Genomic DNA, 57,247 nt, shown 5'->3' on the forward strand with positions numbered 1-57,247 from the left:
TGAACTGGCAACATGTCGACGTTCCTGAATATCTGATCAATCCTTTGACAACAGATTTCAGGAAAATATCAATCGGGGTGGTGAAAGGCAGCCAGATGGAGCCGGGGAAAAAAATGGTCAAGAACACGCTGGACACCCAGTGGCAGAATCTGATTAATAGCGCCGCCAAAGAAAAGTTGATTGCAGGAAAGTGGCACTTCCATGACCTGAAAGCAAAAGGAGTATCGGATCATGAAGGACTGGTATCCGGACACAAACCCTGGAAGCCAAGAAGGTTTACATCCGTAAAACACAGGAAGTCAAAGGAACGAGATGAAGAAAACGAAGGTACAAAAAAAGGCCATCTCAGGCCTTTTTTTTATGCGACTATTGTCAAACAATAGTCATGAACCAAAATACTATTAAGAGGCTATTTTTGGCCGCTTTTTTTTGGGAATTTTTTTGATAAACGACCATATTAGTCTATTCCTAAATCCCCGTAAACCCTTGATTCTATTGGTGCCGAAGACGAGACTCGAACTCGTACGCCCATACGGGCACTGCCCCCTCAAGACAGCGTGTCTACCAATTCCACCACTTCGGCCTTAACTGTCGCTCTCGGCGACAGCAAAATTATTTCTGAAAACTCTTTATAAATCAATAAGATTTTAAATCTTACTGAGGGTTTTCAGAGCTGCTGGAGCCGCTGCTCTCAACGGGCTGAGACTCTAACACAGGCGCATCGCTTTCGATAGTGTTTTCTAATGAATCAACCGAAAAAGGCGCATCATTGACCGGCACACTCTGTTCAATCTGAACAGATGGTAAACCAGCATCAGCAACACTATCAGCTTTCTGCCTGGCCATCATCGCCAGACCGATACTGGTGACGAAAAAGATCGTTGCCAGAATAGCGGTTGTACGGCTCAGAAAGTTCGCTGAGCCCTGGCTTCCAAACACCGTTTGTGAAGCCCCCGAGCCAAAACTGGCTCCTGTTTCTGCACCTTTGCCCTGCTGCAGCATGATCATAGCGATCACGCCAACAGCTACCAGCACGTGCACAAGAAGAATAATGGTTTCCATTACTATCCCGCAGCGTGACAAATCACCTTGAAATCAGCAGCTACCAGCGAAGCACCACCGATCAGACCACCATCAACATCAGGCTGGCTCATCAGTTCTGCCGCGTTGTCAGCCTTCATGCTTCCACCATACAGAACACGGGTTCTGTCCGCCATGGACGGATCGTTTTCTGCCAGCAGCGCACGAATTTCAGCATGAACTTCCTGCGCCTGTTCAGGGGTTGCAGTCAGACCGGTTCCAATAGCCCAAACTGGTTCATAGGCAATTACATAATTAGCCAGACGCTCCGGACCAGCAGCCCGAAGCACAGTATTGATCTGATGAGCCACTACTTTCATAGTGTCACCAGCTTCGCGCTCAGACAGAGTCTCACCAACACAAAGGACTGGTACCAGACCCTGATCAACCAGAGCACAGAATTTTGCAGCCACATCGGCATCGGTTTCGCCATAGAGGGAACGACGCTCAGAGTGACCAATAAGTACATATTCACAGCCAAGGTCTTTGGCCATCAGAGGAGAGATTTCACCCGTGTAGGCTCCTGACAGGTTATCAGAGGCATTTTGCACACCAAATTTAACCGCAGAACCCTTCAGCAAGTCGCGTACCTGCTGAACGTATACGCTAGGTGGAAAAACGAGCACCTCAGCCTTGGTTTCAAGTCCCGAAAGGATTCCATCAACAAGCTCACGGATACTGTCAGAAGAACCATTCATCTTCCAGTTTCCGGCTACCAGTGGCTGACGCATACCGCTTACCTCTTTGATCGCGAGGCCGGAATACTAACCCGAAAGACACCAACATACAATAAGTCAAGCCCTGCGAAGCTATTGAAATCAAGGCAACACAGCTCCGGTGCAAGCCGATACCTGCACCGGGTGACATTCAGCACATTTCCTGTTCAACCACTTTTGCCAGCTTTTCCGCCTGAGCCTTTACCTGAACGCCGTCTTCACCTTCTACCATCACCCGAATGACTGGCTCAGTTCCTGAAGCTCTCAGAAGAACGCGACCTTTTCCAGCCATCTCTTCTTCTGCTTTTTTTACCGCCTCAACAATACCCGCAATGGTGTCGGTGTCCCGCTTATTCTGCACCCGGACATTGATCATAACTTGTGGATAAAGAGTGATCGCAGCCACCATTTCAGACAGTGACTTACCTGCTGCCTGCATGGCTTTTAACACTTTCAAGGCCGAGACAATGCCATCACCCGTGGTCGATGCATCACGACAGATAATATGGCCTGAAGACTCACCGCCGAGCTGCCAGTCATTGGCTATCAGCAGTTCATTGACATAACGGTCACCGACATTGGCCCTGGCAAAGGGAATGCCGGCAGCTTCCAATGCTTTCTCCATTCCCAGGTTGGTCATCAACGTGCCCACGACACCACCCTTCAAGATCCCCCTGGAATGGCGATCCATGGCAATAATAAACAGCAGCTGGTCGCCATCGACGACCTCACCCTGATCATCCACCATAATGACCCGGTCACCATCACCGTCCAAGGCAATTCCCAGATCCGCACCGATTTCCCTGACTCTGGCAGCCATGCCTTCCGGGCTGGTAGCGCCTGCGTTCTCGTTAATGTTGACACCATCCGGATGGATGCACATCGGTATCACTTCCGCACCCAGCTCTCGAAAGACCGCAGGACCAACCTGATAGGTTGCACCGTGGCCGGCATCAATCACAATTTTCATGCCACGCAGATCCAGCTGCTGGGAAGTGCTGCCCTTGCAGTACTCAATGTACCGGCCTGCAGCATCATTCATCCGAGTCACTTTACCCAGACTCTGGGAATCCACTACCTCAATCTCTGACTCAAGCAATGCTTCAATCTTCAGCTCAACCTCATCGGATAGCTTGGTGCCGTCGCCTGCAAAAAACTTTATACCATTGTCGTAAAACGGGTTATGGGAGGCGCTGATCACAATACCCGCCTGCCCATTAAAGGTTCGGGTCAGATAGGCAATGGCCGGGGTTGGCATTGGCCCGGTCAGGACAACATCGATACCGGCAGCAGACAGACCGGCCTCAAGCGCGGACTCAAACATATACCCGGAGATTCGGGTGTCCTTGCCAATAATGACTTTCCCTTCACCCTGTTCCGCCAGCACACGACCCGCTGCCCAGCCCAGCTTCAGGACAAAATCCGGAGTAATTGGAAAGTCACCCACCTTCCCTCGAATTCCGTCGGTACCAAAATATTTTCGAGCCATAGCCGTTTACCAAGAATTTCTGAAAGCAATATCTGGTAATCATCTCACTCATTCAAGTGAACCACCAGTACCATCAGGTTATCTTGAAACGAAGAGGGTTTAAGGAATAGGCGACATTGATGACTTAATGACAGTGAAGACTACCCACCACTGCGGAAGCTCGATCTCCAGACTGGCAGGCATCATTATTTTTTGAAATGAAAACGTTAAGCTTCGTCAACGGCCTGAAGCAAACGCAGGACGTCAACCGTTTCCCTGACATCATGCACACGGATGATATGAGCACCTGCCTGTGCCGCCAGCGCAGCTGCTGCCAAACTGCCCGGAAGCCGGTCTTCGGTATCCCGATCCAGGGTTGCCCCAATAAACGACTTTCTGGACATACCCGCCAATACCGGCAGACCCGCTTCATGGAAGCGGCGAAAACCCTTCAGCATTTCAAGATCGTACACTGGCGTTTTACCAAACATACCGCCCCCAAAGCCCGGGTCCAGTATCAAGCGCTCCCTGGCAATTCCGGCCTTCTCGCAGCGCTCCACACAAGCCATCAAATACTGGCTGACCTCTTTAACCACATCACCATAGACCGGTACAACCCCGGGCTCAGGTTGATCAACAAGAGAGTGCATCAGAATAATGGGAACTGTCGTTTCCGCTGCTGCTTCCAACGCCCCCTCACGGTGCAACGCCCGGACATCATTAATAATCCCCGCGCCCGCTTTTACCGCCTCTTTCATCACCAGAGGAGAGCTGGTATCAATGGAAATAATGACGTTGAAGCGCGACGCCAAACCTTCAATAACTGGCAGAACCCGCTCTAACTCCTGCTCCTGGGCTGGCGCACCGGAAGCACCGGGGCGTGTCGACTCGCCACCAATATCCAGAATATCCGCCCCGTCCTTGATCATCTGCTCGGCAACATTCAGCCAGTTATCAGCACAGCGGCTCCCTTGATAAAAAGAGTCCGGTGTAACGTTCAAAACCCCCATCACCCTGGGCCTGTTCAGATCCAGCATTTTCCCTGCACAGTTCAACTTGAATTCGTTGCTCATGAATACTCCTCAGATCCCGTTCAGTCATTTTTTCTGATGGCCACCCTGACCAATCACTCCCCCTGAGCGGGTATAAGTAGTTAACCAAATGAAATCATATATTTCTGACTAAGTTGTCAGTCACTCCCGGCAACTGCTCCTGCGTTGCTCTATCTCCTGCATCCATGCAGTCGTGCGGCGTTGCAACTCCGGTCACATAGCTACGGCTATGCTCCCTACGTTGCGCCTTGCATAGCAACTGCCCACTTAGCCAGAAATATACGATTCCATTTGGCCAACTACTTACCAACCGTGGCCAAAAAACCGATAACCATGATTCATCGACAAATTGGCAGATACAAAAAAGGGCAGGATAAACCTGCCCTTCATCATCATAGACCTGACTGACGATCAGTGCTCCCCAGCTGGGCCACCAATCGAACCACCTGAATCTTTTTTATCACCATCTTCCGCCTTTACTTCAGACTCATCAGCAGCAGTCTTTACACCGCTGTCATCGTTATCACCAGAATCCTTGGGAGGGCGAACTTCACGGCCAGCCATGATGTCATCAATCTGATCACTATCAATGGTTTCGTACTGAATCAGCGCCTCAGCCATTTGATCCAGCTTGTCGCGGTTATCGACGAGAATCTGGTTGGCGCGGGAGTAACATTCATCAACAACCCGACGAACTTCCTCATCAATGATCTTCGCCGTTTCACCGGAAACGTTCATCCTGGAACCACCGCTACCGTAGTTTTTACCCAGGAAAACCTCACCCTCATCCTCATCGTAGAGCAGTGGACCGAGCTTTTCAGAAAGGCCCCACTTGGTCACCATGCTTCTGGCAATCTGGGTAGCACGCTGGATATCATTGGAGGCACCGGTTGTAACCCCATCTTTGCCCAACGTCATTTCTTCGGCGATACGGCCACCAAACAGTGAGCATATCTGGCTCAGTAGTGCCTGGCGGCTCTGGCTGTAGCGGTCCTCTTCAGGCAGGAACATGGTCACCCCAAGCGCCCGACCTCGCGGAATAATACTCACTTTGTAGACTGGATCATGGTCCGGAACCAATCGACCAACGATGGCATGACCGGCTTCATGATAAGCCGTATTGCTCTTTTCCTTATCACTCATGACCATGGACTTGCGCTCAGCGCCCATCATGATTTTGTCTTTCGCCAGATCAAACTCTTTCTGACCCACCGTACGTTGGTTAGCCCGTGCTGCAAAGAGCGCCGCCTCATTAACCAGATTGGCCAGGTCGGCACCGGAGAATCCCGGAGTACCACGTGCAATAACCGAAGGCTGCACATTGTCAGAAACCGGAACCTTGCGCATATGCACTTTAAGGATCTGCTCACGACCACGGATATCCGGCAAGCCAACCACCACCTGACGGTCAAAACGACCAGGGCGCAATAACGCAGGGTCAAGGACATCAGGACGGTTGGTAGCAGCAATTACAATAATACCGTCGTTCGCTTCAAAACCGTCCATCTCAACCAGCAGCTGGTTAAGGGTCTGTTCACGTTCATCGTGACCACCGCCCATACCGGCACCACGGTGACGACCGACCGCATCAATCTCGTCAATAAAGATGATGCACGGTGCCTGCTTCTTGGCCTGCTCAAACATGTCACGGACACGGGAGGCACCAACACCTACAAACATCTCAACAAAGTCAGAACCGGAGATGGTAAAGAACGGAACCTTGGCCTCACCGGCAATCGCTTTGGCAATCAGGGTTTTACCGGTACCCGGAGGACCCACCATCAGAACGCCCCGGGGAATACGACCACCCAGACGCTGGAATTTACCGGGATCCTTCAGGAAGTCTACCAGCTCCTGAACATCTTCCTTGGCTTCTTCAACACCGGCTACATCGGCAAACGTAGTTTTGATCTGATCTTCAGACAGCAGGCGGGCCTTGCTTTTGCCAAAGCTCATCGGGCCACCCCGGCCTCCGCCGCCGCCCTGCATCTGACGCATGAAGAACATGAATACCGCAAGAATCACCAGAATCGGGAAGCTGGCCACCAATAGCTGTGTCCAGATACTCTGCTTTTCAATAGGCTTGGACTCAACCTGTACCTTGCCCAGCAGGAGTTCATCCATCAGTTTGTTGTCTGGCACCGTGGGCGGCAGATTGGTTTCAAAACGTTCACTGTTGTTTAACATGCCGGTGATGGTAAAACCATCAATGACAACCTTACTGACCTGGCGATTTTCTACCATGCTGATGAAGTCAGAATAGGCAACCTTCTGGGTAGACGACTGCATGCCATCAAAGTTTTTAAAGACGGTCAATAGCACCAAGGCGATTATGACCCAGAGAATCAAATTTTTTGCCATATCATTCAAGGGGCTAACCTCTCTTGAGCGTACTTAAGCCTCAGGTAATCGTTTATATTGAGCACGTTCCCCTGGCTCGCTGTGATTATGTATTAATGCTTATCTGCAACGATACACGATCAGCGGACGGTGTGACAGTGATTGTCTTCTATCATGCTGATTAATGCATCCTATTATTCAACGCCCGGTATTATCCCCTGAAGCCAGAGGCCAGCAGATATACTTCTCTTGAGCGCGCCCTGGAAGCCGTTGGCTTGCGGGTCTGCACTTTGTCAAAGCTGGTTTTCATATCTTTCAGATAGGCATCAAAGCCTTCACCCTGAAACACCTTAACCAGAAACACACCTCCTGTACGCAACACCTGCCTGGACAGATCCAGTGCCAGTTCCACAAGGTACATGGCATTGGGCTGATCAACAGAGAGTGCTCCACTCATATTGGGGGCCATATCGGAAATTACAAGGTCTACCCGGTCCGAACCGATGGTTTCCAGTATTTGTTCCAGCACCGTGTCTTCTGTGAAGTCACCCTGAACAAAGTCAACCCCGGCGATAGGATCCATTGGCAAAATATCAGAAGCAACCACCCGCCCCTGATCACCCACCAGCTCAACCGCTACCTGAGACCAGCCACCGGGTGCCGCACCCAGATCAACCACCCGGATACCCGGGCGAAAGAGTTTATCCTTCTCCTGAATTTCCAGAAGTTTATAACTGGCCCTGGATCGCCAGCCATCTTTTTGCGACTGCTTTACATAGTGGTCATCAAAGTGCTCTTTTAACCAGCGACCACTACTTTTGGATCTCGCCATAATCTTTTTGCAAACTGCCTGTAAATTAAGCTTGGGAGCCTGTCCAAGAATAGCGCCCGTCTAGGCGACCCCGTAGCGAGGATGGCAGAAAATTGAGGATAAAAATTCCGTTTTGTGAGGTGAATAGCGGGGCTATTTGCCGAACAAAACGGAATTTTTAGACCAATTTGCTGCCACCGCAGTAGGGCAGTCTATTCTCGGACAGGCTCCTAGACGTTGCCTGAAAAATATTTGAGCAACATCAAACCGAAAACTGAAAGGGGTAAAAGTTTACACCTGACAAAAGCTGAGATTTCCATCAGCCGGTAAGTAGTTGGCCAAATGGAATCGTATATTTCTGGCTAAGTGGGCAGTTACTATGCAAGGCACAACGTAGGGAGCATAGCCGTAGCTATGTGACCGTAGTTGTAACGCCGCACGACTGCATGGATGCAGGAGCTAGAGCAACGCAGGAGCAGTTGCCGGGAGTGACTGCCCACTTAGTCAGAAAATACGATTTCATTTGGTTAACTACTTAAAGTAAAAGTCATGGTGATAATATCTTATACAGCATGGCTGTGACAGCAGAAGACAATAAAAGATTAAGCGGATGATTAGGGGTTATTACGCACCACAAGCCAACACTTTCCACACACTTGTGCTGATCAAACGCTTTGGAATGTTTATTATTGTGGAGTCAGTAATCACTAACCGCTGTAACACCATCAGCATAATACGTATTGTTCAACCACTGCCGAAGAGACAGGTCACCACTTATACGGGCAGCCTCGAACAGCAGGCACACTTCCCTCAGCAGCCAGAAAGCGATAGCATGCGCCACCAGAAGCTTGCATATGCTGTCGAGTGACTTAAATGCTGCCAGCCTGAGACCCATTCCGCAGTCCACGGCGCTGGACATTAATTCGCTCTCTTCGACACCCAGTCAATGACCGTTAAGCGCTCCATGAACAGTACTTTTCTGTCCCCAACCTGCATTAACGAAAACTTCTCTGGAAAAATACGGTCATACCCATCATCAGATATCGTGTATGACGATTCGTTATTAAAGAAATTATCAGGAATAGCAAACATGAGCTTGAATGCAGCCAAAAAGAAGCATTTCCGTACCATCGGCCACAACCTGAACCCTGTCGTCATTGTGGCAGACAAGGGGCTGACAGATGGCGTGGTTGAAGAAACATTACGCGCACTGAATGACCATGAACTGATCAAGGTGAAATTCGCCATTGGCGACCGGGAAACCCGCCAGCAACTGGTCAGCGAACTGATCAGCGCCACAAACTCTGATCTCATTCAAACCATTGGCAAAATCGCACTGATTTTCAAAGCCGCCGACAAACCCAATCCGGCACTCTCAAACCTGCTGAGAGTCCAGGGCTAAACCGAACAGGCCACGATGGTGGCCTTTATCAACGACTGGCTGGCAAGCAATTACTGCCCTGCCACTTTTGCCGCCAGGAGTGCCTGAAGCTTATAAATATTGGTTTTGCTGTTAAATTCCATCTGCATTGACTCTGGCTGGCCGGAAATCCATAGTTTCAGTTCAGCATCCAGATCAAAATGACCTACAGACTCAACAGTAAACATAGTGATCGACTTATAAGGTATTGAGCGATATTCAACCTTGCGTCCGGTAAGCCCCTGCTTGTCGATCAAAATCAACCGGTGATTGGTCAAAACCACCATATCCCGCACCAGCTTATAGGCCAGCTCTATGGACTCCGACGGATTAAGAATGGTTGCCAGATCCTCCATTGCTTCCGTATTGCTCATCTCACCTGCATTGCCCAGTAAGGCATCAAACAGACCCATAGCATTTCTCCTTAATTTTTCACAGGTTATCAGCAAGCATCATTTTTCGGGGATACCGCAATTGAACTTGTTACCGATGTTCATGTTCAATGCGTCGAGTCTACCGGATCTGATACCAACTCCACCTTCTAAATATGAACTGCGCAGCCATTTTGAACCGCTGGATCTTCGTTGGAATTCCTCGCAATAGCCCTGCTATTACTCGTCATTCCGCCTTGCCCAGCGGTCCAAAATGACTTGCTCGTTATCATATTTAGAAGGTGGAATTGGTATTATTCAGGATTCATCATCGTCAGCAGCTCTTTGACAAAATCCTTCCTCTTGACCTGGTAATCATTGACGAGCTGAGCTGTCGCCAGCCAGCCGTTAACCCTGCGCTCAAAATCATCACGGCACACATGGCTGGCCAATTTTATTTGAAGATTCCCAGTCAGTACATGAAGGCGATGTTGTTCCTGTTGAAGCCGGTCAGTCCGGCAGTTTAATGTTTCGGGTTCTTCCTCACAGTGCAGGGCGATAAACTGCCGACCTTTATTCAGGGTAAGCAGTGAGCGTATCAGCAAGCCATAAATGCGCTCATGGGCATTTTGGGGCTTGTTAAAAAGAAGGGTTCGAGGTATGTCAAATACAACCCCTCTTTGCAATTTTCTTGTCAGCGGATCAAGGTTATCAACAAGGTATGCCAGCGCATCGTTCAATAATCGGGTTTCTTCAGTAAACGACAAACACCATACCGGCCTTTCAACACCAGGAACGTGAACGGCCAGTCGTGCTCCATTCGTATCAATGACTCTGGAGTCCACACTGACTTGCAGCCCCATCGTTTTGATACCCAAATCACCGTATCTAAGATCAATATTGCAGGCCTGTGGCAATTTAATCGCCTGACAGCCCGGGACCGGCCTGAAGGTAATGTTTTGTGTGATTTCTGAATCCTCATCGGTGTTCAGTGCCTGCAACTTCTCAAAGAGTATGGTGGCCGATTTTTCTGTCGTACAGATAATGTCAATATCATTAAATGCCGGGCAGAGGTTCTGCAAAAAACGGGCGTATGAACCGGTAATCAGAATGGGGGGATTGGCATAAGAGCGATTGATGTCCTGAATAATTTCCAGTGCTTTTAGTGTCAGCGCATCTAACCGCTGAGCTTGCTTGTCCGGGAAACCCGGTGCCCCTGTTTTTGGCCATTGCTTCCGGGTTTGAGCCACAAGGGTGGAAAATAATGCCTGAGCAACCGATGCATTATCTGGTGCATTCCTGAACTCCCTAACCTGAGGAGGGGAAAGGTCTTCCTGGCCGAGATTGCCATTGGATACCTCTAACGGTTTTGCTACCCGGCCAGAGTTGTCAATATCACTTACGGGGATAACCGGTTGAAACAGCCGCTGATCAAGTATCCTGGCTTTGGTGCTGTATTGTTCAAACCAGCAGCCCAACGCATGGCGCTGCTTACTTCCTTCAGGGAAACTATTAAGGCACTCCAGCACCTGATCCTTATGGATTTGTCGTCCATCAATAGGCAGTCTCTTACTGTAGCAATGAGCCAGGAAGAAGAAATGCAGGCGTAAATTCTGAAATGAGCGCCTCAGTGTATTGATGGATTGCAATACCTGTTGTGCTGATACGCTCTGATGATTCATTGGCAGCTCATGCTGCAAAGCCATGAATTTCAGGATACATTGCACTCGATGCTGCTCATCGTCATTGACCGATAAGTTGTTTAAGGTTTGACAGGCTTCTTGAAAAATAGCCTGAACCTCGCTGGCTTCATCATAGGGCTGAAATTGTTCCAGCCGTTGAATCAGAAACCTGGTTTGTCTTGAAGAATGATCCCCGGGCACTGTGTTAAACGCTGCCAATACTCTCTGGTTATCCAGATCGGAGCCATGCACTATTCTTGCATTCAATGCCAGCTGGGAATAAAAAATAGCTCTTTCCAGCAGCCAACCACCACGGACATAGTCTTTAGCCACCTCATCCGGGTTGACCTGCTGACCATTCAACAACAAGCCCCTGAAGCAGCATTCTGCTTTGAAACGCACAATCCCCAGTTTGCCTTCCGGACTGTCCGGAAACGCCTCAACCACCGTATCCGGTGTCACCGGCCGATCCTTTAACGGCAAGCCCCTCAGGCAACATTCCGCTTTGAAGCGCCCTAGCCCCAGTTTGCCTTCCGGACTCACCGGAAAATCCTTGATCACCTCAGCCGCTGTGACCTGCTGGCCATTGAGCAACATGCCCTTCAGGCAACATTCCGCTTTGAAACATGCCAGCGCCAGTTTTGCCCTGATTGCCTGAAAACCCTTAACCACCTCATGCGGTGTGACCTGCTGACCATTCAGTGAGATGCTCCTCAGGCAACACTGCGCTTTGAAGTGCGCTATCGCCAGTTTACTGTCCGAACACTTCGGTAAATCCTTAACCACCATATCCGGTTCGATCTGTCGGTCATTCAACGCCAGGCCCCGCAGGCAACACTCCATTTTGAATCGCGCTGCGCCCAGTTTGCCTTCCGGGCTTGCCGGAAAATCATTAACCACCGCAGCCGTTGTAACCTGTCTGCCATTCAGCAACATACCCCTCAGGCAACATTCCGCTTTGAAACGGGCAAGCCCCAGTGTTGCCCTGGCAGCCCGATACTCCTTAACCACCTCATCCGGTGTAACCTGCTGACCATTCAACAGCTTCCCTCTAAAGCAACATTGTTCCTTAAAGTGCGCCAGCTCAAGTGTCGCTTTAACGGCCCGATAATCCCTCGCCACCGCATCCGGTAGAACCCGTTGGCCATTCAACGGCAGCCCCCGCAGGCAACATTGTGCTTTGAAGCGTGCCAGCGGCAGTGTCGCGTTAATGGCCTGATAATCCTTAACCACCGCATCCGGCGTAACCCGCTGGCCATTCAACAGCAGCCCCCGCTGGCAACATTCTGCTTTGAAGCGTGCCAGCTCCAGCGGGGCTTCGGCGGCCTGATAATCCTTGACCACCGTTTCCGGTGTCACCTGCCGACCATGCAATAGCAAGCTCCTCAGACAACATTCCGCTTTGAAGCGTGCCAGCGACAGTGGTGCCCCGACCACCTGATATTCCTTAACCACCTCATCCGCTGTGACCTGCTGGCCGTGCAATGGCAGGCTGTTCAGGCAACATTCTGCTTTAAAGCGCACTATACCCAGTTTGCCTACCGGACTATCCGGGAAATACTTAACCACTTCATCCGGTGTCACCTGCTGACCATTCAGCAGCCAGCCCCTCAGACAACATTCTTCTATAAAGCGCGCTATACCCAGTCTGCCATCCGGACTATCCGGGTAATCCTTAACCACTTCCTCCGGTGAGATCAGCCGACCATTCAACGGCAGGCACTTCAGGCAACATTCCGTTTTAAAGCGGGCTATCCCCAGTTTGCCTCCCGGACTATCCGGGTAATCCCTAACCACCTCATCCGGTGTAACCTGTCGGCCATTCAACAGCAGATACCTAAGGCAACACTCCGACTTGAAGCGCGCCAGCTCCAGTGTTGCCCCGATGGCGTGATAAGCCATGACCACCGAATCCGGAGTGACCGGATGACCATTCAAGTTCAGGCCCATCAGGCAACATTCCGCCATGAAGCGTGCTATCGCTAATTTGAACTTATGATTTTGATCTGGCTGTCGGGAGAACTCTTCAATGACCTGAATCGGGGTAACGACTCTATTGCCATGCAAAATGTTCTGTAAGCACAGTTTTTGCAGGAAAAAGCCGCTTCTGATAGAGGATGTATCATTTCCATAGGCTGTAAGCACATCAGCCGAAGTGACTTGACGTCCTTGTAATGGTTTTTTTTCCCAAAAAGCATCCTCAACACACTTGCCGTTATACAGAGCGATGCCTGTGACTCTATGGGGACTAAGGTTTGAGACACTTTTACCGTAAAATGCACTTATGGAAGGGTAAGGAAGCCTGCTTGAACTGGCTTGTTGATCAACCCAGCGAGCAGACTTTGGGTGGGCGCTGGTTGATGCGGCAGCTTTCAGAATAATACCCTGCACTCATAAATAACGCCGTTTGACCTTAAAATTATTATTAGGTTCCATTCAGAATGTGCCAATCAGGGAGATAAACTCAACCCGAAAGGCTGGCGCACGTGGCAATAGCGCAGCCAGAGCCGGGTAACTGACACTATGAAACAGAAAAATTTGCCGCGAACTTTTTATGCAAATAATCCTTGTAGACTGCAATATTTTCCTCGGACTCCAAAAGTGCTGTCACTTTATACTTCAGATCATTTTGAAAACCTTGAAGTTCATGCTGGTATTGAACGGGAGAAAAGTTCACCAGGCGACTCTCCGCTAATTTTTTAACGACCTGCGAATCCAGCTTCTCCCCAATCAATGGATTTAAAACCTCTTCATAAGCAGATCGCAGCAAAGCAATATGCTTCATTTTGGTTGCCGATGGCGAATCAATATCCTGACGAATAAGTTTCTCTCCAACGACACTTTCACACACATATTCAGCAAACCAGGTGACAGTGTCCTGCGCCCCTCTGGTATATGCGTCCGGTCTGGTGAGAATAGACAAAAACTCATTCTCTAAAGCAGCAAAATTTGCCACAGGTTCTTTAGCTGCGAGCATAGCCAGCAAACTCCTTGCCGCTGTGACTTCATCCATTTTTTCCAAATCCGCCATATAAGCTGCCAGTTGTTTGCTTTTACCGGGGTCACCTTCCCTGCCATCTTGAAAATAATGACAGAGGTGAGATTTCTTAAACTTGGCCACATCTTCTGACGTAAATTGATATTTTGAAATTCCGGGAGTGGAGGCCAGCAGTGATTCAGCCCAGCCATTGTCTGCTGTTAAAGCATCTGTGACCTGAACACGTGTAACAAAACCTTTGCTTAAAAAATCGCACGCCTGCCGCTTACTTTCTTCATTACCTTTTAACATTTTTTCTGCCAGCGCTTTAGCCTGGGATGAAACTGCCTCCAAATGCATTCGTTGAGTCTTCGTGAAATCAGACTGCCGACGGGGATATAAGGAAAAAGGCCTTAAATTGGACTTATGGGTATAGGTGGCTCCAATATTGCAAAAAATAAATATTCCAATCTTTTCCAGTAATCTGATCTGCTCAGAATTGGATAGCTGGGTTTCTATAATACCAGGCAATATCGTACAAAAATCAGCTTTATCTATATCATCCCGGTTACTTGCTACCTTTTTCAACCTATCCAAAGGTGCCTTTAGATTTTTAGACAGCTTACTCGAAAGTTCCTTTACTTTCGTCTCTTCAGAAGCTTTCTCAGCCAGTAGTTTTTTCTCATTGACTTCAAATTCTTCCAATTTAGACGTTGCACGCTTTTGATCATTTTTCGCTATTGTCAGCTTTTGTTCATATTGAGAATTTCTATTTTGTGCCTCTGTGAGCGCCTGCTCAGCCTCTATACGCGCTGCCACCGCCTCGTTATGCGCTGTATCCGCCTCCCGATTCTGCTCCTCTGCCTTGGCAACCTTTTCTGTCAACCTCCTCAATTCTTTTTCTTGACTAAAAAGGGCTCCTTCCATCTCTTCTACTTCTGCTCTCTGCGCTGCCAGTATACGAGATGTCTGCTCGACATCACTTTGCGCACGTTCTGCCGCAGCTTTATAATAAGCAGTTTGTTTTTCCAGCGATTCGGTTTCTTGCTTCTGTTTTTCCAACTTCAGCTGTTGTACCTGCATTAACTTTTCCAATTTTTGCTTCTGCTCTTCTTCCATCTTTTCGATTGCAATCTGCTGCACTTGCAACTTCATATTCATTTTATATTCTTTTGCTGCTCCCTCTTCTTTTAGTTGTTTAAATTCCTCTTCTGTTATCCCACTTCTTTTAGCTAACCTTTGGCTTTGTTTTAACATCGTTAGTTCATATTTCAAATTTTCAACGCTACTTTTGGCTAACTTCAATTCACTAGCAGCTTCTTCAATGATTTTGTATCCACTGGAAAAAGCGGTCATTTTCCCCAGGCACTCGTCTAAGTCGGGACGAGAGGCGCTGCTTGTCGAAACCATCTGAGTTAAGAAACCTGACAGCTGCTGGACGAAATCATTACTGTCTATCCTGAGTTTTGGAAGAAATTCCGCCAGATTTAGTTTTAAGTCCTCGCGCTGAACAGTCCGAGACTCGGCAACTTTATATTTACCAGGTTCATCAGAAAATAGATTCAACAAAATAATTCCAAGGGAAAACACCATCGACTTGGCTGTAATTTCTGATTTCTGGTGTTGGTCAGGCTCAATAAACAACGGTGTCCCCACTAGATTCTGGGGCCTGGGCGCTGATGGATCTTCAAGATCAAATACATGGGCATTGTCAATAAAAAAGATCTCTTTATTAACCTTATCATACATCATGTTGGACGGTTTAAGGTCGGGATGAACTAACCCCCCAGCCACGAAAGTCTTAGCACAAATCAACATAGCCACAGCACAGTCAAACCTGTCTTTCAGTGGCCATTCTTGATCATCAAAATACTTCTGCAAACATTCTCCGGGAATGCGTAGTTGATCCAGATATTGGTAATCTTTAAATTTTCCAGCACCTAACGATCCGGGCTGAACCGAATGAAAGTCCATTTCACTCCTGGCAACTTCAGTGTTTTTCTGGATCTTCATAATTCTGTTATATTGCTGCCCTTGAGGAACTCCCCAACATTTCTCTGACTTTCGGACCAAAAGACTACTTTCATAGACTTCTCCAAAAGCACCTTTGCCTATATATGGATTGGTTATATCGTGAACCTGGATAATGAAAGGTTTCTCCCCAGCCCTTTTAAAGCCAACCAGTCGATCAAAATAACCGGACTTCACTAAACAATGACAGGAGCGATCTGAACTGCTGTGATGATGTGCTTTAAGCTGACCATATAATTCTTCAGCCATTCTGGCTTCCCGGGGGGACAATTGCCGAATGAACTTAATCTCAGGGGCATTGCGTTGTTTGCCACGGACTGAGTCCATCTGATGCAGTGGTGGCTTGGTTGCAATGGATGGAGGGTAATGCATAACTCATTCCTGCAATTAAAAATTTGATTATGAAGATTTGATCATTAAAAGTTTAATTAGTTCTTTATCGTTGTTAATTAACCTGACAGAAAGTCAAATCAAAGCTCCATAAAGAGATTCGAGATACTCCTTATTTTCCATTTGTTTTCATATAAATCACTAACCAGTTGGTTAGCGTTTATAACATCCCGACTCATCTTCTGAAGTAGAATGGCCAATGGATAGAAAATATTCGATGACAGTTGGTTAACTGATTATGAAGGGCAAGATGCTAAGGACACACAGAGAAACAGTAAAAGAACTTCATGGCAGGGTGAAAACAAAAAAGCCGGGATAACCCGGCTTTTTTCTGACTTATTCTTCGTCAGCGGACTCTACTGCTGCAACAGCAGGACGGTCCAGCAACTCGACATAAGCCATAGGCGCGTTGTCACCATGACGGAATCCGCACTTGATGATACGGATGTAACCGCCTGGACGCTCTTTGAAACGCGGACCCAGATCAGTGAACAGTTTGCCTACCGCAGCCTTGTTACGGAGACGATCGAACGCCAGCCGACGGTTAGCAACGCTGTCTTCCTTAGCCAGGGTGATCAGCGGTTCAGCAACACGGCGCAGCTCTTTCGCTTTTGGCAGTGTTGTCTTGATTACTTCGTGCTCAACCAGGGAAGCAGCCATATTCTTGAACATCGCTTTGCGATGAGAACTGTTCCGGTTAAGCTTGCGGCCACTCTTACGATGACGCATGGCACAAACTTCCTCTTCTTACCAGGAACCGCTTCTGTTTCTGCAACAGTGGCGGCTCCTGGCTGCAATTAAGCAGAAACCTTATCGTCGCTCTTCAAACTGGCAGGTGGCCAGTTATCAAGACGCATACCCAAGCTCAGACCACGGGAGGCCAGAACGTCCTTGATTTCAGTCAGGGACTTCTTACCCAGGTTCGGGGTCTTGAGCAACTCAACTTCAGTGCGCTGGATCAGGTCACCAATGTAGTAGATGTTCTCTGCCTTCAGGCAGTTAGCACTACGTACGGTCAGTTCGAGATCATCAACCGGACGAAGAAGAATCGGATCAACCTCGTCTTCTTCCTTCACAGGCTCTGGCTCGGACTCACCTTCCAGATCCACGAATACCGCCAGCTGCTGCTGCAGAATAGTAGCAGCACGACGGATGGCTTCATCAGGATCCAGAGTACCATTGGTTTCCAGATCGATAACCAGCTTGTCGAGGTCAGTACGCTGTTCTACACGAGCACTTTCTACGACATAGGAAACACGGTATACAGGGCTATAGGTGGCATCCAGCTGCAGACGGCCGATAGCGCGAGTTTCCTCTTCATCCTGACGACGGCTGTCGGCTGATTCATACCCACGACCACGAGCAACCTTCAGCTTCATGTTGAGATTGCCCTTGTTATTCATGTGGGCAATAACATGATCAGGATTCACGATTTCAACATCGTGGTCCAGCTGGATGTCAGCAGCAGTGACGACACCCTCGCCTTTTTTGCTCAGAGTCAGAGTAACGCTGTCACGGCCAGTCATGCGAATAGCCAGGCCTTTGAGGTTGAGCAGGATTTCAATAACGTCTTCCTGAACACCTTCAATAGCACTGTATTCATGCTGCACGCCATCAATCTCTACCTCAGTCACGGCACAACCGGGCATAGAGGAAAGAAGAATGCGACGCAGGGCATTGCCTAAGGTATGCCCAAAACCACGTTCCAGCGGCTCCAGGGTGACCTTTGCCTGTGTCAGACTGATTTCCTCGACATCAATGTGTCGAGGAGTTAGAAATTCAGTAACCGAATTCTGCATGGATGTTACACCCCACCTAACTGTCTATCCCTTACTTGGAGTACAGCTCGACGATCAAGCTCTCGTTGATGTCGGCCGCCAGATCACTCCGCTCGGGCAGCGTCTTGAAGACACCTTCTTTTTTGCTGGCGTCCACTTCTACCCAGATGGAGAAACCACGCTGGGCAGCAAGTTCAAGCGCTGCATTGATGCGCAGCTGGTTCTTTGCCTTTTCACGGATAGCAACAACGTCACCAGGCTTAACCTGATAAGACGGGATGTTTACAGTCTTGCCATTAACCATGACAGCTTTGTGGCTGACCAGCTGGCGTGCTTCTGCACGGGTAGAACCGAATCCCATGCGGTAAACCACATTATCAAGGCGAGACTCCAGAAGTTGCAACAGGTTTGAACCGGTTGCACCCTTCAGACGGTCAGCTTCCTTGTAGTAGTTACGGAACTGCTTTTCCAGTACACCGTAGATACGACGAACTTTCTGCTTCTCACGAAGCTGAACACCGTAGTCGGAAAGACGACCACGACGCTGGCCATGCTGGCCAGGAGCATTTTCTGCCTTGCACTTTGACTCGAGCGCACGAACACCACTCTTCAGGAAGAGATCAGTGCCTTCACGACGAGACAGTTTGCACTTAGGACCTATATATCTAGCCATTTACCGGTCTCCTGCTTATACACGACGCTTCTTGGGCGGACGACAACCATTGTGTGGGATCGGGGTAACATCAGTGATGTTATTGATCTTGAAACCACAAGCGTTGAGCGCGCGTACAGCGGATTCACGGCCTGGACCAGGCCCTTTAACATTCACGTCCAAATTCTTCAGACCGAACTCAGCGGCGGCACGTCCGGCACGCTCAGCTGCAACCTGTGCAGCAAATGGCGTGCTCTTACGGGAACCACGGAAGCCGGAGCCACCTGCAGTTGCCCAGGAGAGTGCATTACCCTGGCGGTCGGTAATTGTCACGATAGTGTTGTTAAAAGAGGCGTGAATATGGGCGATGCCATCCACAACCGACTTTTTAACTTTCTTACGTGTACGAGTACCTGGCTTTGCCATATCAGAACAAATCCTGTATTTAAAAGTTCGTTATTCCCTGTAAAGAAAAGCCTTTAAAAGAAAAGGTCTATGCAAAGCGTTTCTTCAGAGAAATGAAACGATCTTATTTACGAATCGGTTTGCGCGGACCCTTACGAGTACGGGCATTGGTCTTTGAGCGCTGACCACGAACCGGCAGACTGCGACGGTGGCGAAGGCCACGGTAGCAACCCAGGTCCATCAGGCGCTTGATGTTCATGCTGATTTCGCGACGCAGGTCACCTTCTACGTTGAGTTTTGCAACTTCAGTACGCAGGGATTCCAGCTGATCTTCGCTCAATTCAGATACTTTGGCAGACGGGTTAACACCAGTGGCAGCACACAGCTGCTGAGCTGAAGTCTTACCGATACCAAAAATGTAGGTCAACGAGATAACGGCATGTTTGTTATCTGGAATGTTGACGCCAGCAATACGGGCCATTCAATCGTCTCCGTTATTACATTTAACCGTGTAACAGCTATTCAGTTGATCATTCCTGATTGCTCAGCAAAACCAAATTAAACTGAAACACGTCACCATATTGAAACGCCGGAAAGAACCTTTGTTTCAGAAATGGCTGCTTTCATCCTGAAGAAAACACCTGGGAGCGATCAAGCAAGGCTAAAACACTCACGCAGCAAAAGGCATTTCCAACAGGTCGAAAGGCGGAAATTGTAATCCCCCTTTCGATAAAACACAACCGCTCATGAACAATTTCATGAGCGGTTGGCTTTGCCTGAGGTCACATTAGACCAGAGTCCTGCTATCGCGAGAATCCGTAGATTCCCGACAATTATTAGCCCTGACGCTGTTTGTGACGCGGCTCCTGACAGATCACACGTACATTACCCTTACGCTTGATGATCTTGCAGTTGCGGCAGATTTTTTTAACCGACGCGCGTACTTTCATAACTAACTCCACAACCGTTGCAGAACTATTCTCAATGAGAGTGGCTTAGCGGATCAGACCGCCAGAGCCATAGCCCTTAAGATTGGATTTCTTCAGCAGCGACTCATACTGATGCGACATGAGATGCGACTGCACCTGAGCCATGGTGTCCATCACCACGACCACCACGATCAACAGGCTGGTGCCTCCCAGATAGAACGGCACGTTAGCCGACACGACCAGGAACTGAGGCAACAGACACACTGCTGTCATATAGAGAGCACCGAACATGGTCAGGCGAGTCAGGACACCATCAATATAACGTGCAGACTGCTCGCCCGGACGAATACCGGGGATGAATGCACCCGACTTCTTCAGGTTATCTGCCACGTCTTTTGGATTAAAGACCAGGGCAGTGTAGAAGAAGCAGAAGAAGATGATGCCTGCCGAGAACAGTATGATGTTCAGTGGCTGACCCGGACCCAGCGCCAGAGCGATGTCCTGCAGCCATCCCATGCCTTCACCCTGGCCGAACCACTGCGCGATGGACGCAGGGAACAGCAGCAGGCTGGAAGCGAAAATAGCTGGAATAACGCCGGCCATATTCACCTTCAATGGCAGATGGCTGCTCTGGGCCGCAAACACCTTGCGCCCTTGTTGACGCTTGGCATAGTTTACGGTTATCCGGCGCTGACCCCGTTCGATAAAGACTACAAATGCGATGATCGCAATTGCCAGAAGGGCAACGGCGAGCAACATCAGGATGTTGATATCACCCTGACGTGCGGACTCGAAAGACCGCACAATCGCACTTGGAAGACCAGCGACAATACCTGCAAAAATGAGAATCGAAATACCATTGCCGATTCCCCGTTCAGTCACCTGTTCGCCCAGCCACATCATAAAGACGGCACCGGTGACGAACGTGACAACAGCGACAATATAGAAGCTGAGGTCAGTGCTGAAGGCAACACCCTGATTGGCCAGACCGACAGTCATGCCAGTACCCTGGACCAGGGCCAGGGCAACGGTCAGGTAGCGGGTGTACTGGCTGATCTTGCGACGTCCGGACTCACCTTCCTTCTTGAGCTGCTCCAACTGCGGGCTCACCACGCTCATCAACTGAACGATAATGGACGCCGAAATATAAGGCATGATACCCAGGGCCAGTACCGACATTCTCTCCAGCGCACCGCCAGAGAACATGTTGAACAGACCCAGAATGGTGCCTTCATTTTGTTGAAACATCCGAGCCAGCGCATCAGGGTTGATGCCCGGCACAGGGATGTGCGCACCGATCCTGTAAACCAGGATCGCCAGAAACACGAACTTAACGCGAGACCACAGCTCGTTTAAGCCGCTTTGATTCCCAACAGGTAATGTCTTAGCCATTTAGTCCTCGATCTTACCACCGGCAGCTTCAATCGCAGCACGGGCGCCTTTGGTAACAGCCAGACCTTTGATGGTGACTGCTTTAGCCAATTCGCCAGACAGTACCACTTTGGCGCGCTGGATGCTACCGCTGACCAGGTCAGCTGCTTTCAGCGCTGCCAGATCGATCACGTCTGCTTCAACCTTGTTCAGTTCGTGCAGACGAATCTCAGCAGTAAAACGCGCTTTGCGTGAAGTAAAGCCAAACTTTGGCAGACGACGCTGCAGTGGCTGCTGACCGCCTTCGAAACCTGGCTTGACAGAACCACCGGAACGGGACTTCTGACCCTTGTGGCCACGGCCACAGGTCTTGCCCAGGCCGGAGCCAATGCCACGACCTACGCGCTTACCCTCTTTGCGGCTACCTTCAGCCGGGCTCAGAGTATTCAAACGCATGTTATTCTCCTTCTACCCGGACAAGGTAGGATACCTTGTTGATCATGCCACGAACTGAAGGAGTGTCTTCCACTTCAACAGTGTGGTTGATACGACGCAGACCCAGACCCCGTACGCAAGCCTTGTGGCTTTCGAGGCGACCGTTAGTGCTCTTCACGAGCGTCACTTTGATCATCTTCTCAGCCATGACTTACCCCAGGATATCCTCAACAGACTTGCCACGCTTGGCAGCAACGCCTTCAGGAGAACGCATGTCGCGCAGACCGTTAAAAGTAGCACGAACCACGTTCACCGGATTGGTAGAACCGTAGCACTTGGCCAGTACGTTGTGTACGCCAGCCACTTCAAGAACGGCACGCATTGCACCACCGGCGATAACACCGGTACCAGCAGATGCTGGCTGCATGTAAACCTTGGAAGCACCGTGACGGGCTTTAACCGGGTACTGCAGGGTGTCACCGTTCAGGTCAACATGAATCATGTTGCGACGGGCAGCTTCCATAGCTTTCTGGATAGCGATTGGCACTTCACGGGCTTTACCGCGACCAAAACCAACCTTACCCTTGCCATCACCAACGACTGTCAGCGCTGTGAAGCCAAAGATACGGCCACCTTTCACCACTTTGGCGACACGGTTAACCTGTACCAGCTTCTCAATCAAGCCTTCGTCGTTGTTAGGCTTACGCTCATCTCTTTCTCTTGCCATGACGTTCTACCCTTAGAATTCCAGTCCGCCTTCACGGGCTGCATCGGCAAGCGCCTTGACACGACCGTGATATTTGAAACCAGAGCGGTCAAACGCCACCTTGGTCACACCCGCTGCCTTGGCACGCTCAGCAACCAGGGCACCAACTTTCTTGGCCGCTTCTACGTTACCGGTAGCGTCGCCACGCAGTTCTTTTTCAACAGTGGAGGCAGATGCCAGCACTTTGTCGCCGTCAGCGGCGATAACCTGCGCATAGATGTGGCGAGGCGTACGATGGATGCTCAGACGAATGGCACCCAGCTCACGCATCTTAACCCTTGCACGAAGGGCACGACGCAGGCGAGAAGATTTCTTGTCCATCATGATCTCACCCTACCTTACTTTTTCTTGGCTTCTTTGCGACGAACGCGTTCGTCAGCATAGCGAACACCCTTGCCTTTATAAGGCTCAGGACGACGGAATTCACGAATTTCCGCAGCAACCTGTCCAACCAGCTGCTTGTCGATACCGCGAACCAGAATTTCAGTCTGGGTCGGAGTTTCACAAGTCACGCCTTGTGGCAGTTCGTATTCAACCGGATGGGAGAAGCCCAGGTTCAAAGTCAGGCTATTACCTTTGGCCGCTGCACGATAACCAACACCAACCAGCTGCAGCTTCTTCTCGAAGCCAGCGGTTACGCCGGTTACCATGTTGTTAACCAGGGCACGGGTAGTGCCGGCCAGAGCACGGGAGTGCTTGGCACCATCACGTGGAGCAAACGTCAGAACGTTTTCTTCCTGTCCAACTTCGACATTGTTGTGAACAACAAGTTCCAGTTGACCCTTGGAACCTTTGATCACCAGGATCTGGCCATTGCGCTTGATCTCTACACCAGCAGGGACAGCAACAGGGCTTTTGGCTACTCGAGACATAATACCCCTCCCTTAGAACACAGTGCAGAGAATTTCGCCACCAACACCGGCTGCACGGGCAGCACGATCGGTCATAACACCTTTGTTGGTGGAAACGATAGCGATACCCAGACCGCCGTTCACTTTAGGCAGCGCTTCCTTGCCAGCGTAAGAACGCAGGCCAGGACGGCTGGTACGCTTCAGGCTTTCAATAACTGGCTTGCCTTCGAAATACTTCAGTTCGATGGCCAGTTCAGCCTTGGCTTCGCCAGCGACTTTGTAGTCAGCGATGAAACCTTCGTCTTTCAAAACCCGGGCTACAGCAACCTTGATTTTGGAGGACGGCATGGTGACAGAGGCGTGCTCTGCCATCTGGGCATTACGGATACGAGTTAGCATATCTGCTAACGGGTCCTGCATACTCATTATCTATATCTCCCGAAGATGAAATGCGCTTACCAGCTGGCTTTAACCAGACCTGGAACATCACCACGCATCGCTGCTTCACGCAGCTTGATACGGCTCAGGCCGAATTTGCGCAGTACGCCGTGTGGACGGCCAGTGATGCGGCAGCGGTTACGCAGACGCGCCTTGCTGGCATTGCGAGGCTGCTTCTGCAGAGCTACCAGGGCATCCCAACGCTCATCTTCAGTGCTGTTAGGATTGTTAATCACAGCTTTGAGCTGTGCACGCTTTTCAGCATACTTGGCAACGGTGCGCTGACGCTTCAGTTCCCGCTGCTTCATGGATACTTTTGCCATAAAACTCGTACCTGTATCAGTTACGGAATGGGAAGTTGAAAGCCTTCAGCAGAGCACGGCCTTCTTCGTCATTCTTGGCGGTAGTGGTCAGAGTGATGTCCAGACCGCGCAGAGTGTCGATTTTGTCGTAATCAACTTCAGGGAAGATGATCTGCTCTTTAACACCCATGCTGTAGTTACCACGGCCGTCGAAAGACTTGGGGCTCAGACCACGGAAGTCACGGACACGTGGCAGAGCGATGTCAACCAGACGCTCCAGGAACTCATACATGCGCTCACGACGCAGAGTCACCTTAACACCGATTGGCCAGCCTTCACGGACTTTAAAGCCAGCAACGGATTTGCGGGCCTTGGTCACGACAGCTTTCTGACCGGCGATTTTTTCCAGGTCAGCAACCGCATGCTCGATGACTTTCTTGTCACCAATCGCTTCACCAACACCCATGTTCAGGGTAATTTTGGTGATGCGTGGCACTTCATGAACGTTTTTCACACCCAGCTCTTCTTTGAGCATGGGCAGAATTTCTTCACGATATTTGGTTTTAAAATTTGCCATCACTCTCCCCTTACGCGTCAACAGGCTTGCCGTCAGACTTGAATACGCGCTGCTTTTTGCCATCTTCGATAGCAAAGCCAACACGATCAGCCTTGTTGGTTTCAGGGTTCAGAATCGCAACGTTAGAAGCTTCGATAGCCGCTTCTTTTTCTACGATTCCACCAGGAGTGCCCAGCATCGGGTTAGGCTTCTGATGTTTCTTGATCATATTGATGCCAGAAACAATCAGCTTGCCGTCAGCACGAACGGTTTGCACTTTACCGCGCTTACCTTTGTCCTTGCCGGCAATTACGATGACTTCGTCATCACGACGGATCTTTTTCATTACCTGCTCCCGTTACAGTACTTCTGGGGCCAGTGAGATGATCTTCATGAACTGCTCACCGCGCAGCTCACGAGTCACTGGTCCAAAGATACGGGTACCGATCGGCTGCAGGTTGGCGTTCAGAAGAACGGCTGCATTGCCATCGAATTTGATCAGGGAACCGTCTGGACGACGAACACCTTTTTTGGTACGCACGACAACAGCGTTCATCACCTGGCCTTTTTTGACCTTACCGCGGGGAATCGCTTCCTTCACGGATACTTTGATGATGTCGCCAATGCCAGCGTAGCGGCGGTGGGATCCACCCAGCACCTTGATACACTGAACTCGACGGGCGCCGCTGTTATCAGCGACTTCGAGTTGACTTTCTGTCTGGATCATTGCTTATTCTCCAAGCCCAAACTGCAGACGGGTACTCGCCGGCTTTCACAAAAACAACCATTCCGACAGAACTTTTAAGAGCCTGTCGGAACGGCCATTAGTCACTCAAGCCCAAAGCACCGTAGCCTTAGATCTGAGTAGCACGCTCGTCAATGGATACAAGCGTAAACGTCTTGCTCTTTGACAGAGGACGCGTCTCTTTGATGGTAACAACGTCGCCCATACGGCAGTCGTTGTTTTCATCATGAGCGTGCAACTTGGTGGACCGCTTCACGATTTTACCCAGAAGCGGATGTTTTACCCGGCGCTCGATGAGAACAGTGATGGTTTTATCCATCTTGTCGCTCACGACCTTGCCGGACAGTGTACGGATCTTTTTTTGACCAACCAGTTCTTCAGCCATCTTATGCTCCTGCCTTTTGGTTCAGGATGGTTTTCACACGAGCGATGTCGCGCTTAACCTGCTTCAGCAGATGGCTCTGACCCAGCTGGCCAGTAGCTTTCTGCATACGGAAGTTAAACTGATCCCGCAGCAGAGAGAGCAGCTCAGTATTGAGCTCCTCTACAGACTTTTCACGCAGTTCAGCAGCTTTCATCACATTACGCTCCGCTTAACGAAGGCAGTTTCCAGCGGCAGCTTGGCTGCTGCAAGAGCAAAGGCTTCACGAGCCAGCTCTTCGGACACACCTTCCATCTCATAGAGAACGCGGCCTGGTTGAATCTGGCACACCCAGTATTCCACGTTACCCTTACCTTTACCCTGACGCACCTCAAGAGGCTTACCGGTGATCGGCTTGTCAGGGAAGACGCGGATCCAGATTTTACCGCCACGTTTAATGTGACGGGTCATGGCACGACGAGCCGCCTCAATCTGGCGAGCTGTTATACGTCCACGACCGATTGCTTTCAATGCGTATTCGCCGAAGCTAACCTTGGAGCCGCGGAGTGCCAGACCACGATTGCGGCCTTTTTGCTGCTTACGAAATTTCGTACGCTTGGGCTGTAACATTTCCGCGCTCCTTAACTCTTAGCCTGACGCTTCTTAGGGCGACGAGCTGGCTGTTCTTTATCTTTGGAAGGCTCAACAGCAGGCGCCATGCCACCGATAACCTCACCCTTAAAGATCCAGACCTTGACACCCAGAATACCGTAAGTGGTCAGTGCTTCATAATGTGCATAATCGATGTCAGCACGCAGGGTGTGCAGTGGCACACGACCTTCGCGGTACCATTCAGTACGCGCAATTTCAGCACCGCCAAGACGGCCACTCAGTTGAACCTTGATACCCTTGGCACCCAGACGCATGGCGTTCTGGACAGAGCGCTTCATGGCACGACGGAACATCACACGACGCTCCAGCTGGCCAGCGATGCTCTGAGCCACCAGCATGGCGTTCAGTTCAGGCTTGCGGATTTCTTCAATGTTGATGTGCACAGGCACGCCCATCATTTTGGACACCGCCTGACGCAGCTTCTCAACGTCTTCACCCTTCTTGCCAATCACGATACCCGGACGGGCAGTGTGAATGGTCACGCGGGCGCTTTGCGCTGGACGCTGGATTTCAACATGGCTTACAGAAGCGTTTTTCAGCTTCTCTTCAATGAAACTGCGCACCGCCAGGTCAGCATTCAGTTTGTCAGCGTAATCGCTGCCATCTGCAAACCAGACTGAACGGTGGGGCTTAACGATGCCCAGGCGAATTCCATTAGGATGTACTTTCTGACCCATCTGACCGCTCCTTAGACCTCTGCAACCTTAACCGTAATATGGCAAGACCGCTTCAGAATGCGATCAGCACGACCCTTGGCACGTGGGCGAATGCGCTTCATCGTCATGCCTTCGTCAACGAAGACAGTAGAGACTTTCAGCTCATCGATGTCCATGCCGTCATTGTGCTCAGCGTTTGCAATAGCAGACTCAAGCACTTTCTTAACCAGAACTGCAGCTTTTTTCGGGCTGTAGCTCAGGAGATCCAGGGCTTCGCCAACTGCCTTGCCGCGGATCTGGTCAGCGACCAGACGCGCTTTCTGGGCAGAAATGCGAGCGCCTTTATGCATAGCAGCAACTTCTTTCATTTCTATACCCTCTTAGCGCTTCTTGGCCTTCTTGTCTGCTGCGTGACCGCGATAAGTACGGGTTGCAGCAAACTCACCCAGCTTGTGGCCAACCATATCTTCGGTAACGAAGACAGGAACGTGCTGACGACCGTTGTGCACAGCCAGAGTCAGACCAACCATGGTTGGGATAATCATGGAGCGGCGAGACCAGGTCTTGATCGGACGCTTGTTGCCGCTTTCAGCCGCTTCTTCGACTTTCTTCAGCAGGTGAAGGTCGATAAATGGGCCTTTTTTCAATGAACGTGGCACTATCGTATCCTCTCTCTAGGCTTACTTCGCGCTGCGACGACGTACGATCATTTTGTCCGTACGCTTGTTGGAACGAGTCTTGCGACCCTTGGTCGGAATACCCCATGGCGTCACAGGATGACGACCACCGGAAGTACGACCTTCACCACCACCATGTGGGTGATCTACCGGGTTCATGGCAACACCACGAACGGTCGGACGCACACCACGCCAGCGCTTAGCACCCGCTTTACCCAGAGAGCGCAGGTTGTGCTCACTGTTAGAGACTTCGCCCAGAGTGGCGCGACAGTCAGCCAATACTTTACGCATTTCACCGGAACGCAGACGCAGGGTAACATAAGCACCGTCACGAGCGACCAGCTGGGCAGAAGCACCAGCACTGCGAATCATCTGAGCGCCTTTACCAGGCTTCATTTCTACACAGTGTACGATGGAACCCTGTGGAATATTGCGCAGAGGCAGAGTATTACCAGCTTTGATCGGGGCATCGACACCGGAGAACAGCTCATCACCGGCTTTCACACCTTTAGGTGCGATAATGTAACGACGCTCACCATCCATGTATTTCAACAGGGCGATGTGCGCAGTACGGTTTGGATCGTATTCCAGACGCTCAACAACAGCTGGAATGCCGTCCTTGTTGCGACGAAAGTCTACGATACGGTAGTGCTGCTTGTGACCACCCCCGCGATGACGGGTAGTGATACGACCAGCATTGTTGCGACCACCAGTTTTGCCTTTCTTTTCCACCAGAGGCGCGTATGGGCGGCCCTTGTGGAGGTCAGGGTTAACTACCTTGACAACGAAGCGGCGACCTGGAGAAGTCGGCTTGCATTTGATTACTGCCATTCTCTAGCTCCTTATTCCGCGTCCGCGAAGTCAATTTCCTGACCTTGCTCCAGGCTGACGTACGCCTTTTTCCAGTCTGAGCGCTGGCCCATACCGAAACGAGTACGCTTGGTCTTGCCCTTAACAACGGCAGTCCTGACAGCTTTAACGCTGACGTCAAACAGCTGCTCAACAGCTTTTTTGATTTCGAGCTTGGTTGCGTCCCTGGCTACCTTGAAGACGTACTGATTGTGCTCTTCAGCAACGACAGTGGTCTTCTCGGAAATGTGCGGACCAAGCAGAACTTTAAAAATACGTTCCTGGTTCATCCCAGCATCTCCTCGAACTTCTTGATGGCAGACACGGTCATCACGACTTTCTCGTGAGCAACCAGGCTAACCGGATCAATACCCTGAACGTCACGAACATCCACATGAGGAATGTTGCGAGCGGCCAGATAAATGTTCTGATCCACTTCATCAGCAACGATCAACGCGCCGTTAGCGTTCAGTTCATTCAGCTTGGCTACAACCAGTTTGGTCTTTGGTGATTCAACAGCGAACTGTTCAACCACAATAAGACGCTCTTGACGAACCAGCTCGGACAAGATGGAACGCAGCGCTGCGCGATACATCTTTTTGTTCAGCTTTTGAGCGTGATTCTGTGGTTTGGCAGCAAATGTCTTGCCGCCCCCGCGCCACAGTGGGCTGCGGATAGTACCGGCGCGTGCACGACCGGAACCTTTCTGACGCCAGGGCTTACGACCACCGCCACTTACGTCGCTGCGGTTTTTCTGAGCTCTGGTGCCTTGACGCGCACCGGCCATGAATGCAACAACCGCCTGGTGAACCAGGGTTTCGTTGAATTCAGTGCCAAAAGTCACGTCTGAGACCTGAACGGCATCTGCACCGTTTACCTTCAGTTCCATCGTCTAATCCCCTCAGGCGTGAGCACGTGCTTTAACTGCTGGACGAACAATAACGTCAGCACCGGTTGCACCAGGTACTGCGCCTTTGACCAGCAGCAGGTTACGCTCGCTATCAACGCGAACGAGTTCCAGGGACTGTACGGTCACGTTTTCAGCGCCCATATGTCCAGCCATTTTCTTGCCTTTGAAGACACGACCAGGAGTCTGACACTGGCCGATAGAGCCAGGTGCACGGTGAGACAGAGAGTTACCGTGGGTAGCGTCCTGCATACGGAAGTTCCAGCGCTTGATAGCACCCTGGAAGCCCTTACCCTTGGACTGACCGGTAACGTCTACTTTCTGACCTTGCTCAAACAGGTCTACACCGATAACGTCGCCCGCTTGGTATTCAGCGTCAGCGTCGATACGGAATTCCCAGAGACCAGAACCAGCTTCAACGCCTGCTTTGGCGAAGTGGCCAGCTTCCGGCTTGCTCAGACGGCTGCTTTTCTTGCTTCCGGAAGTTACCTGAATTGCAGTATATCCGTCGGTTTCCAGGGTTTTCACCTGGGTAACGCGGTTTGGATCTACCTCAATTACGGTAACCGGTATGGAAACACCGTCTTCGGTGAAAACACGGGTCATACCGCGTTTCTTGCCGACTAATCCAATAGTCATTTCAACCTCTCTCGTGTACGGGGCTATTACCCACTATGGCCGCTCACTTCAGAGCTGTTACACAAAAGTGTGCACACTTTGATGGAGAGCCCATGGCCTCATTAACCGAGACTGATCTGCACTTCGACACCGGCTGCCAGATCCAGTTTCATCAGTGCGTCTACAGTTTTTTCGGTGGGCTCGATAATGTCGAGAAGACGCTTATGGGTACGGATTTCATACTGGTCACGAGCGTCTTTGTTGACGTGTGGAGAAATCAGTACGGTAAAGCGTTCTTTTCGTGTTGGCAGAGGGATTGGACCACGAACCTGCGCACCAGTTCTTTTTGCAGTATCAACGATTTCCTGCGTAGACTGGTCAATCAGGCGATGGTCAAAAGCCTTCAGGCGAATACGAATTTGCTGCGCCTGTGAGGACTGCTTTGATTGTTGGCTCATTTTGTTCTAACCATGGCATCTATAAAGAACAAAGTCTGATGAACTATGTCACCTAGACAAAAGGACGCAAAATTCTACTAACCACAAAACTTGCTGTCAACACAAGCTTCCAAACAAGTTTTTGTTATATGGAAGAGCAGAGGGTCATTTTATCAGGCGGGCATGATACATGGCCGGAGGGGGTTCGCTGAATAGGGACAATATGAAGTCGGGCTGAGTAGTCGTCACGGCAGGTTAGTGCACCGCCCCGACATTTCATTATTTACAGGGCATTTATGAGTTTCGCATGGCCACATTTATTTTGACTCCCCCCCTGAATTTTGTAATCCCCATGAACCCGTCATTCTTGATCATTATTCACGCGTTATATCTTTACTATCAAAGTAAAAAGCTGTTAATGAAAAAACAGATCACTCCAATACCACCTCGCACACACAGCCCTTATAGGTGACATAACTTTTGTCTATATAGTAAAGCGAAAGTGCCATTATAATGTCCCACCTTAATTACGGCTTTCTCATCCAAACGATATTTACGGCCTTATTTCATGCAAAATCCAACACTTAAACTCTGGTTGGCGTTCTGCGCACTGCTGCCGCTGGGGATTTTTCTGCTGATCAGCGCCAGCTATCAACCACCGGAGTCTCTGCTGCATTGGCCCTGGATTCCGTCACTGGGTATTGATTTTTCACTCCGCCTTGATGGCCTCAGCGTCCTCTTTGCCAGTTTAATCAGTGGCGTCGGGTTTCTGGTTCAGCTCTATGCCATCGCTTATATGAAACCCTATAAAGGCCGCAGTGCGTTTCACCTCTATCTGACCCTGTTTATGCTGGCCATGCTGGGTCTGGTGCTGGCCGATAACCTGCTGTTGCTGTTCGTATTCTGGGAATTAACCACCCTCACCTCCTATCTGCTGATTGGCTTTAACCACGAACAGGAAAAATCCCGCAAGAACGCCCTGCAAGCCATGCTGGTCACCGGCAGCGGCGGTCTGGCACTGTTGGCGGGCCTGATTATGCTGGGGGAAATGGCGGGCACCTACAGCCTCAGCGCCATCATCACCCAGGGGGCTTCGCTGTCTCAGCACGCCTGGTTTACACCATCACTGTTGCTTGTTTTGCTGGGGGTATTCACCAAATCAGCACAGTTTCCCTTTCATTTCTGGTTGCCCGGTGCCATGGCCGCACCAACCCCCGTCAGTGCCTATCTGCACTCGTCCACCATGGTCAAAGCCGGTGTTTACCTGCTGGCACGACTGCTGCCGGTGTACGGAGACAGCACGTTATGGTTCACGCTGCTGTGCAGTGCCGGTGCCTTTACTGCCCTGTGGTGCGCCCTACAGGCTTACCGTCAAACCGACTTAAAGCTGATGCTTGCCTTCAGTACCAATGTGATTCTTGGCCAGCTGGTGATGCTGATTGGCATCGGCAGCAGCTATGCCATCACTGCCGCGTTACTGTTGATTGCCGCGCACTCCTTTTATAAGGCCGGACTGTTTATGGTGGTCGGCAATATCGATAAGGCCACCGGCACCCGGGAATACCATGAACTGGCGGGCCTGCGTGCGGTGCTGGCCATCAGCTTTACTGCCGCTTTGGTGACCGCTGCGTCAAAGGCGGGTCTGCCACCGTCGTTTGGTTTCCTGTCCAAGGAATATCTCTATAAAGCAGGGCTGGAATTTGGCTGGGTACTTTCCGGCTCCATGCTGCTGGCTAATGCCATTATGGTGGCGCTGGCATTGCTGATCGTCATCAAACCCTTTTTACGGCCTCACCATGCCAAGGCCGCACCGATGAAAGCCGTTGAGCATAATCCGCTGCTCTGGTTGCCCCCCATCGTTCTGGCACTGCTGTCGATCATTGTGCCGCTGGCTCTGTTGAACTGGTATCAGGGTCTGGTGATTGATCCCGCTGCCACGGTAATGCTGGCTACCCCGAAAACGGTGAAGCTCTGGGAAGGGTTAAACCTGCCACTGCTGCTAAGTGCACTCACGTTGTTACTGGGTATCTTGCTCTATGTTGGCTATCCACGCCTGAAGCCCCGGCTCGACCAGCTTATGTCCGGGCTGCCCTCCGGCCCTGCGGTTTATCAGTCCCTGCTGGATGCGGTGGTCAAGCTGGCAAACTGGCAAACCCGGCTGCTACAGCACGGTCAGCTCACTCAATACAGCCTGCAGTTTTTCCTGGTACTACTGGCCTTTCTCGGCACCGTACTCTGGCAAATACACCCCCTGCCACCGATTGATTGGGATCTGAAGTACTACGATATTCTGCTGGCCCTGTTTCTGGTCATCGCCCCGGTGGTGGTGGTCAAGGCCCGCACCCTGCTGTTGGCGGTGACCGCACTGGGCACCATTGGCTTTCTGACCACACTGGTTTTCCTGGTGTACAGCGCCCCGGATGTGGCCAAAACGCAGCTGCTGGTAGAGACCCTGTTGGTGGTCTTTATCGCCATCGTGTTACGCCATCTATCTGCTGCCAACACGGTTCCCCAGCATTCAGCGCTTCGCCGCCTGGTACACGCCGGCGTTGCCGCAGGCATCGGCATCAGCATCACCCTGGCTCTGTGGATTATTACCGCCGAACCCATGAATCAGGCAATCTCCGAGTTCTATGCCCAAACCAGTGTCAGCGGTGGCCGAGGGCGCAATATCGTCAATGTTATCCTGGTGGATTTCCGCGCGTTTGACACCCTCGGAGAAGCCGTTGTGGTGGTGATTGCCGGATTGGCAACCGTCGCGGTACTGGCTGGCAAACGGATTAACCAGATGGTCTCTGAAACCCCCAAGGAGCACCGTTAATGTCATCGATTATCTTTCGTACCAGCGCCCATATCGTCACGGTGCTGATGCTGGTGTTTTCTGTTTACCTGCTGTTGCGTGGCCATAACAATCCCGGCGGCGGGTTTATTGCCGGCCTGATTGCCGTCATTGCCTTTGCCCTGTTAATGCTGGCCGAAACCCCGGCCTATGTGCGTGAGCGCCTGGTCTATTCACCGGCCACCTTTGCCGGTTCTGGTGTGGCCATAGCGCTGTTCGCCGGTCTGCTGCCGCTGTTTTTCGGGCAGCCTTTTCTCTCTGGCCTGTGGCTGGGCAAAGTCGGCAGTCCACTGTTATTTGACGTTGGCGTATACCTCGCTGTCATCGGATCGGTACTGATGATCCTGCTCAATGTTGAAGAGGAGTTAAGTTGATGGAGTTTCTCTGGTGTCTGGTCGTCGGCCTGATGACTGCCTGCGGCGTTTTCCTGATGCTGGAGCGTCATATCGTGCGCTTTCTGTTCGGTATGATTCTGGTCAGTAACGCCATCAACCTGGCCATTTTTGTCGCTGGCCGGTTAACCCGGGGCAATCCGCCACTGATTGCCAGTGATGCCCTGCTCCCGGCCGCCGGTTACGCCAACCCGCTGCCACAGGCGCTGATTCTGACCGCCATTGTGATCGGTTTCGGCCTGTTATTGTTCACCTTACTACTGGCCTACCGCGCCATTAAAGAATTTGGCACCGCTGATATGGACAAAATGCAACATGCGGAGACAGAGCAATGACCCATTGGCTACTGGTTATGCCTGTTTTTATTCCACTGCTGACCGCTACCGCCTGCGCTTTCAGCTTTCGCGCCCGCACCCTGTCATCGATGATCAGCTGGTCCGGAGCCCTCGCCAACCTGTGTATCGCCCTGTTGCTGGTCCAGCAGGTCATTTCCCAGGGCCTGCAGGTAACCGCCTTTGGTGACTGGCAAGCCCCCTTCGGCATTGTCTTTGTCGCCGACCTGCTATCGGCCAGCATGGTGCTGATTACCGCCATTATCGGTGTCGCGATTGTGCTCTACAGCACCACCGATTTGCGCAGCAAACCGTTCTATGGGATCTATCACAGTTTGATTCATGCGCTGCTGGCCGGTGTGATGGGCAGCTTTTTAACCGGCGACATTTTCAATCTCTATGTGTTTTTTGAGGTCATGCTCATTACCTCATTTGGCCTGATGGTGCTCAATGCCAATAAACAGCAGGTGGATGCGGCGGTTAAATACGTGGTGCTCAACCTGATCTCCACCATGGTTTTCCTGTTGGCCATCGGGCTGCTGTATGGCGCTACCGGCACCTTGAATATGGCCGACCTGCACGCCAAAGTTCCGTTACTGCCGGACACCACCATGATGCTGATTTCCGGGTTGTTTCTCTTTGGTTTCGCCATCAAGGCATCGGCGTTCCCGGTCTTCTCCTGGCTGCCAGCGTCCTATCATCATCTGCCCAGCGCCATCGTTGCCCTGTACGCCGCACTGCTGACCAAAGTGGGGGTTTATGCGTTGCTCCGCGTCTTCACTATTGTGTTTGACCTGGTCGATAGCGGCTACCAGCCATTGCTGATGGTGATTGCCGGCCTGACCATGCTCACCGGCGTTCTGGGTGCGGCCAGTCAATTCCATATTAAACGTATTCTGTCGTTTCATATTATCAGTCAGATTGGCTATATGCTGATGGGACTGGCCATCTATACACCGCTGGCCATCACCGGTGCGATTTTCTACATCATCCACCACATTATTGTTAAGGCCAATTTGTTCCTGATCGGCGGCTTCCTGCAGCGCAGACAGGGCAGTGATAACCTGCGTGAGCTGGGTGGCGCTTATCGAAGCATGCCGTGGCTGGCGCTGCTGTTTCTGATTCCGGCGTTCTCTCTGGCGGGCTTTCCACCACTGTCCGGCTTCTGGGGCAAGTTTCTGGTGATCAAGGCAAGCCTGCAAACTGACGCCTATCTGCTGGCGGCCACCGCCCTGTTTGTTGGCCTGATGACTATTTATTCCATGACCAAAATCTGGGCCGAAGCGTTCTGGAAACCACTGCCGGACAATGCCGCTGCACCGATCCCCCTGACCCGGCGGGAAAACTGCCTGTATGTCGTCCCTATTGCGGCACTGGCCGTATTGACCATTCTGATTGGTTTGCTGGTCGAACCCATTTATCAGCTGGCAGAAACCGCTGCAACCAACCTGCTCAATCCACAGCCTTATATTGATGCCGTGCTTGGCAGCGACAGCACGGCTTATTCAGCGCATCTCTCCGTACCAGGAGCCGCTGGAGGAACGCAACCATGAACCTGTTTTTGTTAAACATCCTGCTGGCGTTTGGCTGGATGCTGCTGAACGGCGACTATGGCAGCACCGATTTTACCATTGGTTTTGTGGTCGGTTTTTTTGCCCTGTTGCTGACCGAACCTTTTCGTAATAAACCCCACTACGGCCGCAAATTCCTGGCAGCCCTGAAGCTGCTGGCGGTGTTCCTGTACAAACTGCTGACCAGTAGCCTGCAAGTGGTGTGGGACGTCATCACCCCCACCCACCTGAGCCATCCGGCCATTATCAAAGTGCCGCTGGCGGTTGAATCTGACATGGAGATTATGTTGCTGGCCAATATGGTGTCGCTCACGCCGGGGTCACTGACGCTGGATGTCAGTGAAGATCGCCGGTATTTGATCGTACATGCCATGTTCAGCAAGAACGAACAATCGGTGATCGACGATATCAAAACATCATTGGAGCGTCGTATTCTGGAGGTGACCCGTGACTGACATGATGGTTTTTGCCACTCATTTCGCCTTTGTCGGTTTGTTAGCCAGCCTGGTCCTGGCATTTATCCGACTGTGCAAAGGCCCTTCGCTGGCGGATCGGGTGATTGCCCTGGATCTCATCGCCTTTATCACCATCGGCTTTATTGGTGTATTCACCATTTACAGCAACGCCACGGCATTTATGGATATTGCCATCACCCTGGCCCTGGTGGCGTTTCTCAGCACCATTGCCTTTGCCCGCTTTATTATGCGCGTGCCACTGAGCCAGTCTCGCGCTGATTCGGGTTTAAGTTCAGGAGACAAATCATGATGGATTGGGTCGTCGCCAGCTGTTTAATTGTCGGGGTACTGTTCAGTTTTTTCTCTGCGCTGGGTATTTTACGGATGCCGGATGCTTACATTCGCATGCACTCATCCACCAAAGCGGGGACCATCGGGGTTGGTTTAATTATGGTGGCTGTGGCCCTGCACTTTCAGGGGGTTTCCATCAGTTCCCGGGCCGTCGGGATTATCGCCTTCATCCTGATGACCGCCCCCGTTGCAGCACACCTGATGGGTAAATCGCTGTTGATGAATAATTACCAGATGTGGCGTGGTCATCAGCAGGATTAACTCTTCCCTTCTGAAGCAGGCCTGAAACTTCGGGCCTTTTTTCACTTCGGTGCCTCTTCTTTTCGACGCCGCTTCAGGGATCATGGGGAAATTATTTAAGAACAATCAGTTTGCAAATGAACCTGCTAAAACGACTCCCCCCTTTTATCCTGACATTTTCCTCACTTGTTTCAGTTTTTTTTGCTTTCCCTGTCTTTGATGATTTCTGCCGCACTGACTTGATAAACAAGATTCAAGTACTGGAATTTTCCAACAGTCCCCGAGCCAGCAAGAAATAGATTGCTGTTTTGTGTTTTCGTGGTTGCTCAAACTTGAGCACAAATCTAGGAGCCTGTCCGAGAATAGCGCCCACAGCGAGGATGGCAGAAAATTGAGGATAAAAATTTCGTTTTGTGAGGTGAATAGCGGGGCTATTTGCCGAACAAAACGGAATTTTTAGACCAATTTGCTGCCACCGCACGACTGCATGGATGCAGGAGCTAGAGCAACGCAGGAGCAGTTGCCGCGTAGGGCAGTCTATTCTCGGACAGGCTCCTAGGACAATGAACTTTCTCTTGATTAGATGGTCTTAAAAATCACTGGACAGCGACTGTCCACTTAACAAAAGAGCCATTGATCAAACCAAATTCTTATGGTCGCCATAGTCGGTCGGTCCTAATAATTTGTGATCTGATTTTTCAGTCACCCTGCACAATGAAAATTCCACATTGCTCAGGTCATTATTGCCTGGCTGGGGAGTTCTCAAGGCAAAAATGATTACAACCTTAAATAATGAACTCACTACCCGTTTTACCCGGCTCTTCTTCTGAAGCAGCAAGGATAGGAGCCATAGACAACACTGACCATGGCCAGGATCCAGTCAATACGCCAGAGGTCAAGGTTTCCGTTAAATGTCACATCGGACAACAGCACTGTTTCGATTTCACCTCAACCGGTGACATTTCACTGACCCAGCGGGATATTCAACACCTGTCAGCCCACCTGCCCGGATTTAAGCCACAGCCCGGGAATGGTGACCAGCCCCTGGTGACCGTGGAACACGTCCAGACCAACAGCCGCCCGGCCATCGTGCAACGTGAAGGATACGTTCAGGTTATGGCTCCCGATAACGACATCATGCCGGATACCCTGCCACACCTTCTTTACGGGGCCTGTCGGGTTGAGTGGTTACGAAAAAAACTGTTCCCGGTCCATGCGGCCTGTATCGGCGATGCCTCGGGCTGTTACCTGCTTGCCGGTGCCTCAGGCTCTGGCAAAACCACACTGGTACTGAAGCATGCCCTGCGGCATCTCAAACTGCCAGAACGAAAAATCATCTCGGCAGACAAAACCCTCGTCAGGTTTACCGATGACGGGCAACTCAAAGCCGTTGCGGGCACCAAGACCATTTCGGTGCGTAACCATGATATGCCCAAATGGGAGCCCCTGGTCAGTGCCGGAGTTGCTGAAGCAGGAAAATCTGAACAGTCCCTCACCAGTGTTGGCGACCGGACGCATTTTCAGCTGCCTTCGGATTACTACAGTGACCCGGAATCGGAAGTCCCGATACGGGACATTGTGCTGGTCAAGTTAACCGACGATTTCATGGAAAAAACCCTGACCCCTGAAAGCGCAAGACATCAGCTGTTTAACCTGTTCCTCGACAAGCAGCGCGAGGATATTCTGATTGGTGATTATGATGCCGTCCTTGATGGAACCGTTCCTCGCGAGGTCAAAGACTACCTGGCGCAGAAGCTCAGTGATTATCTTCGCGAGGACGGGCGGCAAACACGACAGATCAGCGGTCCACTGCAGGACGTTTACCAATCCATCATGCCCACGCTGTCCATGGAGGTGCTGCCAACGGAGAAAAAAAAAAGATAGTGATTGGCATCTGTGGCATTGGCAACGGCCATCTGAACCGTCAGTTGCCCTGCCTCAATTACCTCAGGGACAGAGATCATCAGATCGTCCTGTTCACTTATGGGCAGGCGCTGGAGTATTTCCACAACCATCAGAAGGAGTATCCGGGGGTTCGCGTATGTGAGGTGAACAATCCCTACATTGCTGGCTGTCTGACCGGGCTGGATTTTGAGGCCACCAGTAAGCTGCCACAAAACAACCGCATGAACTTCAACCAAATCAACTTCCGGGCCATGGCAGTAGCGAACCAAAAACTGGGTACTCCGGATCTGGTGATCAGTGATTACGAGCAGGTGTCCGCCCAGTATGCCTACAGCAAGCAGGCTCCGCTGATCACCAGCGACCAGCAAAGCAAGTTTTTAACCGGCAGCTTCATACCTGATCTGGCGGGTACGTCATTTCGGGATGAACGGGAGCGGCTGTCACTTTTCTTTCCCCGTGCCGACAGGCGTTTGGCAATCTCTTTCTTCAACGTTCAACCTGATATTCAAGAGCAACAGCGCAGGGATATTGCCAATGTAACCCTGCTGCCACCGGTGATTCGTCCGGAAATCATTGCTGCCAAAGAACAAGGCCATGGCACAACGGCCTCGTTACTGATGTACATTACTGCCCAGTCGTGGACCTCTCTGCCTATTGATCAATGGCTACAGACCGTCCAGGAGAATGTACCAGACGACATCACAGTACATATATTTTTACCCATACAGTGTCTGCTTCCTGCTGATAGTGAGTGTTGTCGGTTTTATCACCATGGCGACGCCCAATTTGTTTCATTACTCGCGGCCTGCACCGGGGTGATCTCCACCGCAGGACACACACTGCTGTCAGAAGCCATGTACCTGAACAAGCCCGTCTATGCCATACCCCTGAAAAATCTGTATGAACAGCAGATCAATGCCAAAGTGATTGGCGACAACCAGTTTGGGATAAACTCGGGGGAGCTGAGTGCAGAAAAACTGAAAACGTTTATTGCCAACCTGGCTTTTTATTCCGACAACATCGGCAAAGATAATACCGTGCTTTTGCGGGGCAATGGCAAAGACCAGGTTATCCAGATCGTTGAGCAGACGCTGCAGGAAAACCAGCGCCCTGTTCAGGAGCCCTCCCCCTGCCAGGAGATCACATTTTCCAGCACGGATTCAGGGGCAGAAAAAAAGATACTGTTTAATGCAGAACCCTTCGGTTTTGGCCCTTCTGCTGCCATCGGGGAAATATTTCCTTACGTGCGCAAACAGGCCAGACACCTCGCCTATATCGGCGAAAAGCACACCCTCGATATTCAGTCCAAGTACCCCTATAACCGAATCATTGACTGCACCGGACAGGGCTCTGCCACCGACCGAAAAGAAAAGTACCTCCGCCACCTGCGTGAATACGATCTGTTTATCACCGCCTGTGATCTGGAGGTTGCCGGGTGGGCCAAAGAAGCAGGCCTTGAGGTCATCGTATATGATCCACTGTCCTGGTACTGGAAAGAGGTGTCTCCAGCCATTACCCATGCCGACCTCTATCTGGTACAGAACTTTCTCACCGTGCAGGAGCGGTTACAGGAAAACAGGAATAAACTGCCGGAAACCATCGTCGTACCTTCCATTGTTTCCGGCCTGCAGCGTCCTCAGGATAGGCACCCCCAAACCAATACGGCCAGTCTGTTGCTGGTCAATACCGGTGGGCTGATGAATCCCCTGGTGACTTCTTCCATCATGGTGAACTACGCAAAAATCATCATGAACTGCATCAACCAGACCCTTGGCAGTCACTACGACCAGCTCCAATTTCTGGGCAGCCGCACCCTGGCAGAGGCCACAGGGGACCAGTTTGAGGTCCAGACACTGACACCTGATCAAGTGCAGGATGTTTTGCAGCAATCAACAGTGGCCCTGATGACCCCGGGACTTGGCAACATATTTGAGGCGGCCGCCCTGGGGAAAAAAATTATCTGGCTGCCTCCGGCCAATGACAGCCAGGGCCAGCAGTTAAGACTGCTCAAGCAAAATCACATGGTGGATGCCAGCATTGACTGGCATGACATCTTTCCCGGGACCGCTCCCATTGACTACTTCAAAAGTCAGGAAGAGGTTATGGAATCCATCACTCATCTTATCGAAAGGTTAACGACGGAACCCGGAGCAATCACAACACTCAGCCATCTCATGGCTATTGCTCACCAGCAATTGTCCCATACCGACGAGTCATCATTGAGTGAACTTGACCGACGATTTTCCCATGGCGGAGGGAAAGTCATTGCTGATCAGATTCTGCAAAGACTACATAAACAAAACACCCTGAAGGAGGAGGAAAAACAATGAACCCACTGGCACGCCCCAATTGCAGTAACAATACCTTTAAAGAGATCAGTTATACCGATCATAAAGTTTACGATGGACAGCGGGCTGACCCGAAAGTCATCAAAGAAGCCTTTGTGGAGCATGGTTACATCGTTGCCGGGAATGTTTCCACTGAAGCGGATCGTAACAGTGCCGTCAGCCTGTTGCAGCGTCAGGTCAAGCATCATCCGGGAGCCAGCATCAATGGTTTTTTTGAACTGTACCATGATGATGCCCTGGCCCAGCTGAGGCAGAACCCAACCATGGTCAAGCTGTTTGAAACCCTTTGGGATAATAAAAAACTATGGGTGGTATTTGACCGATGCATTTATATGCGGCCAGAAACAGACCATAACAGCTTCCTCCCCCTTCATGTGGATCAAAACCCTCATACCCAGCCCGGTTTCAGTGCAGTTCAAGGCTTACTGGCGCTCAGGGATTGTGATAAAACCACCGGCATGCTGGGTATTATCCCCGGCTCCCATCATGACTTCGGGCAATATAAATCGTGGTCAGATAAAAAACAGGGCTGGATTGAATATCAGGGCGAGGATGTACAAGACCGTTGGCAGACACTCCGGGCTGTGCAATTGAAAGAGGGGGAGATGGTGGTTTGGGATTCTCGCCTGACCCACTCACGATTTAATCCAGACCCGGACTGCGCCGACGACAGGCGCGACCGTATGCTGGCGATGATCAGCTTTCTCCCCGCCTCTGCCGATGAGGCGCTAAGGGAAAAAAGGGTGCACGCCCTGGAAAGTGGCGTAGGCCAATACGATCATGAAGCAGGATTGCGAAAAACGGCAGGTTCTCATATTGAATCATTACGGGTGAACCGGGAAAACCTGACGGAAACAGGCAGGAAAATCTATGGCGTCGAACCTTGGTGAGTACTACCTGACTAGAAAGGAAGCGCTTGATGATACCTTCTTCCCACGGTCCCCCGTGGGAATGCATACCAAATCTCTCCGTAAATTAGCCTCCCATAAAACTCTTATTATTCCGGGCAGAAACAGGCTGTTCCACCTCCTGCAGGCTCCAGCCGTTTATCTGAGTTAATTAATCAAAGGACAATCAGGCTGCCCGTGAACTTCCCGACCTTTGGCCTGTCCATTAAAACCGTGAATCAATGGTTGCGATGTGTCTCGCAGTGCCGGTAATAACTCATTAATAATGGGGCAAATCAATGAGTGACCCTTTGTCTTCAGGTGCCGCCGGTGTCCCGATGGCACCGGATTGGCCTGCACATCTGCCGACAAAAACCTCACCCTCTGACTCCCCGTCCAATATCGCGCTTGCGGAGATAAGTCCTCAGAAACAGCCCTCGCAGAAACAACCTTTATGGCAAACTTTGTGGCAAAGGAGGATTACTGAACTTCCTCCCGAACTGTTGGTCAAGATTTTTGACTACCTTGAATTCGATGATATCCGACGTATCAATGCAACCTGCCTTGCATTTCGGGACGTGGTCACAGAATACAAATACATTCAGGAACTGTCTTATTTTGCCCGGCTTCCCCAATGTTTCCGGGAACAGTTCCAGCAACATGTCTTTGGGCAGAAAAAATCCCGGTGCTTTCATCCATTTGCCACTCCAGCATCACGCTACAACAGAGGGATATCGTTCAGGGACAGGGTAATAAAGAACCTCCCGCAGATGTCCGCACTATTATGCCTTGACACCTTGGGGAGGATGGAATCATGTCCGGCTTATCGTATGGTCAAGCTATTTAAAGTTACGCTCCCTCAGCGTGCAGCATGGAATTCACAGCCACAGACCGGTGCCGCTCTTGAGGTTTGCTTCAGCCGGTCCAGTCATCATCTGTTGTTTTATGGCCGTTGCTTGAATGACTCCCGAATTCTGGCCAGGGATGACCAGGGGCAATGGGCAGAAGAGCACCTGAATTGGTCCGATAACAGCCGCTCCCGGGTGGTTTCCGGGGCAAATTTCAGTCCTTGTGAAAATCGCCTGTTTACCTGGAACGGTAAGAATCGCGCGAATATGTTGCAACCTGCCGACAACCGCTGGAACGAGGACGACACGCTAAAGTTGTCAGGTCATGCGGTCGTGTTCAGCCCCTCGGGGAAATATATGGCGGCCTACAAGCACGAACCTTTCATCGTCTGTCGCATGGACAACAATAATCAATGGCGGAAAGTGAAGGTTAACGGCCTCTCCGGAGAGTTGATTAAACACGCCCTGTTCAGTCCATCGGAGCGATATTTGGCACTCCTCTGGTCGCATCTACCATTTTGTGCGAGTGAAATAACGGTGCTATCTCTGAATGATTGTAGTGCTAAAGTCTGGAAATCACAGAGGTTGGAAAAATGTAAAGATGATTATGTTACTCATGCCCAATTTAGCCCGGTCGCGGATCAGTTTCTGGTGGGTTTTGAAAATCATTATGGCATTCCCGGGCGGGTCTCAATATACAGCCTGGAACCATCGGGGAAATGGGAAGAGACGATGATCTTCCCATACTTTTGTCCGGTTTTCTTGAGTTCTACCGGTCAATATCTGTTCAATAAGGCCTCATTCACGGGCTTCGTGGGCCTTGGCATGCTGCAAGATATGCTGCAAGACAGGGTCAGAGACCGTGATGTGCAGCTATGGCGCATACCGGAAAATTTGTCTGCCGGGTCGCTGGACGACGGTCGCTTGCTGCAGCCGGATGCCGTATCAAGAGCGATTCTTGATTCAGAAATAACGCTCAGACACAATTCTCTGGTGAAAGCGGCGCGGTTCAGTCCGTCTGACAACCACTTAGTGGTCAGCTGCGAGTCGGGTACAGTCTACATCTGGGGGAAGAGCCAGACTGGACAATGGGCAATTGAAACCATCACCGAAGAATGTGCCCCAGTCACCGTACCCTGGTTTAGCCCGTCCGGCCTTCATGTGCTGACCTGGAACCCTTCAATGGTAGGAATCCTCGGGCGCAGCGGTCAACAGCACTGGTCACTCAAAGGGGTTATCAAGCAAGACGGTATTCTGAAAGCCTACTTCAATCCACTATCAGAGCATGAGGTGATGGTCCTGAGCCAAACTCAGAATGGCGACGTTACCAATATCCATTTACAAGTCTGGGAAATAAGAGATGCAGGTACGCCGGATTGAAGACAAATGCGGTATGCATTACCACGCAGAGCGTGGAAATGACGAGATACCGGAGCCTGCTGGATGTCGAACAACCTGTTTCTGTCCGGAAACTTCCTGCCCTCAGGTCTGTCCAATATCACCATAAATCCTTGGTTATGAAGGTTTATAGTACATGGTTTCAATGAGCTTGACGTGTACAATCCCCGTTCACCCTGAGCGGAGTCGAAGGGTGCTTGGCACGATCTATCAGAGTCCGGAGCTTCCGCCCTTCGACAGGCTCAGGACGAACGGAGTGCGGAGGCATGACAACCCGTCAAACTCATTGAAACCATGTACTACCAGTAATGCCGGTAATAACTCATTAAGAATGTAGTAAGTCAATGAGCGACCCTCTGTTTCCAGGGGCTGTCGGCGCTTCGATTGCACCGGATTGGCCTGCAAATGAGCCTGCTAAAACGCCCCTCCCCGGCTCCCCACGCGCTATCGCACTCCCGGAGGCAAGTCCGCAGACACAGTTTCCGCAACAACAGCCGTTGTGGCAAAGAAGGATTACTGAACTCCCTCCCGAACTTTTGGCCATAATTTTTGACCACCTTGAATTCGATGACATCCGGCAAGTTAATGCAACCTGCCTGGCTTTCCGGGAAGTGGTGAAAGAATACAATTATATTCAGGAACTGTCTTATTTTGCCCGACTTCCCCGATGTTTCCGGGAACAGTTCCAGCAACATGTCTTTGGGCAGAAAAAATCCCGGTGCTTTCATCCATTTGCCACTCCGGCATCACGCAACAACAGAGGGATATCGTTCAGGGACAGGATAATAAAGAACCTCCCGCAGATGTCCGCAATACTATGCCTTGAAACCCTGGAGAGGATGGAAAGATGTCCGGCTTACCGTCTGGTTCCGCAACGCAAAGTCACTCTGCCTCTGTCTGAAGCAAGGTGTCAAGAGCTTCATCCCGATCCCGTTTATGATGTTTGCTTCAGCCCGTCCGGTCGTCATCTGCTGTTTTATGGCCGTTGTTTGAATGGCTCCCGAATTCTGGCCAGGGATGACCAGGGGCAATGGGCAGAAGAGCACCTCAATTGGTCCGATAACAGCGGCAGTCGGGTGATTACCAGGGCAAGCTTCAGTGCTTGCACAAATCACCTGTTAACCCGGAGCGCTGAGGGCAACATTAATACCTGGCTACCTGCACACCGCTGCTGGAACGATGCCAGCATGGTAACGTTGCCGGATCAGACTGTCGAATTCAGCCTTTCAGGGAAATATATGGTGACCTACGGCAGGTACAATCATGTGATCACCTGGCGCATGGGTGAAAATAACAAGTGGCTGAAAATGAAGATTCGTGGCCTACCCACCGGAGTATTCGCTGATGACGTCCGGTTCAGTCCATCGGAGCAGCATTTGATGTTGCGCTGGTCGGCTCCACAGGGAGAGGGTGGGCAAATGGCTATGTTATCGCTGGATGGTCCCGACGCCTGGTCAGTACAGCCGTTAAATTTATTAAGCAAAGGTATTGTTGCTTTTTCCCACTTCAGCCAAGTGGCGGATCAGCTTCTGATGGGTATTAGCGAACTTCCTGTCAAATGCGGGCGGGTCTCAATTTACAGCCCGGAACCATCGGGGAAATGGGAGGAGACAATAATCTTCCCATACTTGTATCCGCTTCGCTTCAGCCCTGCCGGTAAATACGTATTCAGTGAATGCAGCACCAGTGGCCGTCATGCGTTGCTATGGCGCAGACCGGAAAAATTATCTGACTGGTCTCTTGACCACTGTCGTTTTCCTCAGTTGGATGAAGCATCAAGAGCGAGGCTTGACTCAGCTATCATGCTCAAACATGACTCCCGTGTGGATACGGTGCTGTTCAATCCGTCTGACAGCCACTTACTGGTCTGCTGCAGGCCAGATACAGTCCATATCTGGGGGAAGAACCAGGCAGGAGAATGGTCAATTCAAACCACCACCAGGGAGTGCGCCCCGACCACCACCCCCTGCTTTAGCCTGTCCGGCATTCATGCGCTGACTTGTAACTCTTCAATGGTAGGAATCCTGGGGCGCAACGGTCAACAGCACTGGTCACTCAAAGGGGTTATCAAGCAAGACGGTATTCTGCAAGCCTACTTCAATCCGCTATCAGAGTATGAGGTGGTGGTCCTGAGCCAAACTAAGAATGGCGACGTTACCAATATCAGTTTACAAGTCTGGGAAATAAGAGATGCTGGTACGCCGGATTGAAGGCAAATCCGGTATGCATTACCACGCAGAGCGTAGAAATGAGGAGATAGCGGAGCCTGCAAGATGTCAAACAACCTGTTTCTGTCCGGAAACTTCCTGCCCTCAGGTCTGTCCAATATCACCATAAATCCATGGTTATGAAGGTTCTGGTACATAACTCATTAAGAATGGAGCATGTCAATGAGCGACCCTCTGTTTCCAGGGGCTGTCGGTGCTTCAATTGCACCGGATTGGCCTGCCAGTGAGCCTGCTGAAACGACACCCTCCAGCTCCGCTACCGCGCTCCCGGAGGCAAGCCCGCAGACACAGTTTCCGCAACAATTTCCGCAAAAACAGCCGTTGTGGCAAAGAAGGATTACTGAACTCCCCCCCGAACTTTTGGTCATGATTTTTGACCACCTTGAATTCGATGACATCCCGCAAGTTAATGCAACCTGCCAGGCTTTCCGGGAAGTGGTGAAAGAATACAATTATATTCAGGAACTGTCTTATTTTGCCCGACTTCCGCAATCCTTCCGGGAACAATACCGGCAAACAGCCCCGTGGCAGAAAAAATCCTGGTGCTTTCATCCATTTGCCACTCCAGCATCACCTGATAGAGGGATATCGTTCAGGAACAGGATAATAAAGAGCCTCCCTCAGATGTCCGCACTACTAAGCCTTGACACCTTGCGGAGGATGGAATCATGCCCGGCTTACCGCCTGGTTCCGCGACACAAAGTCACTCTCCCGCTGCGTGAAGCGGGTGAACCATATAAACAGACCGAAGCTATTGTTGATTTTTGCTTAAGCCAGTCCAGTCGTCATCTGTTGTTCTATGGCCGTTTTTTGAATGGCTCCCGAATTCTGGCCAGGGATGACCAGGGGCAATGGGCAGAAGAGCACGTCAATTGGTCCGATAACAGCGGCAGTCGGGTGATTACCAAGGCAAATTTCAGTGCTTGCGCAAATCGCCTGTTAACCCGCAGCAGTGAGGGTTACGTTAATACCTTACGGTCTGCTAACAGCTGTTGGGAGGAAGTCGGCAAGGAAACTTTGCCGAATCAGACTGTCCAATTCAGCCCTTCCGGGAAATATATGGTGACCTGTGATGAGGACAATCAGGTACTCGTCTGGTGCATGGACGAAAATAATAATGATTGGCTGAAAATGGAGGTTTCCGGCCTCTCCCCCAGAGCGTTGATTGGTCAAGTTCAGTTCAGTCCATCGGAGCGGTATCTGTTACTGCACACGCTGGATAAAAGGACCATTTTATCTCTGGATGATTGTGGAGTCTGGTCAGCCCAGCATTCAATATTAATAAGTGAATATAGCGGTTATGCCTGCTTCAGCCCAGTGGAAGATCAGCTTCTGGTATGTATTGAACACAACCCCTTGAGTCCCGGACGGGTCGCAATTCACAGCCCGGATCCATCGGGGAAATGGCAAGAGACGGTGATATTCCCGACATTCTTTCCGCTTCAATTCAGCTCTACCGGTAAATACCTGTTCGCTAAATCTAATACCATTGGTGGTCCGACGCCTTGCCAGGATTTGCTGCTATGGCACAGACCGGAAAATTGGTCTGACTGGTCGCTGAACCCGTGTCTCTCGCCGGAGTTGAATTCCGCGTCAAGGCTTGAATCAGCCATAAGGCTCAAGCATGATTTCGCAGTGTATCAGACACTATTCAGCCCGTCTGACAGTCACGTGCTGACCACCAGCTATGATGCGGACAGCACAATCTGTATCTGGGAGGAGAGCCAGGCAGGGACATGGTCAAAACAAATCATCACCAGGGAGTATACCCCAGCCATCACCCTCTTTAGCCTGTCAGGCATTCATGCGCTGACTTGTAACCGTCACATGGTAGGAATCCTGGGGCGCAACGATCAAAAACACTGGTCACTCAAGGGGAAGATCGAGCAAGACGATATCATGACAGCATGCTTCAATCCCATGTCAGAGCATGAAGTGGCGGTCTTGAGCCATTCCAGGGAAGGCAATATGACCAATTTCACTCTACAAGTTTGGGAAATAAGAGATGCTGATACGTCGGATTGAAGACAATGGCCTGCTGTTTCGAACTGGTGAGTAGACCGACGGAACTTCCCCGCCAGCCCCTCGTAAAACGGTACGTGAACCTCTCTGACGCCGCCCCTTCGCTCCACTCCCATTACAGAAGCTTCAACACTACTCGACAATATGCTCCTGCATTGTCTACCGATTACGTCCATGTAATCGTACGAACGGCTCCGCCCCAGTGCGCAGCATCGGTACTCAAGCCCTTGCAGGTCCCCCACTTGGGAGTCTCCCTTAACATCCGCACGACTGGTTCCCACAGTTCCATAGGAAAGCCCAGTACAGAGTCATGCCTTGGACGCCCTGGATACAGCCAGACAGGCTTATAGAATGAGCAACAATGATTTTGGAGCCTTAATCCAGTTTCGGTTACAGACAGAGTCGCAGTGATAGCTGGATAGTGGCCAGGTTTTACAATTCCAGTTTATCGTCTTTCAAGTCCGGAGTTGAGGCTAAACCTGGTTCAGCCTAATGATCACCATTGGGAGACATTTTTGGAGATAAGCCTGGCAATAATAACGCTTCGTGGAGATATGCTTTTTTGACAACCTTGTTATAAATGAAATCAGCGTGTTCACTAAAAAATTGAAATTGATCCAATCTACCAAAGGGATTTTTGTTAAGCTGTTTACCTTTATTTTTCAAATCAGAGTAAATGCCATGGGCAGCATGAAAGCAAAGACGATAATATTCTCCTGGTTCGTTCATTTTTATATCTTGTGCTTTCAGTTCTACTTTGCCTACTCCTTTTATATTGAAAAAGCATGTAATTCTTATGGCTTGAAATGGGTCTTCAGGGTTTACTTGTTGGTAATTGTATTGATGGCCATTGTTATTAATACTTCCGGTAAGCATAATTTACTCCTGTAAATGAGAATTTTTTTGCACTTAATTTCTAATTAGACAGTTAGGAAAATAAAAAGTTCAATCTATACGCCGGACACCGCCTGCACAGCATTCGGAATTAACCTGCAAGCTGATCACTGGAGAGGAACGAGCCCCAGCTTTTGATGTCAACAATGGACCTTTCGAACGCTTCAACGAAGATTCGGGTTTACGCATCTCTCTGTACCATACCTGACGACTCATTGTTCGCCTTTTCCCCAACGCTCACGACCACCACTCTTAATGACAGCCGCTTGAGGTGGTTTGAAGCCTGCTTCCGACAGCCGACTTCGGCGGGCCTACCGCCATCTTTCCTACAGCTTCGACACGTCAGGAGAATTATCCTTCAGACTCCATTGGTGTGCTGCGGCACACCGTTCCCACGGTCCTCCGTGGGAATGCATACCAAACCTCACCTTAAATACAAAATCCCGATTAAACCACCACGATTTCGCGCAATAAGAGTTTGTTTCACAGTTGGCAAATCCGGTATCGCAGAACGTGGGAACGATGAGATACCGGAGCCTGCACAATGTGAAACAACCAGTTTCTGCCCTGGAACTTCCTGCCCGCAGGGCTGTCCATTCACATCATGGATCGGTAGTGAAGGTTCGCGCAGTGCCGGTAATAACTCATTAAGAATGGAGTAAGTCAATGAGCGACCCTCTGGCTCCAGGGCCTGTTGGCGCTTCGATTACACCGGATTGGCCTGCAAATGAGCCTGCTAAAACGACACCCCCCAGCTCCGCTATCGCGCTCCCGGAGGCAAGCCCGCAGACACAGTTTCCGCAAAAGCCGCTGTGGCAAAGAAAGATTACTGAACTCCCTCGCGAACTGTTGGCCACGATTTTTGACCACCTTGAATTCGATGATATCCGGCAGGTAAACGCAACCTGTCTTGCATTTCGGGATGTGGTCACACAATACAAATATATTCAGGAACTGTCTTATTTTGCCCGGCTTCCCCGATGTTTCCGGGAACAGTTCCAGCAACATGCCCTTGAGCAGAAAAAATCCTGGTGCTTTCATCCATTTGCCACTCCAGCATCACGCAACAACAGAGGGATATCGTTCAGGGACAGGATAATAAAGAACCTCCCGCAGATGTCCGCACTACTATGCCTTGACACCTTGCGGAGGATGGAATCATGCCCGGCTTACCGCCTGGTGCCGCGACACAAAGTCACTCTCCCGCAGCGTAATCCAAGTGAACGATATAGCCGGATCGAAGCCAGGATTGATTTTTGCCTCAGCCAGTCCAGTCGTCATCTGTTGTTTTATGGCCGTTTTTTGCATGACTCCCGAATTCTGACCAGGGATGACCGGGGACAATGGGCAGAAGAGCACGTCAATTGGTCCGGTAACAGCGGCAGCCGGGTGATTACCGCGGCAAATTTCAGTGCTTGCACGAATCGCTTGTTAACCCGCAGCCGTGAGGGTTATGTGAATACCTTACGGTCTGCTAACAGCGGTTGGGAAGAAGTCGGCAAGAAAATTTTGCCGAACCAGAAGGTCCAATTCAGCCCTTCCGGGAAATATATGGTGACCTGTAATGAGGACCATAAGGTACGCCTCTGGCGCATGAACAAAAATAATAATAATTGGCTGAAAATGAAGGTTTCCGGCCTCTCCCCCGAAAGGTTGATTGGTGAAGTTCAGTTCAGTCCATCGGAGCGGTATCTGTCACTGCACACGCAGGATAAAAGAACCATTTTATCTCTGGATGATTGTGGAGTCTGGTCAGCACAGCATTCAATATTATTTATAGCAGAGGGTTTCGGTTGGAGTTATGACCGCTTCAGCCCAGTGGCAGATCAGCTTCTGGTGTGTATTGATCGCAAACCCTACAAACCCTACAATCCCGGACGGGTTGCCATTCACAGCCCGGATCCATCGGGGAAATGGCAAGAGACGGTGATCTTCCCGACATACTTTCCGCTGCAATTCAGCTCTACCGGTAAATACCTGTTCGCTATATCTGATAAAATTGGTGGTCCGACGCCTTGCGAGGATTTGCTGCTATGGCACAGACCGGAAAATTGGTCTGACTGGTCGCTGAACCCGTGTCTTTCGCCGGAGTTGAGTTCCGCGTCAAGGCTTGAATCAGCCATAAGGCTCAAACATGATGGCGCAGTGCATCAGGCACGATTCAGCCCGTCTGACAGTCACTTGCTGACCACCAGCTATATTGGTGGGGTCGGCACAATCTGTATCTGGGAGAAGAACCAGGCAGGGACATGGTCAATTCAAACCATCACCAGGAAGAACTCCCCAATCATCACCGGCTTTAGCCTGTCGGGCCTTCATGCGCTGATTCACACCTCTCACATGGTAGGAATCCTGGGGCTCAACGATCAAAAGTACTGGTCACTCAAGGGGAAGATCGAGCAAGACGGTATCATCAATGCACGCTTCAATCCCATGTCAGAGCATGAAGTGGTGGTCTTGAGCTATACCGGGGAAGGCGATATGACCAATTTCACTCTACAAGTTTGGGAAATAAGAGACGCTGATACGCCGGATTGAAGACAATGGCCTGCTGTTTTGAACTCGTTCCCACGGTCCTCCGTGGGAATGCATACCAAACCTCACCATAAAGACAAAATCCTGATTAAACCACCACGATTCCGCGCAATAAGAGTTTGTTTCACAGTTGGCAAATCCGGTATCGCAGAACGTGGGAACGATGAGATACCGGAGCCTGCACAATGTGGAACAACCTGTTTCTGCACTGGAACTTCCTGCCCTCAGGGCTGTCCATTAACATCATGAATCGGTAGTGAAGGTTCGCGCAGTGCCGGTAATAACTCATTAAGAATGGAGTAAGTCAATGAGCGACCCTCTGTTTCCAGGGACTGTCGGCGCTTCGATTGCACCGGATTGGCCTGTAAATGAGCCAGCTAAAACGACACCCCCCAGCTCCGCTATTGCGCTCCTGGAGGCAAGCCCGCAGACACAGTTCCCGCAACAATTTCCGCAACAACAGCCGTTGTGGCAAAGAAGGATTACTGAACTCCCCCCCGAACTTTTGGTCATGATTTTTGACCACCTTGAATTCGATGACATCCCGCAAGTTAATGCAACCTGCCAGACTTTCCGGGAAGTGGTGAAAGAGTACAAATATATTCAGGAACTGTCTTATTTTGCCCGACTTCCGCAACGCTTCCGGGAACAGTACCGGAAAATAGCCCCGTGGCAGAAAAAATCCCGGCACTCTCATCCATTTACCATTCCTGCATCACGCAACAACAGAGGGACATCGTTCAGGGACAGGATAATAAAGAACCTCCCGCAGATGTCCGCACTACTATGCCTTGGCACCCTGGGGAGGATGGAATCATGCCCGGCTTACCGCCTGGTTCCGCGACACAAAGTCACTCTCCCCCAGCGTGATCCAGGTGATCCATATAATCAGACCGAAGCCATTCTTGATTTTTGCCTCAGCCAGTCCAGCCGTCATCTGTTGTTTTATGGCCACTGTTTGAATGACCACCGAATTCTGACCAGGGATGACCGGGGACAATGGGCAGAAGAGCACGTCAATTGGCCCGATAACAGCGGCAGCCGGGTGATTACCGCGGCAAATTTCAGTGCTTGCACGAACCGCCTGTTAACCCGCAGCCGTGAAGGTTATGTGAATACCTTACGGTCTGCTAACAGCGGTTGGGAAGAAGTCGGCAAGAAAATTTTGCCGAACCAGAAGGTCCAGTTCAGCCCTTCCGGGAAATATATGGTGACCTGCAATGAGGACAATCAGGTACTCCTCTGGTGCATGGACGAAAATAATAATGATTGGCTGAAAATGAAGGTTTCCGGCCTCTCCCACGAAGGGTTTATTGGTAAAGTTCAGTTCAGTCCATCGGAGCGGTATCTGTCACTGCACACGCTGGATAAAAGAACCATTTTATCTCTGGATGATTGTGGAGTCTGGTCAGCACAGCATTCAATATTGATAGCAGAGGGTTGGGGTTATGCCCGCTTCAGCCCAGTGGCAGATCAGCTTCTGGTGGGTATTGATCGCAATCCCTACAGTCCCGGACGGGTTGCCATTCACAGCCCGGATCCATCGGGGAAATGGCAAGAGACGGTGATCTTCCCGACATTCTTTCCGCTTCAATTCAGCCCTAGCGGTAAATACCTGTTCGCTATATCTGATGCAATTCGTGGTCCGATGCCTTGTGAGGATTTGCTGCTATGGCACAGACCGGAAAATTGGTCTGACTGGTCGCTGAACCCGCGTCTCTCGCCGGAGTTGAGTTCCGCGTCAAGGCTTGAATCAGCAATAAGGCTCAAACACGATGGCGGATTGTATAAGGCGCGATTCAGCCCGTCTGACAGTCACTTGCTGACCACCAGCTATAGTGGGTGCGGCACAATCTGTATCTGGGAGAAGAGTCAGGCAGAGACATGGTCAATTCAAACCATCATCAGAGAGTACACCCCAGTCATCACCGGCTTTAGCCTGTCAGGCCTTCATGCACTGACTCGCAACTCTCACATGTTAGTAATCCTGGGGCTCAACGATCAAAAGCACTGGTCACTCAAGGGGAAGATCGAGCAAAACGCTATCATAAAAGCATGCTTCAATCCCATGTCAGAGCATGAAGTGGTGGTCTTGAGCCGTACCGATGGAGGCGATATGACCAATTTCACTCTACAAGTTTGGGAAATAAGAGACGCTGATACGCCGGATTGAAGACAATGGCCTGCTGTTTTGAACTCGTTCCCACGGTCCTCCGTGGGAATGCATACCAAACCTCACCATAAAGACAAAATCCTGATTAAACCACCACGATTCCGCGCAATAAGAGTTTGTTTCACAGTTGGCAAATCCGGTATCGCAGAACGTGGGAACGATGAGATACCGGAGCCTGCACAATGTGAAACAACCAGTTTCTGCCCTGGAACTTCCTGCCCTCAGGGCTGTCCATTAACATCATGAATCGGTAGTGAAGGTTCGCGCAGTGCCGGTAATAAATCGTTAAGAATGGAGTAAGTCAATGAGCGACCCTCTGTTTCCAGGGACTGTCGGCACTTCGATTGCACCGGACTGGCCTGTAAATGAGCCAGCTAAAACGACACCCCCCAGCTCCGCTATTGCGCTCCCGGAGGCAAGCCCGCAGACACAGTTCCCGCAACAATTTCCGCAAAAACGGCCGTTGTGGCAAAGAAGGATTACTGAACTCCCCCCTGAACTTTTGGTCATGATTTTTGACCACCTTGAATTCGATGACATCCCGCAAGTGAATGCAACCTGCCAGACTTTCCGGGAAGTGGTGAAGGAACACAAATATATTCAGGAACTGTCTTATTTTGCCCGACTTCCGCAACGCTTCCGGGAACAGTACCGGAAAATAGCCCCGTGGCAGAAAAAATCCCGGCACTCTCATCCATTTGCCATTCCTGCATCACGCAACAACAGAGGGACATCGTTCAGGGACAGGATAATAAAGGACCTCCCGCAGATGTCCGCACTACTATGCCTTGGCACCCTGAGGAGGATGGAATCATGCCCGGCTTACCGCCTGGTTCCGCGACACAAAGTCACTCTCCCCCAGCGTGATCCAGATGAACCATATAATCAGACCGAAGCTATTCTTGATTTTTGCCTCAGCCAGTCCAGTCGTCATCTGTTGTTTTATGGCCGTTATTTGAATGACCACCGAATTCTAACCAGGGATGACCGGGGACAATGGGCAGAAGAGCACGTCAATTGGCCCGATAACAGCGGCAGCCGGGTGATTACCGCGGCAAATTTCAGTGCTTGCACGAACCGCCTGTTAACCCGCAGCAGTGAGGGTTATGTGAATACCTTACGGTCTGCTAACAGCTGTTGGGAGGAAGTCGGCAAGGAAACTTTGCCGATCCAGAAGGTCCAATTCAGCCCTTCCGGGAAATATATGGTGACCTGTAATGAGGACGATCAGGTACTCCTCTGGTGCATGGACGAAAATAATAATAATTGGCTGAAAATGAAGGTTTCCGGCCTCTCCCCCGAAGGGTTTATTGGTACAGTTCAGTTCAGTCCATCGGAGCGGTATCTGTCACTGCACACGCTGGATAAAAGAACCATTTTATCTCTGGATGATTGTGGAGTCTGGTCAGCACAGCATTCAATATTAATAGCAGAGGATTGGAGTTATGCCTGCTTCAGCCCAGTGGCAGATCAGCTTCTGGTGGGTATTGATCGCAAACCCTACAGTCCCGGACGGGTCTCAATTCACAGCCCGGATCCATCGGGGAAATGGCAAGAGACGGTGATCTTCCCGACATTCTTTCCGCTGCAATTCAGCTCTAGCGGTCAATACCTGTTCGCTATATCTGATGCAATTCGTGGTCCGATGCCTTGCGAGGATTTGCTGCTATGGCACAGACCGGAAAATTGGTCTGACTGGTCGCCGAACCCGCGTCTCTCACCGGAGTCGAGTTCCGCATCAAGGCTTGAATCAGCAATAAGGCTCAAACACGATGGCGCAGTGTATCAGGCGCGATTCAGCCCGTCTGACAGTCACTTGCTGACCAACAGCTATAGCAGCTGTAGAGGGACCGGTACAATTTGTATCTGGGAGAAGAGCCAGGCAGGGACATGGTCAATTCAAACCCTCATCAGGGAGCACACCCCAGCCACCATCGGCTTTAGCTTGTCAGGCCTTCATGCACTGACTCGCAACTCTCACATGGTAGGAATCCTGGGGCTCAACGATCAAAAGCACTGGTCACTCAAGGGAAAGATCGAGCAAGACGGTATCATAAAAGCATGCTTCAATCCCATGTCAGAGCATGAAGTGGTGGTCTTGAGCTGTACCAGGGAAGACGATATGACCAATTACACTCTACAAGTTTGGGAAATAAGAAATGCTGATACGCCAGATTGAAGACAATGGCCTGCTGTTTTGAACTCGTTCCCAGAGTCCTCCCCGGGAACAAGAAAACGAGTTGGTAGCTCGAATCACTTTCAGAACAGCGCATCTATATGGCTGAGCAGCATTCTGGACTGATCAATCACCCCCAGGGCAGCCCGGGTTTCACCTTGTTGCAAATGCATTATTAACTGCTGCTGATAAGCATGGGACAAGCGTTTATCGATTGCCTGCGAATCTGAAGCGGTGCTTTCAATGGCATTACCTGCGGATTCACGTCTATAAAGCACAGAAAATGCCTCCTGCAGATCAGCATGCATCTGACCCGCACTCTCCCGCAGCGCCAAAGCCTCCTGAACCTTGCCATCGGCCAGCAACTGAAGAACGGTCTCTCGAAACTCTTTACTTAAAGCAATAGTGTCGAAACCAACAGCTGCCTCAGCCTCTCTTCCTGTAGGAACCGGCGGTGTATAAGCAGGCCCTTGCGCAGAACTGGCGCTATACGCTTCGGTCAGTGACATGGCTTCCAGGGTAATCACCCCAAGATCACTGGCCGTCGCCAGCACATCCTTGGTAGCCGGTGGCATAAAGCCCCGGGCCTTTGCATACTCCTTCTCCATATCGACAACCTGAAGCTTATGGTTGCGACCATCGTCACTCATATAAACGACAATGTATTCGACTGGCGTCAGCAGCGGGTCACGATTGTCTACCACAAAGCTGTGATAAAAATACTCCTGACCAAGCAGGCCCGGCTTCTGGTAATGCAAAGCCGTCACTGGCACGGTTTTAACCACCTGGTAATGCTTATCGAGCAGTTGTACTTCCGGCATAAACGCCGAAGCTTCCCGGCCAAATTTCCCACGTTTTATCTGACTGCTGATTTTGAACCGGTAGGCACCATATCCGGGTAGCTGCCAGC

At 50.7% G+C, this 57,247-nt stretch carries 57 protein-coding genes, 1 tRNA gene and 1 pseudogene (1 of these 59 cut by a window edge); 19 read left to right on the forward strand and 40 right to left on the reverse strand.

Translation table 11 applies throughout. The features are described 5' to 3' along the window. Positions 1 to 383: pseudogene (locus tag ACO6UY_RS12860) on the forward strand (hypothetical protein); the annotation flags it as partial. Between the two features lie 113 nt (positions 384 to 496). Here ACO6UY_RS12860 and ACO6UY_RS12865 read toward each other — a convergent pair. The 7 genes from ACO6UY_RS12865 to rlmE form a co-directional block, all read right to left on the reverse strand. Further along, positions 497 to 583 (reverse strand) — tRNA-Leu (locus tag ACO6UY_RS12865). A gap of 71 nt (positions 584 to 654) precedes the next feature. Next, entirely contained in the window at positions 655 to 1,062 is a 408-nt protein-coding gene (secG, locus tag ACO6UY_RS12870; RefSeq protein ID WP_209201916.1) for a preprotein translocase subunit SecG, read from the reverse strand. A 2-nt stretch (positions 1,063 to 1,064) separates the two neighbouring features. Continuing rightward, entirely contained in the window at positions 1,065 to 1,811 is a 747-nt protein-coding gene (tpiA, locus tag ACO6UY_RS12875; protein ID WP_422447463.1) for a triose-phosphate isomerase, read from the reverse strand. Between the two features lie 136 nt (positions 1,812 to 1,947). Then, positions 1,948 to 3,285 carry a phosphoglucosamine mutase gene (glmM, locus tag ACO6UY_RS12880; RefSeq protein WP_422462914.1) on the reverse strand — a complete coding sequence of 446 codons (1,338 nt, stop codon included), beginning with the start codon at positions 3,283 to 3,285 and terminating at the stop codon, positions 1,948 to 1,950. A 206-nt stretch (positions 3,286 to 3,491) separates the two neighbouring features. Continuing rightward, a complete protein-coding gene (gene folP, locus ACO6UY_RS12885) occupies positions 3,492 to 4,337 on the reverse strand; it encodes a dihydropteroate synthase (RefSeq protein ID WP_422468329.1) in 846 nt (281 codons plus the stop codon). A 390-nt stretch (positions 4,338 to 4,727) separates the two neighbouring features. Continuing rightward, complete coding sequence (gene ftsH, locus ACO6UY_RS12890) at positions 4,728 to 6,677, reverse strand: ATP-dependent zinc metalloprotease FtsH (RefSeq protein WP_422447935.1); 1,950 nt, start codon at positions 6,675 to 6,677, stop codon at positions 4,728 to 4,730. 190 nt (positions 6,678 to 6,867) lie between these two features. Beyond that, complete coding sequence (rlmE, locus tag ACO6UY_RS12895) at positions 6,868 to 7,488, reverse strand: 23S rRNA (uridine(2552)-2'-O)-methyltransferase RlmE (protein WP_422447469.1); 621 nt, start codon at positions 7,486 to 7,488, stop codon at positions 6,868 to 6,870. A gap of 589 nt (positions 7,489 to 8,077) precedes the next feature. Between rlmE and ACO6UY_RS12900 the strand changes: the two genes are divergently transcribed. Next, positions 8,078 to 8,335 carry a hypothetical protein gene (locus ACO6UY_RS12900; RefSeq protein ID WP_422462908.1) on the forward strand — a complete coding sequence of 86 codons (258 nt, stop codon included), beginning with the start codon at positions 8,078 to 8,080 and terminating at the stop codon, positions 8,333 to 8,335. 222 nt (positions 8,336 to 8,557) lie between these two features. Then, positions 8,558 to 8,869, forward strand: coding sequence for a YhbY family RNA-binding protein (locus ACO6UY_RS12905; protein ID WP_101746619.1), 312 nt, complete (start codon positions 8,558 to 8,560; stop codon positions 8,867 to 8,869). Between the two features lie 50 nt (positions 8,870 to 8,919). Here ACO6UY_RS12905 and ACO6UY_RS12910 read toward each other — a convergent pair whose 3' ends face one another. The 31 genes from ACO6UY_RS12910 to rpsJ form a co-directional block, all read right to left on the reverse strand. After that, positions 8,920 to 9,300: a PH domain-containing protein gene (locus tag ACO6UY_RS12910; protein ID WP_422447474.1), complete on the reverse strand. Its 381-nt coding sequence runs from the start codon at positions 9,298 to 9,300 to the stop codon at positions 8,920 to 8,922. 272 nt (positions 9,301 to 9,572) lie between these two features. Beyond that, positions 9,573 to 13,331, reverse strand: a complete 3,759-nt coding sequence (locus tag ACO6UY_RS12915) for a hypothetical protein (protein ID WP_422462906.1) — start codon at positions 13,329 to 13,331, stop codon at positions 9,573 to 9,575. 130 nt (positions 13,332 to 13,461) lie between these two features. Next, positions 13,462 to 16,320: a protein kinase domain-containing protein gene (locus ACO6UY_RS12920; protein WP_422462904.1), complete on the reverse strand. Its 2,859-nt coding sequence runs from the start codon at positions 16,318 to 16,320 to the stop codon at positions 13,462 to 13,464. Between the two features lie 354 nt (positions 16,321 to 16,674). Continuing rightward, positions 16,675 to 17,067, reverse strand: a complete 393-nt coding sequence (rplQ, locus tag ACO6UY_RS12925) for a 50S ribosomal protein L17 (RefSeq protein WP_101746623.1) — start codon at positions 17,065 to 17,067, stop codon at positions 16,675 to 16,677. Between the two features lie 68 nt (positions 17,068 to 17,135). Further along, on the reverse strand, positions 17,136 to 18,137 hold the full coding sequence (locus tag ACO6UY_RS12930; RefSeq protein WP_422447480.1) for a DNA-directed RNA polymerase subunit alpha: 1,002 nt from the start codon (positions 18,135 to 18,137) through the stop codon (positions 17,136 to 17,138). Positions 18,138 to 18,168: 31 nt separating this feature from the next. Continuing rightward, the gene (gene rpsD / locus ACO6UY_RS12935; RefSeq protein ID WP_101746625.1) at positions 18,169 to 18,789 is read right to left on the reverse strand and encodes a 30S ribosomal protein S4; all 621 of its coding nucleotides are present in this window, start codon (positions 18,787 to 18,789) and stop codon (positions 18,169 to 18,171) included. Between the two features lie 15 nt (positions 18,790 to 18,804). Further along, the gene (rpsK, locus tag ACO6UY_RS12940) at positions 18,805 to 19,194 is read right to left on the reverse strand and encodes a 30S ribosomal protein S11 (RefSeq protein WP_020582394.1); all 390 of its coding nucleotides are present in this window, start codon (positions 19,192 to 19,194) and stop codon (positions 18,805 to 18,807) included. 103 nt (positions 19,195 to 19,297) lie between these two features. Continuing rightward, a complete protein-coding gene (gene rpsM, locus ACO6UY_RS12945) occupies positions 19,298 to 19,654 on the reverse strand; it encodes a 30S ribosomal protein S13 (protein WP_101746626.1) in 357 nt (118 codons plus the stop codon). Between the two features lie 355 nt (positions 19,655 to 20,009). Continuing rightward, positions 20,010 to 20,123 carry a 50S ribosomal protein L36 gene (gene rpmJ, locus ACO6UY_RS12950; RefSeq protein WP_081622108.1) on the reverse strand — a complete coding sequence of 38 codons (114 nt, stop codon included), beginning with the start codon at positions 20,121 to 20,123 and terminating at the stop codon, positions 20,010 to 20,012. 45 nt (positions 20,124 to 20,168) lie between these two features. Beyond that, positions 20,169 to 21,494 (reverse strand): preprotein translocase subunit SecY, encoded by a 1,326-nt coding sequence (secY, locus tag ACO6UY_RS12955; protein ID WP_101746627.1) that lies wholly within the window; start codon positions 21,492 to 21,494, stop codon positions 20,169 to 20,171. After that, the gene (gene rplO, locus ACO6UY_RS12960) at positions 21,495 to 21,929 is read right to left on the reverse strand and encodes a 50S ribosomal protein L15 (RefSeq protein WP_101746628.1); all 435 of its coding nucleotides are present in this window, start codon (positions 21,927 to 21,929) and stop codon (positions 21,495 to 21,497) included. Between the two features lies 1 nt (position 21,930). Then, on the reverse strand, positions 21,931 to 22,116 hold the full coding sequence (rpmD, locus tag ACO6UY_RS12965) for a 50S ribosomal protein L30 (RefSeq protein ID WP_209276238.1): 186 nt from the start codon (positions 22,114 to 22,116) through the stop codon (positions 21,931 to 21,933). Positions 22,117 to 22,119: 3 nt separating this feature from the next. Beyond that, positions 22,120 to 22,635, reverse strand: coding sequence for a 30S ribosomal protein S5 (gene rpsE / locus ACO6UY_RS12970; RefSeq protein ID WP_101746630.1), 516 nt, complete (start codon positions 22,633 to 22,635; stop codon positions 22,120 to 22,122). Between the two features lie 12 nt (positions 22,636 to 22,647). Further along, entirely contained in the window at positions 22,648 to 22,998 is a 351-nt protein-coding gene (gene rplR, locus ACO6UY_RS12975) for a 50S ribosomal protein L18 (RefSeq protein ID WP_101746631.1), read from the reverse strand. Between the two features lie 14 nt (positions 22,999 to 23,012). Then, on the reverse strand, positions 23,013 to 23,546 hold the full coding sequence (rplF, locus tag ACO6UY_RS12980; RefSeq protein ID WP_269672624.1) for a 50S ribosomal protein L6: 534 nt from the start codon (positions 23,544 to 23,546) through the stop codon (positions 23,013 to 23,015). A 12-nt stretch (positions 23,547 to 23,558) separates the two neighbouring features. Further along, positions 23,559 to 23,951, reverse strand: a complete 393-nt coding sequence (rpsH, locus tag ACO6UY_RS12985; RefSeq protein WP_101746633.1) for a 30S ribosomal protein S8 — start codon at positions 23,949 to 23,951, stop codon at positions 23,559 to 23,561. A gap of 29 nt (positions 23,952 to 23,980) precedes the next feature. Continuing rightward, complete coding sequence (rpsN, locus tag ACO6UY_RS12990; protein WP_101746634.1) at positions 23,981 to 24,286, reverse strand: 30S ribosomal protein S14; 306 nt, start codon at positions 24,284 to 24,286, stop codon at positions 23,981 to 23,983. Between the two features lie 16 nt (positions 24,287 to 24,302). Continuing rightward, positions 24,303 to 24,842: a 50S ribosomal protein L5 gene (rplE, locus tag ACO6UY_RS12995; RefSeq protein ID WP_101746635.1), complete on the reverse strand. Its 540-nt coding sequence runs from the start codon at positions 24,840 to 24,842 to the stop codon at positions 24,303 to 24,305. A gap of 10 nt (positions 24,843 to 24,852) precedes the next feature. Then, the gene (gene rplX / locus ACO6UY_RS13000; protein ID WP_422447487.1) at positions 24,853 to 25,167 is read right to left on the reverse strand and encodes a 50S ribosomal protein L24; all 315 of its coding nucleotides are present in this window, start codon (positions 25,165 to 25,167) and stop codon (positions 24,853 to 24,855) included. 12 nt (positions 25,168 to 25,179) lie between these two features. Continuing rightward, positions 25,180 to 25,548 carry a 50S ribosomal protein L14 gene (gene rplN / locus ACO6UY_RS13005; protein ID WP_066014875.1) on the reverse strand — a complete coding sequence of 123 codons (369 nt, stop codon included), beginning with the start codon at positions 25,546 to 25,548 and terminating at the stop codon, positions 25,180 to 25,182. A gap of 127 nt (positions 25,549 to 25,675) precedes the next feature. Further along, a complete protein-coding gene (gene rpsQ / locus ACO6UY_RS13010; protein WP_101746637.1) occupies positions 25,676 to 25,951 on the reverse strand; it encodes a 30S ribosomal protein S17 in 276 nt (91 codons plus the stop codon). A gap of 1 nt (position 25,952) precedes the next feature. Continuing rightward, positions 25,953 to 26,144: a 50S ribosomal protein L29 gene (gene rpmC, locus ACO6UY_RS13015; protein WP_020582408.1), complete on the reverse strand. Its 192-nt coding sequence runs from the start codon at positions 26,142 to 26,144 to the stop codon at positions 25,953 to 25,955. Further along, the gene (rplP, locus tag ACO6UY_RS13020) at positions 26,144 to 26,557 is read right to left on the reverse strand and encodes a 50S ribosomal protein L16 (RefSeq protein WP_020582409.1); all 414 of its coding nucleotides are present in this window, start codon (positions 26,555 to 26,557) and stop codon (positions 26,144 to 26,146) included. Before rplP ends, rpmC begins: the two co-directional genes overlap by 1 nt. Positions 26,558 to 26,568: 11 nt before the next feature. Beyond that, positions 26,569 to 27,276, reverse strand: a complete 708-nt coding sequence (rpsC, locus tag ACO6UY_RS13025; RefSeq protein WP_422447490.1) for a 30S ribosomal protein S3 — start codon at positions 27,274 to 27,276, stop codon at positions 26,569 to 26,571. An 11-nt stretch (positions 27,277 to 27,287) separates the two neighbouring features. Further along, positions 27,288 to 27,623 (reverse strand): 50S ribosomal protein L22, encoded by a 336-nt coding sequence (rplV, locus tag ACO6UY_RS13030; protein WP_066014872.1) that lies wholly within the window; start codon positions 27,621 to 27,623, stop codon positions 27,288 to 27,290. 12 nt (positions 27,624 to 27,635) lie between these two features. Next, positions 27,636 to 27,914, reverse strand: coding sequence for a 30S ribosomal protein S19 (gene rpsS, locus ACO6UY_RS13035; protein WP_066014871.1), 279 nt, complete (start codon positions 27,912 to 27,914; stop codon positions 27,636 to 27,638). 21 nt (positions 27,915 to 27,935) lie between these two features. Further along, on the reverse strand, positions 27,936 to 28,763 hold the full coding sequence (gene rplB, locus ACO6UY_RS13040; RefSeq protein ID WP_209276240.1) for a 50S ribosomal protein L2: 828 nt from the start codon (positions 28,761 to 28,763) through the stop codon (positions 27,936 to 27,938). Positions 28,764 to 28,774: 11 nt separating this feature from the next. Beyond that, positions 28,775 to 29,071: a 50S ribosomal protein L23 gene (gene rplW, locus ACO6UY_RS13045; protein ID WP_422447493.1), complete on the reverse strand. Its 297-nt coding sequence runs from the start codon at positions 29,069 to 29,071 to the stop codon at positions 28,775 to 28,777. Beyond that, positions 29,068 to 29,670: a 50S ribosomal protein L4 gene (gene rplD, locus ACO6UY_RS13050; RefSeq protein WP_269672620.1), complete on the reverse strand. Its 603-nt coding sequence runs from the start codon at positions 29,668 to 29,670 to the stop codon at positions 29,068 to 29,070. Before rplD ends, rplW begins: the two co-directional genes overlap by 4 nt. 12 nt (positions 29,671 to 29,682) lie before the next feature. Beyond that, positions 29,683 to 30,327, reverse strand: coding sequence for a 50S ribosomal protein L3 (gene rplC, locus ACO6UY_RS13055; RefSeq protein ID WP_422447495.1), 645 nt, complete (start codon positions 30,325 to 30,327; stop codon positions 29,683 to 29,685). Between the two features lie 101 nt (positions 30,328 to 30,428). Further along, positions 30,429 to 30,764: a 30S ribosomal protein S10 gene (gene rpsJ, locus ACO6UY_RS13060; protein WP_066014867.1), complete on the reverse strand. Its 336-nt coding sequence runs from the start codon at positions 30,762 to 30,764 to the stop codon at positions 30,429 to 30,431. Positions 30,765 to 31,311: 547 nt separating this feature from the next. On the opposite strand from rpsJ, the gene mbhE reads away from it, so the two are divergent. The 13 genes from mbhE (at position 31,312) to ACO6UY_RS13125 (ending at position 48,562) form a co-directional block, all read left to right on the forward strand. Then, positions 31,312 to 33,564 (forward strand): hydrogen gas-evolving membrane-bound hydrogenase subunit E, encoded by a 2,253-nt coding sequence (gene mbhE / locus ACO6UY_RS13065; protein WP_422490163.1) that lies wholly within the window; start codon positions 31,312 to 31,314, stop codon positions 33,562 to 33,564. Continuing rightward, complete coding sequence (locus tag ACO6UY_RS13070; protein ID WP_269672616.1) at positions 33,564 to 33,956, forward strand: MnhB domain-containing protein; 393 nt, start codon at positions 33,564 to 33,566, stop codon at positions 33,954 to 33,956. Before mbhE ends, ACO6UY_RS13070 begins: the two co-directional genes overlap by 1 nt. Beyond that, positions 33,956 to 34,309 (forward strand): Na+/H+ antiporter subunit C, encoded by a 354-nt coding sequence (locus ACO6UY_RS13075; protein ID WP_209201934.1) that lies wholly within the window; start codon positions 33,956 to 33,958, stop codon positions 34,307 to 34,309. The genes ACO6UY_RS13070 and ACO6UY_RS13075 overlap by 1 nt, the downstream gene beginning before the upstream one ends. Continuing rightward, positions 34,306 to 35,859, forward strand: coding sequence for a proton-conducting transporter membrane subunit (locus tag ACO6UY_RS13080; RefSeq protein ID WP_422490165.1), 1,554 nt, complete (start codon positions 34,306 to 34,308; stop codon positions 35,857 to 35,859). Before ACO6UY_RS13075 ends, ACO6UY_RS13080 begins: the two co-directional genes overlap by 4 nt. Next, on the forward strand, positions 35,856 to 36,332 hold the full coding sequence (locus ACO6UY_RS13085) for a Na+/H+ antiporter subunit E (RefSeq protein ID WP_269676833.1): 477 nt from the start codon (positions 35,856 to 35,858) through the stop codon (positions 36,330 to 36,332). Before ACO6UY_RS13080 ends, ACO6UY_RS13085 begins: the two co-directional genes overlap by 4 nt. Before the next feature lies 1 nt (position 36,333). Further along, on the forward strand, positions 36,334 to 36,642 hold the full coding sequence (locus ACO6UY_RS13090; RefSeq protein ID WP_422467171.1) for a cation:proton antiporter: 309 nt from the start codon (positions 36,334 to 36,336) through the stop codon (positions 36,640 to 36,642). Then, the gene (gene mnhG / locus ACO6UY_RS13095) at positions 36,639 to 36,944 is read left to right on the forward strand and encodes a monovalent cation/H(+) antiporter subunit G (RefSeq protein WP_101749109.1); all 306 of its coding nucleotides are present in this window, start codon (positions 36,639 to 36,641) and stop codon (positions 36,942 to 36,944) included. Before ACO6UY_RS13090 ends, mnhG begins: the two co-directional genes overlap by 4 nt. A gap of 771 nt (positions 36,945 to 37,715) precedes the next feature. Further along, positions 37,716 to 38,807: a hypothetical protein gene (locus ACO6UY_RS13100; protein WP_422490167.1), complete on the forward strand. Its 1,092-nt coding sequence runs from the start codon at positions 37,716 to 37,718 to the stop codon at positions 38,805 to 38,807. Beyond that, entirely contained in the window at positions 38,807 to 41,158 is a 2,352-nt protein-coding gene (locus tag ACO6UY_RS13105) for a glycosyltransferase family protein (protein ID WP_422490169.1), read from the forward strand. The genes ACO6UY_RS13100 and ACO6UY_RS13105 overlap by 1 nt, the downstream gene beginning before the upstream one ends. Further along, positions 41,155 to 42,066 carry a phytanoyl-CoA dioxygenase family protein gene (locus ACO6UY_RS13110; RefSeq protein ID WP_422466064.1) on the forward strand — a complete coding sequence of 304 codons (912 nt, stop codon included), beginning with the start codon at positions 41,155 to 41,157 and terminating at the stop codon, positions 42,064 to 42,066. The genes ACO6UY_RS13105 and ACO6UY_RS13110 overlap by 4 nt, the downstream gene beginning before the upstream one ends. Before the next feature lie 296 nt (positions 42,067 to 42,362). Continuing rightward, positions 42,363 to 44,291 carry an F-box/WD repeat-containing protein gene (locus tag ACO6UY_RS13115; protein WP_422490171.1) on the forward strand — a complete coding sequence of 643 codons (1,929 nt, stop codon included), beginning with the start codon at positions 42,363 to 42,365 and terminating at the stop codon, positions 44,289 to 44,291. 362 nt (positions 44,292 to 44,653) lie between these two features. Next, complete coding sequence (locus ACO6UY_RS13120; RefSeq protein ID WP_422490173.1) at positions 44,654 to 46,519, forward strand: hypothetical protein; 1,866 nt, start codon at positions 44,654 to 44,656, stop codon at positions 46,517 to 46,519. A gap of 180 nt (positions 46,520 to 46,699) precedes the next feature. After that, positions 46,700 to 48,562 carry an F-box-like domain-containing protein gene (locus tag ACO6UY_RS13125; RefSeq protein ID WP_422461430.1) on the forward strand — a complete coding sequence of 621 codons (1,863 nt, stop codon included), beginning with the start codon at positions 46,700 to 46,702 and terminating at the stop codon, positions 48,560 to 48,562. 486 nt (positions 48,563 to 49,048) lie between these two features. Here the strand turns inward: ACO6UY_RS13125 and ACO6UY_RS13130 are convergent, their stop codons facing one another. After that, positions 49,049 to 49,435 (reverse strand): hypothetical protein, encoded by a 387-nt coding sequence (locus tag ACO6UY_RS13130; protein ID WP_422447514.1) that lies wholly within the window; start codon positions 49,433 to 49,435, stop codon positions 49,049 to 49,051. Between the two features lie 684 nt (positions 49,436 to 50,119). Between ACO6UY_RS13130 and ACO6UY_RS13135 the strand changes: the two genes are divergently transcribed. From ACO6UY_RS13135 to ACO6UY_RS13145, 3 genes are all read left to right on the forward strand, one after another. Continuing rightward, a complete protein-coding gene (locus ACO6UY_RS13135) occupies positions 50,120 to 51,991 on the forward strand; it encodes an F-box/WD repeat-containing protein (RefSeq protein ID WP_422461434.1) in 1,872 nt (623 codons plus the stop codon). Positions 51,992 to 52,295: 304 nt separating this feature from the next. Further along, complete coding sequence (locus ACO6UY_RS13140; RefSeq protein WP_422490175.1) at positions 52,296 to 54,161, forward strand: F-box/WD repeat-containing protein; 1,866 nt, start codon at positions 52,296 to 52,298, stop codon at positions 54,159 to 54,161. A 304-nt stretch (positions 54,162 to 54,465) separates the two neighbouring features. Then, positions 54,466 to 56,340, forward strand: coding sequence for an F-box/WD repeat-containing protein (locus ACO6UY_RS13145; RefSeq protein ID WP_422466054.1), 1,875 nt, complete (start codon positions 54,466 to 54,468; stop codon positions 56,338 to 56,340). 80 nt (positions 56,341 to 56,420) lie between these two features. On the opposite strand, the gene ACO6UY_RS13150 is transcribed toward ACO6UY_RS13145, so the two are convergent. Beyond that, a protein-coding gene (locus ACO6UY_RS13150; RefSeq protein WP_422447522.1) for a MalM family protein crosses the window boundary here: on the reverse strand, positions 56,421 to 57,247 show its 3' portion. Its footprint extends 226 nt past the window's final position; the window shows 827 of its 1,053 coding nt (coding positions 227-1,053); its start codon lies off the right edge, out of view; its stop codon occupies positions 56,421 to 56,423.

Origin of the sequence: Endozoicomonas sp. ALE010, assembly GCF_049310165.1 — a bacterium.
GTDB lineage: Bacteria > Pseudomonadota > Gammaproteobacteria > Pseudomonadales > Endozoicomonadaceae > Endozoicomonas.

Bases quoted from the DNA above. Each gene is read 5' to 3' on its own strand.
- rplW (WP_422447493.1), bottom strand. From the start codon at position 29,071: ATGAACCAGGAACGTATTTTTAAAGTTCTGCTTGGTCCGCACATTTCC.
- rpmC (WP_020582408.1), bottom strand. From the start codon at position 26,144: ATGAAAGCTGCTGAACTGCGTGAAAAGTCTGTAGAGGAGCTCAATACT.
- rpmD (WP_209276238.1), bottom strand. From the start codon at position 22,116: ATGGCTGAGAAGATGATCAAAGTGACGCTCGTGAAGAGCACTAACGGT.
- rplX (WP_422447487.1), bottom strand. From the start codon at position 25,167: ATGAAAAAGATCCGTCGTGATGACGAAGTCATCGTAATTGCCGGCAAG.
- rlmE (WP_422447469.1), bottom strand. From the start codon at position 7,488: ATGGCGAGATCCAAAAGTAGTGGTCGCTGGTTAAAAGAGCACTTTGAT.
- rplV (WP_066014872.1), bottom strand. From the start codon at position 27,623: ATGAAAGAAGTTGCTGCTATGCATAAAGGCGCTCGCATTTCTGCCCAG.
- ACO6UY_RS13070 (WP_269672616.1), top strand. From the start codon at position 33,564: ATGTCATCGATTATCTTTCGTACCAGCGCCCATATCGTCACGGTGCTG.
- ACO6UY_RS13080 (WP_422490165.1), top strand. From the start codon at position 34,306: ATGACCCATTGGCTACTGGTTATGCCTGTTTTTATTCCACTGCTGACC.
- ACO6UY_RS13135 (WP_422461434.1), top strand. From the start codon at position 50,120: ATGAGCGACCCTCTGGCTCCAGGGCCTGTTGGCGCTTCGATTACACCG.
- glmM (WP_422462914.1), bottom strand. From the start codon at position 3,285: ATGGCTCGAAAATATTTTGGTACCGACGGAATTCGAGGGAAGGTGGGT.
- rpsH (WP_101746633.1), bottom strand. From the start codon at position 23,951: ATGAGTATGCAGGACCCGTTAGCAGATATGCTAACTCGTATCCGTAAT.
- rpsQ (WP_101746637.1), bottom strand. From the start codon at position 25,951: ATGGCTGAAGAACTGGTTGGTCAAAAAAAGATCCGTACACTGTCCGGC.
- ACO6UY_RS12905 (WP_101746619.1), top strand. From the start codon at position 8,558: ATGAGCTTGAATGCAGCCAAAAAGAAGCATTTCCGTACCATCGGCCAC.
- mbhE (WP_422490163.1), top strand. From the start codon at position 31,312: ATGCAAAATCCAACACTTAAACTCTGGTTGGCGTTCTGCGCACTGCTG.
- rpsD (WP_101746625.1), bottom strand. From the start codon at position 18,789: ATGGCTAGATATATAGGTCCTAAGTGCAAACTGTCTCGTCGTGAAGGC.
- rpsN (WP_101746634.1), bottom strand. From the start codon at position 24,286: ATGGCAAAAGTATCCATGAAGCAGCGGGAACTGAAGCGTCAGCGCACC.
- ACO6UY_RS13130 (WP_422447514.1), bottom strand. From the start codon at position 49,435: ATGCTTACCGGAAGTATTAATAACAATGGCCATCAATACAATTACCAA.
- rplE (WP_101746635.1), bottom strand. From the start codon at position 24,842: ATGGCAAATTTTAAAACCAAATATCGTGAAGAAATTCTGCCCATGCTC.
- rplB (WP_209276240.1), bottom strand. From the start codon at position 28,763: ATGGCAGTAATCAAATGCAAGCCGACTTCTCCAGGTCGCCGCTTCGTT.
- rpsC (WP_422447490.1), bottom strand. From the start codon at position 27,276: ATGGGTCAGAAAGTACATCCTAATGGAATTCGCCTGGGCATCGTTAAG.
- ACO6UY_RS13075 (WP_209201934.1), top strand. From the start codon at position 33,956: ATGGAGTTTCTCTGGTGTCTGGTCGTCGGCCTGATGACTGCCTGCGGC.
- ACO6UY_RS12900 (WP_422462908.1), top strand. From the start codon at position 8,078: ATGATTAGGGGTTATTACGCACCACAAGCCAACACTTTCCACACACTT.
- mnhG (WP_101749109.1), top strand. From the start codon at position 36,639: ATGATGGATTGGGTCGTCGCCAGCTGTTTAATTGTCGGGGTACTGTTC.
- ACO6UY_RS13115 (WP_422490171.1), top strand. From the start codon at position 42,363: ATGAGTGACCCTTTGTCTTCAGGTGCCGCCGGTGTCCCGATGGCACCG.
- ACO6UY_RS13120 (WP_422490173.1), top strand. From the start codon at position 44,654: ATGAGCGACCCTCTGTTTCCAGGGGCTGTCGGCGCTTCGATTGCACCG.
- ACO6UY_RS13125 (WP_422461430.1), top strand. From the start codon at position 46,700: ATGAGCGACCCTCTGTTTCCAGGGGCTGTCGGTGCTTCAATTGCACCG.
- rplC (WP_422447495.1), bottom strand. From the start codon at position 30,327: ATGACTATTGGATTAGTCGGCAAGAAACGCGGTATGACCCGTGTTTTC.
- ACO6UY_RS13090 (WP_422467171.1), top strand. From the start codon at position 36,334: ATGATGGTTTTTGCCACTCATTTCGCCTTTGTCGGTTTGTTAGCCAGC.
- rpsM (WP_101746626.1), bottom strand. From the start codon at position 19,654: ATGGCCCGTATTGCTGGCGTCAACATTCCAGATAACAAACATGCCGTT.
- tpiA (WP_422447463.1), bottom strand. From the start codon at position 1,811: ATGCGTCAGCCACTGGTAGCCGGAAACTGGAAGATGAATGGTTCTTCT.
- ACO6UY_RS13085 (WP_269676833.1), top strand. From the start codon at position 35,856: ATGAACCTGTTTTTGTTAAACATCCTGCTGGCGTTTGGCTGGATGCTG.
- ACO6UY_RS13140 (WP_422490175.1), top strand. From the start codon at position 52,296: ATGAGCGACCCTCTGTTTCCAGGGACTGTCGGCGCTTCGATTGCACCG.
- rpsE (WP_101746630.1), bottom strand. From the start codon at position 22,635: ATGGCAAGAGAAAGAGATGAGCGTAAGCCTAACAACGACGAAGGCTTG.
- rplQ (WP_101746623.1), bottom strand. From the start codon at position 17,067: ATGCGTCATCGTAAGAGTGGCCGCAAGCTTAACCGGAACAGTTCTCAT.
- ACO6UY_RS12930 (WP_422447480.1), bottom strand. From the start codon at position 18,137: ATGCAGAATTCGGTTACTGAATTTCTAACTCCTCGACACATTGATGTC.
- rplD (WP_269672620.1), bottom strand. From the start codon at position 29,670: ATGGAACTGAAGGTAAACGGTGCAGATGCCGTTCAGGTCTCAGACGTG.
- ACO6UY_RS13110 (WP_422466064.1), top strand. From the start codon at position 41,155: ATGAACCCACTGGCACGCCCCAATTGCAGTAACAATACCTTTAAAGAG.
- rplF (WP_269672624.1), bottom strand. From the start codon at position 23,546: ATGTCTCGAGTAGCCAAAAGCCCTGTTGCTGTCCCTGCTGGTGTAGAG.
- ftsH (WP_422447935.1), bottom strand. From the start codon at position 6,677: ATGGCAAAAAATTTGATTCTCTGGGTCATAATCGCCTTGGTGCTATTG.
- secY (WP_101746627.1), bottom strand. From the start codon at position 21,494: ATGGCTAAGACATTACCTGTTGGGAATCAAAGCGGCTTAAACGAGCTG.
- rpmJ (WP_081622108.1), bottom strand. From the start codon at position 20,123: ATGAAAGTACGCGCGTCGGTTAAAAAAATCTGCCGCAACTGCAAGATC.
- secG (WP_209201916.1), bottom strand. From the start codon at position 1,062: ATGGAAACCATTATTCTTCTTGTGCACGTGCTGGTAGCTGTTGGCGTG.
- rplP (WP_020582409.1), bottom strand. From the start codon at position 26,557: ATGTTACAGCCCAAGCGTACGAAATTTCGTAAGCAGCAAAAAGGCCGC.
- ACO6UY_RS12920 (WP_422462904.1), bottom strand. From the start codon at position 16,320: ATGCATTACCCTCCATCCATTGCAACCAAGCCACCACTGCATCAGATG.
- rpsJ (WP_066014867.1), bottom strand. From the start codon at position 30,764: ATGAGCCAACAATCAAAGCAGTCCTCACAGGCGCAGCAAATTCGTATT.
- rpsK (WP_020582394.1), bottom strand. From the start codon at position 19,194: ATGGCAAAGCCAGGTACTCGTACACGTAAGAAAGTTAAAAAGTCGGTT.
- rplN (WP_066014875.1), bottom strand. From the start codon at position 25,548: ATGATCCAGACAGAAAGTCAACTCGAAGTCGCTGATAACAGCGGCGCC.
- ACO6UY_RS13145 (WP_422466054.1), top strand. From the start codon at position 54,466: ATGAGCGACCCTCTGTTTCCAGGGACTGTCGGCACTTCGATTGCACCG.
- rplR (WP_101746631.1), bottom strand. From the start codon at position 22,998: ATGATGGACAAGAAATCTTCTCGCCTGCGTCGTGCCCTTCGTGCAAGG.
- rplO (WP_101746628.1), bottom strand. From the start codon at position 21,929: ATGCGTTTGAATACTCTGAGCCCGGCTGAAGGTAGCCGCAAAGAGGGT.
- folP (WP_422468329.1), bottom strand. From the start codon at position 4,337: ATGAGCAACGAATTCAAGTTGAACTGTGCAGGGAAAATGCTGGATCTG.
- ACO6UY_RS12910 (WP_422447474.1), bottom strand. From the start codon at position 9,300: ATGGGTCTGTTTGATGCCTTACTGGGCAATGCAGGTGAGATGAGCAAT.
- ACO6UY_RS13100 (WP_422490167.1), top strand. From the start codon at position 37,716: ATGAACTCACTACCCGTTTTACCCGGCTCTTCTTCTGAAGCAGCAAGG.